Origin of the sequence: Polaromonas sp. CF318 (assembly GCF_000282655.1) — a bacterium.
GTDB lineage: Bacteria > Pseudomonadota > Gammaproteobacteria > Burkholderiales > Burkholderiaceae_C > Polaromonas.
The window spans coordinates 1-53,827 of the sequence record NZ_AKIV01000148.1 but is presented as its reverse complement, the minus strand read 5'-3'; the positions used below and the strand labels follow the sequence as shown (position 1 = coordinate 53,827).

Annotated in this window: 60 protein-coding genes, 1 tRNA gene and 1 pseudogene (1 of these 62 cut by a window edge); 16 read left to right on the top strand and 46 right to left on the bottom strand. The window is 62.5% G+C overall.

The window, feature by feature from the left end; all coding sequences use genetic code 11:
* The 4 genes from infA to PMI15_RS22965 form a co-directional block, all read right to left on the bottom strand.
* Nucleotides 1-213: the 5' portion of a translation initiation factor IF-1 gene (gene infA / locus PMI15_RS22980; RefSeq protein ID WP_007874777.1), read on the bottom strand. 45 nt of this gene lie to the left of the window's left edge; 213 of the gene's 258 nt are visible here — the first part of the coding sequence; its start codon is at nt 211-213; its stop codon lies off the left edge, out of view.
* 62 nt (nt 214-275) lie between these two features.
* Entirely contained in the window at nt 276-512 is a 237-nt protein-coding gene (locus PMI15_RS22975; protein ID WP_007874776.1) for a hypothetical protein, read from the bottom strand.
* A gap of 627 nt (nt 513-1,139) precedes the next feature.
* The gene (locus PMI15_RS22970) at nt 1,140-2,189 is read right to left on the bottom strand and encodes a response regulator transcription factor (protein ID WP_007874765.1); all 1,050 of its coding nucleotides are present in this window, start codon (nt 2,187-2,189) and stop codon (nt 1,140-1,142) included.
* Nucleotides 2,173-5,700, bottom strand: coding sequence for an ATP-binding protein (locus tag PMI15_RS22965; protein WP_007874764.1), 3,528 nt, complete (start codon nt 5,698-5,700; stop codon nt 2,173-2,175). The genes PMI15_RS22970 and PMI15_RS22965 overlap by 17 nt, the downstream gene beginning before the upstream one ends.
* Nucleotides 5,701-5,869: 169 nt before the next feature.
* On the opposite strand from PMI15_RS22965, the gene PMI15_RS22960 reads away from it, so the two are divergent.
* Genes PMI15_RS22960 through ureG form a run of 7 tightly spaced genes read left to right on the top strand, consistent with a single transcriptional unit; the run spans nt 5,870 to nt 11,050 of the window.
* Nucleotides 5,870-6,172 (top strand): urease subunit gamma, encoded by a 303-nt coding sequence (locus PMI15_RS22960; protein WP_007874763.1) that lies wholly within the window; start codon nt 5,870-5,872, stop codon nt 6,170-6,172.
* Between the two features lie 54 nt (nt 6,173-6,226).
* Nucleotides 6,227-6,844, top strand: coding sequence for a HupE/UreJ family protein (locus PMI15_RS22955; protein WP_007874762.1), 618 nt, complete (start codon nt 6,227-6,229; stop codon nt 6,842-6,844).
* A 9-nt stretch (nt 6,845-6,853) separates the two neighbouring features.
* The gene (locus PMI15_RS22950) at nt 6,854-7,159 is read left to right on the top strand and encodes an urease subunit beta (protein ID WP_007874761.1); all 306 of its coding nucleotides are present in this window, start codon (nt 6,854-6,856) and stop codon (nt 7,157-7,159) included.
* Nucleotides 7,160-8,878, top strand: a complete 1,719-nt coding sequence (gene ureC / locus PMI15_RS22945; RefSeq protein WP_007874760.1) for an urease subunit alpha — start codon at nt 7,160-7,162, stop codon at nt 8,876-8,878.
* 34 nt (nt 8,879-8,912) lie between these two features.
* Complete coding sequence (gene ureE, locus PMI15_RS22940; RefSeq protein ID WP_007874759.1) at nt 8,913-9,620, top strand: urease accessory protein UreE; 708 nt, start codon at nt 8,913-8,915, stop codon at nt 9,618-9,620.
* A 7-nt stretch (nt 9,621-9,627) separates the two neighbouring features.
* Nucleotides 9,628-10,344, top strand: a complete 717-nt coding sequence (locus PMI15_RS22935; RefSeq protein ID WP_007874758.1) for an urease accessory protein UreF — start codon at nt 9,628-9,630, stop codon at nt 10,342-10,344.
* Between the two features lie 34 nt (nt 10,345-10,378).
* A complete protein-coding gene (gene ureG / locus PMI15_RS22930) occupies nt 10,379-11,050 on the top strand; it encodes an urease accessory protein UreG (RefSeq protein ID WP_007874757.1) in 672 nt (223 codons plus the stop codon).
* A gap of 56 nt (nt 11,051-11,106) precedes the next feature.
* Here ureG and PMI15_RS22925 read toward each other — a convergent pair whose 3' ends face one another.
* Nucleotides 11,107-11,415, bottom strand: coding sequence for a hypothetical protein (locus PMI15_RS22925; protein WP_007874756.1), 309 nt, complete (start codon nt 11,413-11,415; stop codon nt 11,107-11,109).
* 439 nt (nt 11,416-11,854) lie between these two features.
* Nucleotides 11,855-11,944: transfer RNA gene (locus tag PMI15_RS22920), tRNA-Ser, on the bottom strand.
* A gap of 217 nt (nt 11,945-12,161) precedes the next feature.
* Here PMI15_RS22920 and PMI15_RS25000 point away from each other — a divergent pair.
* Nucleotides 12,162-13,220 (top strand): hypothetical protein, encoded by a 1,059-nt coding sequence (locus PMI15_RS25000; RefSeq protein WP_007874755.1) that lies wholly within the window; start codon nt 12,162-12,164, stop codon nt 13,218-13,220.
* A gap of 226 nt (nt 13,221-13,446) precedes the next feature.
* Nucleotides 13,447-13,758 (top strand): I78 family peptidase inhibitor, encoded by a 312-nt coding sequence (locus PMI15_RS22910; RefSeq protein ID WP_007874754.1) that lies wholly within the window; start codon nt 13,447-13,449, stop codon nt 13,756-13,758.
* A 27-nt stretch (nt 13,759-13,785) separates the two neighbouring features.
* Here the strand turns inward: PMI15_RS22910 and PMI15_RS22905 are convergent, their stop codons facing one another.
* The 6 genes from PMI15_RS22905 to PMI15_RS22880 all read right to left on the bottom strand — a co-directional run bounded on the left by PMI15_RS22905 (nt 13,786) and on the right by PMI15_RS22880 (nt 18,587).
* Nucleotides 13,786-13,998, bottom strand: coding sequence for a hypothetical protein (locus PMI15_RS22905; RefSeq protein ID WP_007874753.1), 213 nt, complete (start codon nt 13,996-13,998; stop codon nt 13,786-13,788).
* 19 nt (nt 13,999-14,017) lie between these two features.
* Nucleotides 14,018-15,211 (bottom strand): radical SAM family heme chaperone HemW, encoded by a 1,194-nt coding sequence (gene hemW / locus PMI15_RS22900; RefSeq protein WP_007874752.1) that lies wholly within the window; start codon nt 15,209-15,211, stop codon nt 14,018-14,020.
* 8 nt (nt 15,212-15,219) lie between these two features.
* Entirely contained in the window at nt 15,220-15,840 is a 621-nt protein-coding gene (gene rdgB / locus PMI15_RS22895; RefSeq protein ID WP_007874751.1) for an RdgB/HAM1 family non-canonical purine NTP pyrophosphatase, read from the bottom strand.
* 13 nt (nt 15,841-15,853) lie between these two features.
* Nucleotides 15,854-16,582 (bottom strand): ribonuclease PH, encoded by a 729-nt coding sequence (gene rph / locus PMI15_RS22890; protein WP_007874750.1) that lies wholly within the window; start codon nt 16,580-16,582, stop codon nt 15,854-15,856.
* A 98-nt stretch (nt 16,583-16,680) separates the two neighbouring features.
* On the bottom strand, nt 16,681-17,583 hold the full coding sequence (locus PMI15_RS22885; RefSeq protein ID WP_007874749.1) for a PP2C family serine/threonine-protein phosphatase: 903 nt from the start codon (nt 17,581-17,583) through the stop codon (nt 16,681-16,683).
* Nucleotides 17,580-18,587, bottom strand: a complete 1,008-nt coding sequence (locus tag PMI15_RS22880) for a serine/threonine-protein kinase (RefSeq protein ID WP_007874747.1) — start codon at nt 18,585-18,587, stop codon at nt 17,580-17,582. The genes PMI15_RS22885 and PMI15_RS22880 overlap by 4 nt, the downstream gene beginning before the upstream one ends.
* A 77-nt stretch (nt 18,588-18,664) precedes the next feature.
* On the opposite strand from PMI15_RS22880, the gene PMI15_RS22875 reads away from it, so the two are divergent.
* From PMI15_RS22875 to PMI15_RS22860, 4 genes are all read left to right on the top strand, one after another.
* Nucleotides 18,665-19,582, top strand: coding sequence for a YicC/YloC family endoribonuclease (locus PMI15_RS22875; protein ID WP_081499664.1), 918 nt, complete (start codon nt 18,665-18,667; stop codon nt 19,580-19,582).
* Between the two features lie 48 nt (nt 19,583-19,630).
* Nucleotides 19,631-20,251, top strand: a complete 621-nt coding sequence (gene gmk, locus PMI15_RS22870; protein WP_007874744.1) for a guanylate kinase — start codon at nt 19,631-19,633, stop codon at nt 20,249-20,251.
* Nucleotides 20,252-20,292: 41 nt separating this feature from the next.
* On the top strand, nt 20,293-20,496 hold the full coding sequence (gene rpoZ, locus PMI15_RS22865; protein ID WP_007874743.1) for a DNA-directed RNA polymerase subunit omega: 204 nt from the start codon (nt 20,293-20,295) through the stop codon (nt 20,494-20,496).
* Nucleotides 20,497-20,604: 108 nt separating this feature from the next.
* Nucleotides 20,605-22,851 (top strand): bifunctional (p)ppGpp synthetase/guanosine-3',5'-bis(diphosphate) 3'-pyrophosphohydrolase, encoded by a 2,247-nt coding sequence (locus PMI15_RS22860; RefSeq protein WP_036840818.1) that lies wholly within the window; start codon nt 20,605-20,607, stop codon nt 22,849-22,851.
* A gap of 8 nt (nt 22,852-22,859) precedes the next feature.
* Here PMI15_RS22860 and greB read toward each other — a convergent pair whose 3' ends face one another.
* From greB to PMI15_RS22825, 7 genes are all read right to left on the bottom strand, one after another.
* Entirely contained in the window at nt 22,860-23,429 is a 570-nt protein-coding gene (greB, locus tag PMI15_RS22855) for a transcription elongation factor GreB (protein WP_007874741.1), read from the bottom strand.
* A gap of 43 nt (nt 23,430-23,472) precedes the next feature.
* Entirely contained in the window at nt 23,473-23,724 is a 252-nt protein-coding gene (locus tag PMI15_RS22850) for a hypothetical protein (protein WP_007874740.1), read from the bottom strand.
* A 416-nt stretch (nt 23,725-24,140) separates the two neighbouring features.
* Nucleotides 24,141-24,407: a hypothetical protein gene (locus PMI15_RS22845; RefSeq protein ID WP_162830813.1), complete on the bottom strand. Its 267-nt coding sequence runs from the start codon at nt 24,405-24,407 to the stop codon at nt 24,141-24,143.
* Between the two features lie 67 nt (nt 24,408-24,474).
* Nucleotides 24,475-24,885: a hypothetical protein gene (locus tag PMI15_RS24995; protein ID WP_007874738.1), complete on the bottom strand. Its 411-nt coding sequence runs from the start codon at nt 24,883-24,885 to the stop codon at nt 24,475-24,477.
* Nucleotides 24,882-25,295, bottom strand: a complete 414-nt coding sequence (locus PMI15_RS22835) for a hypothetical protein (RefSeq protein WP_007874736.1) — start codon at nt 25,293-25,295, stop codon at nt 24,882-24,884. The genes PMI15_RS24995 and PMI15_RS22835 overlap by 4 nt, the downstream gene beginning before the upstream one ends.
* 13 nt (nt 25,296-25,308) lie before the next feature.
* Nucleotides 25,309-25,611 (bottom strand): hypothetical protein, encoded by a 303-nt coding sequence (locus PMI15_RS22830; protein ID WP_007874735.1) that lies wholly within the window; start codon nt 25,609-25,611, stop codon nt 25,309-25,311.
* On the bottom strand, nt 25,608-26,006 hold the full coding sequence (locus PMI15_RS22825) for a hypothetical protein (protein WP_007874733.1): 399 nt from the start codon (nt 26,004-26,006) through the stop codon (nt 25,608-25,610). The genes PMI15_RS22830 and PMI15_RS22825 overlap by 4 nt, the downstream gene beginning before the upstream one ends.
* 434 nt (nt 26,007-26,440) lie before the next feature.
* On the opposite strand from PMI15_RS22825, the gene PMI15_RS22820 reads away from it, so the two are divergent.
* The gene (locus PMI15_RS22820; protein ID WP_007874732.1) at nt 26,441-26,650 is read left to right on the top strand and encodes a hypothetical protein; all 210 of its coding nucleotides are present in this window, start codon (nt 26,441-26,443) and stop codon (nt 26,648-26,650) included.
* A 38-nt stretch (nt 26,651-26,688) separates the two neighbouring features.
* Here PMI15_RS22820 and PMI15_RS22815 read toward each other — a convergent pair whose 3' ends face one another.
* The 27 genes and pseudogenes from PMI15_RS22815 to PMI15_RS22690 form a co-directional block, all read right to left on the bottom strand.
* Nucleotides 26,689-27,801 carry a hypothetical protein gene (locus PMI15_RS22815; protein ID WP_007874731.1) on the bottom strand — a complete coding sequence of 371 codons (1,113 nt, stop codon included), beginning with the start codon at nt 27,799-27,801 and terminating at the stop codon, nt 26,689-26,691.
* A gap of 2 nt (nt 27,802-27,803) precedes the next feature.
* A complete protein-coding gene (locus PMI15_RS22810; RefSeq protein WP_007874730.1) occupies nt 27,804-28,940 on the bottom strand; it encodes a hypothetical protein in 1,137 nt (378 codons plus the stop codon).
* A 2-nt stretch (nt 28,941-28,942) separates the two neighbouring features.
* A complete protein-coding gene (locus tag PMI15_RS22805; RefSeq protein WP_007874729.1) occupies nt 28,943-32,026 on the bottom strand; it encodes a hypothetical protein in 3,084 nt (1,027 codons plus the stop codon).
* A 1-nt stretch (nt 32,027) separates the two neighbouring features.
* On the bottom strand, nt 32,028-32,441 hold the full coding sequence (locus tag PMI15_RS22800; protein WP_007874728.1) for a hypothetical protein: 414 nt from the start codon (nt 32,439-32,441) through the stop codon (nt 32,028-32,030).
* Entirely contained in the window at nt 32,438-33,007 is a 570-nt protein-coding gene (locus tag PMI15_RS24165) for a hypothetical protein (RefSeq protein ID WP_007874727.1), read from the bottom strand. Before PMI15_RS24165 ends, PMI15_RS22800 begins: the two co-directional genes overlap by 4 nt.
* On the bottom strand, nt 33,004-33,630 hold the full coding sequence (locus tag PMI15_RS22790; protein WP_007874726.1) for a hypothetical protein: 627 nt from the start codon (nt 33,628-33,630) through the stop codon (nt 33,004-33,006). The genes PMI15_RS24165 and PMI15_RS22790 overlap by 4 nt, the downstream gene beginning before the upstream one ends.
* Nucleotides 33,627-35,744 carry a hypothetical protein gene (locus PMI15_RS22785; protein WP_157214726.1) on the bottom strand — a complete coding sequence of 706 codons (2,118 nt, stop codon included), beginning with the start codon at nt 35,742-35,744 and terminating at the stop codon, nt 33,627-33,629. Before PMI15_RS22785 ends, PMI15_RS22790 begins: the two co-directional genes overlap by 4 nt.
* A gap of 179 nt (nt 35,745-35,923) precedes the next feature.
* Nucleotides 35,924-36,193, bottom strand: coding sequence for a DUF1799 domain-containing protein (locus PMI15_RS22780; RefSeq protein WP_007874724.1), 270 nt, complete (start codon nt 36,191-36,193; stop codon nt 35,924-35,926).
* 65 nt (nt 36,194-36,258) lie between these two features.
* Nucleotides 36,259-36,591 (bottom strand): hypothetical protein, encoded by a 333-nt coding sequence (locus PMI15_RS22775; RefSeq protein WP_007874723.1) that lies wholly within the window; start codon nt 36,589-36,591, stop codon nt 36,259-36,261.
* Nucleotides 36,592-36,602: 11 nt separating this feature from the next.
* Complete coding sequence (locus tag PMI15_RS24160; protein WP_007874718.1) at nt 36,603-37,562, bottom strand: phage tail tube protein; 960 nt, start codon at nt 37,560-37,562, stop codon at nt 36,603-36,605.
* Between the two features lie 3 nt (nt 37,563-37,565).
* Nucleotides 37,566-38,000 carry a hypothetical protein gene (locus PMI15_RS22765; protein ID WP_007874715.1) on the bottom strand — a complete coding sequence of 145 codons (435 nt, stop codon included), beginning with the start codon at nt 37,998-38,000 and terminating at the stop codon, nt 37,566-37,568.
* Nucleotides 37,997-38,308, bottom strand: a complete 312-nt coding sequence (locus PMI15_RS22760) for a hypothetical protein (RefSeq protein ID WP_007874713.1) — start codon at nt 38,306-38,308, stop codon at nt 37,997-37,999. The genes PMI15_RS22765 and PMI15_RS22760 overlap by 4 nt, the downstream gene beginning before the upstream one ends.
* Nucleotides 38,309-38,310: 2 nt before the next feature.
* Nucleotides 38,311-38,712, bottom strand: coding sequence for a hypothetical protein (locus PMI15_RS22755; protein ID WP_007874711.1), 402 nt, complete (start codon nt 38,710-38,712; stop codon nt 38,311-38,313).
* A gap of 16 nt (nt 38,713-38,728) precedes the next feature.
* A complete protein-coding gene (locus PMI15_RS22750; RefSeq protein ID WP_007874708.1) occupies nt 38,729-39,682 on the bottom strand; it encodes a Mu-like prophage major head subunit gpT family protein in 954 nt (317 codons plus the stop codon).
* Nucleotides 39,683-39,733: 51 nt separating this feature from the next.
* Nucleotides 39,734-40,501 carry a hypothetical protein gene (locus PMI15_RS25200; RefSeq protein WP_007874703.1) on the bottom strand — a complete coding sequence of 256 codons (768 nt, stop codon included), beginning with the start codon at nt 40,499-40,501 and terminating at the stop codon, nt 39,734-39,736.
* A gap of 41 nt (nt 40,502-40,542) precedes the next feature.
* Nucleotides 40,543-42,003 (bottom strand): S49 family peptidase, encoded by a 1,461-nt coding sequence (locus PMI15_RS22740; RefSeq protein WP_007874702.1) that lies wholly within the window; start codon nt 42,001-42,003, stop codon nt 40,543-40,545.
* A gap of 49 nt (nt 42,004-42,052) precedes the next feature.
* On the bottom strand, nt 42,053-43,711 hold the full coding sequence (locus tag PMI15_RS22735) for a phage portal protein (protein WP_051002038.1): 1,659 nt from the start codon (nt 43,709-43,711) through the stop codon (nt 42,053-42,055).
* Between the two features lie 2 nt (nt 43,712-43,713).
* Nucleotides 43,714-43,941, bottom strand: coding sequence for a DUF6148 family protein (locus tag PMI15_RS22730; RefSeq protein WP_007874700.1), 228 nt, complete (start codon nt 43,939-43,941; stop codon nt 43,714-43,716).
* A gap of 54 nt (nt 43,942-43,995) precedes the next feature.
* Entirely contained in the window at nt 43,996-44,310 is a 315-nt protein-coding gene (locus PMI15_RS22725) for a hypothetical protein (protein ID WP_007874699.1), read from the bottom strand.
* Nucleotides 44,307-46,355, bottom strand: coding sequence for a phage terminase large subunit family protein (locus PMI15_RS22720; RefSeq protein ID WP_007874698.1), 2,049 nt, complete (start codon nt 46,353-46,355; stop codon nt 44,307-44,309). Before PMI15_RS22720 ends, PMI15_RS22725 begins: the two co-directional genes overlap by 4 nt.
* Nucleotides 46,352-46,966: a hypothetical protein gene (locus PMI15_RS22715; protein ID WP_007874697.1), complete on the bottom strand. Its 615-nt coding sequence runs from the start codon at nt 46,964-46,966 to the stop codon at nt 46,352-46,354. The genes PMI15_RS22720 and PMI15_RS22715 overlap by 4 nt, the downstream gene beginning before the upstream one ends.
* 117 nt (nt 46,967-47,083) lie before the next feature.
* Complete coding sequence (locus PMI15_RS22710) at nt 47,084-47,647, bottom strand: phage tail protein (protein WP_007874695.1); 564 nt, start codon at nt 47,645-47,647, stop codon at nt 47,084-47,086.
* A gap of 255 nt (nt 47,648-47,902) precedes the next feature.
* Nucleotides 47,903-49,420, bottom strand: coding sequence for a primase-helicase family protein (locus PMI15_RS25555; RefSeq protein ID WP_369751972.1), 1,518 nt, complete (start codon nt 49,418-49,420; stop codon nt 47,903-47,905).
* Nucleotides 49,403-49,603, bottom strand: a pseudogene (locus tag PMI15_RS25215) (DNA translocase FtsK); the annotation flags it as partial. The gene PMI15_RS25555 and the pseudogene PMI15_RS25215, both read right to left, overlap by 18 nt.
* Nucleotides 49,604-49,620: 17 nt before the next feature.
* Complete coding sequence (locus PMI15_RS22700) at nt 49,621-50,601, bottom strand: toprim domain-containing protein (protein WP_007874690.1); 981 nt, start codon at nt 50,599-50,601, stop codon at nt 49,621-49,623.
* 9 nt (nt 50,602-50,610) lie between these two features.
* Nucleotides 50,611-50,841, bottom strand: a complete 231-nt coding sequence (locus PMI15_RS22695; RefSeq protein ID WP_007874688.1) for a hypothetical protein — start codon at nt 50,839-50,841, stop codon at nt 50,611-50,613.
* Nucleotides 50,838-51,320 carry a phage regulatory CII family protein gene (locus PMI15_RS22690; protein ID WP_157214724.1) on the bottom strand — a complete coding sequence of 161 codons (483 nt, stop codon included), beginning with the start codon at nt 51,318-51,320 and terminating at the stop codon, nt 50,838-50,840. The genes PMI15_RS22695 and PMI15_RS22690 overlap by 4 nt, the downstream gene beginning before the upstream one ends.
* Before the next feature lie 1,431 nt (nt 51,321-52,751).
* On the opposite strand from PMI15_RS22690, the gene PMI15_RS24990 reads away from it, so the two are divergent.
* Together PMI15_RS24990 and PMI15_RS22680 are read left to right on the top strand one after the other, a co-directional pair.
* Entirely contained in the window at nt 52,752-53,501 is a 750-nt protein-coding gene (locus PMI15_RS24990; RefSeq protein WP_157214723.1) for a hypothetical protein, read from the top strand.
* A gap of 85 nt (nt 53,502-53,586) precedes the next feature.
* A complete protein-coding gene (locus PMI15_RS22680) occupies nt 53,587-53,808 on the top strand; it encodes a hypothetical protein (protein WP_007874681.1) in 222 nt (73 codons plus the stop codon).
* Nucleotides 53,809-53,827: the final 19 nt, after the last annotated feature.

The following is a 53,827-nucleotide window of genomic DNA, read 5'->3' as shown; positions in this document are numbered from 1 at the left end:
GTGGCGGAAGGTGATCCGGCCCTTGCTCAGGTCATAGGGCGAGAGCTCCAGCGACACCTGGTCGCCGGCGAGGATGCGGATATGGTTTTTGCGCATCTTGCCCGAGGTGTAAGCCACAAGCTTGTGGCCGTTCTCGAGCGTGACGCGAAAGCGCGAATCCGGCAACACTTCGTCGACCAGCCCATGCATTTCAATCAGTTCTTCTTTGGCCATGATGTAACTCCTAGGGAATTGAAAAAGTTGTCCGTGATGTCTATTGGCAGGGCTGGCAATGCTTATGCGCAGGCCGGCGTTGAGCGCTCATGGATCCAGCGCAGGGCGTGTTCCGTCGCGTACTGCAGGGCCGAGGCCGCGCTGTCGAAGAGGCCGCTGAAGCGCAGCACGCGGTCGTGCGTGGCGCTACCGCGGCCGGAGCGGATGGAGACCGATGCAGCGTAGCCTTCGCCTTGCTGCTTGGCCAGTGGTGAGACAAGGTACTTGCCCACCGCGATTTTGGTGTGATCTACGTTCATAAAAAGTCCGTGCCGGGTTATGTATCCCGGCTTGATAAATAAGGAGAATCGGCTTGCGAGCAAGCCGGCGGGTGTTCGGTGTCCACCCGCCTGGCCCTTGTCAGGGGCTGGGCTGGTTGAGCCATGCGTGGGCACTGTCGGGAAGAGTGCTCGCCGGAAAAACGGAACAGTGCTGAGAGGGTTCAGGGCTGTATGGGCACTGAAAACACTGTGGATTCGGGCTCTGGGAAGCGCCGCTTGAGAAGGAAACCTGTTGGGAAAAGGCTTCGATGTAAAAAGCTGATGCTTTACCGAAGCTGCCATTGTAACCGCTGACGCATTAGCTTGCATAAAGCCCGGTACAGCGCAAGGCCAGCCTTCTCTTCTTGCAAGCAGGGGCCGCGGAACCGGCTTTGCCGGGCAGAACAGGCTCACCCCTGTCCAGTCTCACTTCGTGTAGCCTGCTCCCCCTCAAGGGGGCGGCGCCTCGGGCCGGCAAGCCGGACCCTCGGCCCCCCGCTGATTGAATCCCCTGAACTCTTAAATCCAGCCGGGGCCGCGGAACCGGCTTTGCCGGGCCGCAGGCGCAGCGGCCCCCTCGGGGGGGCAGGGAGCTACACGCAGTGAGCGACCGTGGGGGCCATATGCTCAGCCCTCAAACTGAGGGTGCAGCTGGCGGATGCGGTTCATGGCCATGCCCGCGGCGGCGGTGCGGGTTTCCACGCCCAGCTTGGCATAGACCCGTTCCAGGTGCTTTTTGACGGTGGCCGGGCTGGAGCCCAGGATATCGCCGATGTCGCGATTGGTCTTGCCCTTGACCACCCAGTACAGCACCTCGGCCTCGCGGGCGGTGAGTTTGAAGCTCAGGCTCATGGCCTCGACCACCGCATCGTCGGAAATCTCGCGCATCACGATCAGCCAGTCGCCCCGGCCGGCGGCGTCGCCGCTTTCGCCGCCGTCGCCGGTCTGCTGGTGCAGCCGGAAGGTCAGCCGGCGCGGCCCCATTTCCACCGCCAGGCGCGGCGGCTCGACCTGGCGCTCGGCGTCCGCCAGGTGGCTGCGCAGCCAGGCCAGCACCGGCTCGGGTGTTTGCGGCGCCGACGTGCCGTAGTAGCGCATCAAGAGCTCGCGCGCCAGCGGCGTCTGCCAGATCAGCCGGCCGTCGGCCGCGCCGCCCATGCGCACCGTGATGCTGGCATAACCGAAGGCGTCCAGCGCGTTGCGCGCCTGGCCGGCCTGGCGCGCCTCCTGGCGGGCGCGACGCGCGCCCTGCAGATGCACGCCCATGCGCGCCATGACTTCCTTGGGTTTGATGGGCTTGGTCACATAGTCGACGCCGCCGGCCTCCAGCGCGGCCACCAGGTGCTCGGTTTCGGTCAGGCCCGTCATGAAGATAATGGGGATGTGGGCGGTCTCGGCCATGGCCTTGAGGCGCTTGGCGACTTCAAAACCGTCCATGCCCGGCATCATCGCATCCAGCAGCACGATGTCGGGCCTGGCCTGCAGTGCGCGCTGCAGGGCGGCCTCGCCGCTGGTGGCCACCAGCACGGTATAGCCCGATTCATCGAGCGCGTCGTGCAGCACCGAGAGGTTGTCTGGCACGTCATCCACGATGAGCACGACGTCGCTGTTGGCCCGGTCCAGCGTGCGGTCCAGGCTGCGATTGAGCAGGGGAGATTCTTCAAGCACGCTGCTCATGGCTGGCCTCCTGGTTGGCGAGCTGGCGGCCCATGGCCTCGAACTGGAACTGCCGCGCCAGCACGCGCATGTCTTCGACAAAGGCGGCGGTGTCGGGCTGCTGCCGTTCTATCTCCGCCAGCATGTTCATGATGCCCCGGTAAAAGCCCAGGCTGACCACCTCCTGCAGCGCGGCCAGCTGTGAAGCGTCCGGCAGCACGCGCCGCGGGGGTACGGCCGCGGGCGAAGCCTCCTCGGCCGGCTCGTCATAGCGCCAGGTGAGCGACAGGCGCCGCTCCAGCCAGGCGATCAGCTCGGTGTGGCGCACGGGCTTCAAGATGAAGTCTTCGGGAAGAATGCCGGCGTCGTTCTCCATGCCCTTGTCAAAGGCGTTGGCCGAGACGATGGCCAGGTGGATGTCCCCATGCCCGGAGCCGCGCACACGGCGCAGCGTTTCCCAGCCGTCTATGCCCGGCATGGCCAGGTCCATGAAGATCACGTCGGGCTGATAGCCGGCGGCCAGCAGGTCCAGGCAGTCGTGGCCGCTGGCGGCGGTGCGCAGCTCAAAACCCATGGGCTGCAATAGCTGCACCAGCAGTTCGCGGTCGGGCTCCTCGTTGTCGACCACCAGTAGCTTGCGGCGCGGGCCCTCGTAGCCGCGCGGCCGGCGCCGCGCCGGCACGACGGCGGCCTCTTTGGCGGCGCCCGCCGGCAGGTGCACCTCGGGCAGGAACAGCCGTATGCGGAAGATGGAACCCTGGCCCGGCGTGCTGACCACCGTCATCTCGCCGCCCATCAGGTCGGTCAGCATCTTGGCAATCGTCAGGCCCAGGCCGGCGCCCGGCGTGCCTTCGGCGCTCTGGCCCGCCGCGGCACCGCGCGCGAAGGGCTCGAAGATGCGCGCGAGCTCGGCTTCGCGCATGCCGGGGCCGGTGTCCTCGATGTCGATGTAGGCCATCTCGCGCGCATGGCGCAGCCGGAAAGTCACCTGCCCCTGCACCGTGAACTTGATGGCATTGCCCAGCAGGTTGATGAGTATCTGGCGCACGCGTTTTTCGTCGGCGCGCACCAGCTCGGGCAGGTTGCCGCTGGCCTCGAAGTGAAAGGCCAGGCCCTTGGCCGCGGCCTGCAGCTCAAACATGCCGGCCATCTCGTGCACACAATCGGCGAAATGCATGGGCTTGACGTTGAGCGTGAGCTTGCCGGCCTCGATGCGGGCGATGTCCAGCGTGCCTTCGATCAGCGACAGCAGGTGCTCGCCGCCGCGCTTGATGACGCTGACGGCCTGCTTGCGGTGCGGCGGTATCGCGCTGTCTTCGCCCATGAGCTGCGCATAACCCAGGATGCTGTTGAGCGGCGTGCGCAGTTCGTGGCTGATGGCGCTGATGTAGCGGCTCTTGGCCTGGTTGGCCTGGTCGGCATGGTGGCGCGCCTCTTCGGCCACACGCTTGGCCTGTTGCAGCGCCTCGTCGGTCTGGCGGTGCGACTCGATCTCGCGCATCAGCAAATGTGTCTGGCGGTTCGATTCCTCCTGCGCCACCTGCCGGCTCTTGTGCGCCAGCACCAGCCACCAGGCAACCAGGCCGGCGATCACCAGCAGCGCCATATAGGCCTTCAGAAAGCCCGACTTCAAGGCCGGCTCCGAGGGCGTGAAGTCCGACAGCGCGCTGATCTCCTGGTGGTAAAGCAGGCCGAACACACTGGCCAGCAGCGGCACGATGATCAGCATCAGCAGCAGGAAGTGGCCCAGGCCGGTGTCCAGGTAAGGCCAGGCGCGGCGCGGCAGCAGCCAGCGCAGCGCGCCCGACCATTGCGCCGACAGGCTCGCGTGCGGCTTGCACAGGTCGCCGCAGCGCGCATCCAGCGTGCAGCACAGCGAGCAGATGGGCCCCTGGTAGGCCGGGCAGTGGGCCATGTCCGGGCCTTCGTAGGCGCGCTCGCAGATCACGCACTGCTGCAGCGCATAAGGTTTGTAGGCGCCCTCGCCGGCCGCCACGGCCGGGCCGCGGGCTATGTAGTAGCGGCCCTTGGTGGCCCAGGCGATCAAGGGCGCCGTGACAAAGGCCGTGCCCATGGCGATCACGGCCGAGAAGGCCTGCGCCATTTCACCGTACAGCCCCAGGTGCGCCGTGATCGACAGCGCCGAGGCCAGGGCCATGGCGCCCACGCCGACCGGGTTGATGTCGTAGAGGTGCGCGCGCTTGAACTCTATGCCCGGCGGGCTCAGGCCCAGCGGCTTGTTGATGACCAGGTCGGCCACCACGGCCATGACCCAGGCGATGGCGATGTTGGAGTACAGGCCCAGCACGTCGCCCAGCGCCTGGAAGACGTTCATCTCCATCAGCATGAAGGCGATCAGCGTGTTGAACACGACCCACACCACACGGCCCGGATGGCTGTGCGTGATGCGCGAGAAAAAATTCGACCAGGCCAGCGAGCCGGCATAGGCGTTGGTGACGTTGATCTTGAGCTGCGACACCACGACGAAAAGCGCGGTCGCAGCCACGGCCATGCCGTAGTGCGGGAACACGTACTCATAGGCCGCGAGGTACATCTGGTTCGGGTCCACCGCGCGGTCCAGCGGCACCATGTTGGAAATCGCCAGGTAGGCCAGGAAGGCGCCACCCAGCATCTTCACCACACCCAGGAAGACCCAGCCCGGCCCGCCGGCCAGCACGCCGCCCCACCAGCGCCAGCGCCTGGCCGGCGTCTGCACCGGCATGAAGCGCAAATAGTCGGCCTGCTCGCCCATCTGGGTAATCAGCGCAATGCCCACGGTCAAGGCGGCACCAAACAGGTGCAGATCAAACTCGCCGCCCACACCCTTCTCACCGCCATAGTGCAGAACACCTGAAAAAGCACCAGGATCGCGCAGCAGCACAAACACAAAGGGCACGACCAGCATGACCAGCCACAAGGGCTGGGTCCAGACCTGCAGGCGCGAGATCACGGACACGCCGTGGGTGACCAGGGGAATCACCACCAGCGCGCAGACCAGATAGCCCCAGCTGGGCGGGATGCCAAGGGCCAGGTCCAGCGCATAGGCCATGACGGCCGCCTCCAGCGCAAAAAAGATGAAGGTGAACGAGGCGTAGATCAGCGAGGTCAGCGTCGAGCCTATGTAGCCGAAGCCAGCGCCGCGCGTGAGCAGGTCCATGTCCACGCCGTAGCGCGCCGCGTAAATGCTGATGGGCAGGCCGGCCAGGAAAATGATGAGGCCGGTGGCGACGATGGCCCAGAAAGCATTGGTGAAGCCGTACTTGACCAGCAAGGTGGCGCCCACCGCCTCGAGGATCAAAAAAGAGGCCGCGCCAAAGGCGGTGTTGGCGACCCGCCATTCCGACCACTTGCGAAAACGCTGCGGCGTAAAGCGCAGCGCGTAGTCTTCCATGGTTTCGCTGGCGACCCAGCTGTTGTAGTCGCGCCTGACCTTGATGATGCGCTGCAGCGGCGGTGCTTCGGCCGCCACAGGCGCGGCCACTGCCGCTTCGGGCGGCAAGGGCGGCTGCAGGGGCGTGGGCGGGGCGTCCATGGGGGGGCAGATGCGCCGGGCGCGTAGTGATTGAGCGTCTTCAGGTGCATGTTCTGTGCCATGCGCCCCGGTGGCCCGCCCCAGGCTGGACCGTGGACAGCGTCTTATGGCACCATTCTTGCACCCCGGCAAGCATCCCCAAGCCGGCAGCCTGCCCTGAGAGAGCCCCATGGAATTGACGCCCCGCGAAAAAGACAAGCTGCTTATTTTTACGGCTGCCCTGCTGGCCGAAAGGCGCCGCGCCCGCGGCCTCAAGCTCAACTACCCCGAGTCCGTGGCGCTGATCAGCGCCGCCGTCATGGAAGGCGCGCGCGACGGCAAGTCCGTCGCCCAGCTGATGAGCGAGGGCCGCACCGTGCTGACCCGCGCCGACGTGATGGACGGCATTCCCGAGCTGATCCCCGACATCCAGGTCGAAGCGACCTTTCCCGACGGAACCAAGCTGGTCACCGTGCACCAGCCCATTGTCTGAGTGCCGCCCGCTTTCCGTTTAAGTACAACAACACCCGCCCAACAGGAGATCGCCGTGAGTTTTTCCACCCTGCCTTCATCCCGGAGCCTGCGCGCCCTGCTGGCCCTGGCGGCCTTGCTGCCCGCGGCGGCCTTCGCGCACACCGGCGTGGACGGGCACACGCACCTGGATTTTTTCAGCGGCTTTGTGCACCCGCTGACCGGTATGGACCACCTGGCGGCCATGGTGGCCGTGGGCCTGTGGAGCGCGCTGGCCGCGCGCCGCGCCGGCCCTGAGCTCCTATGGGGCCCGCTGGGCTTTGCCGGCATGTTGCTGGCGGGCGCGCTGCTGGGCCTGCAAGGTGTGCAGACCCCGGCGGTCGAGCCCATGATTGCGGCCTCGCTGCTGGTCACCGGCCTGCTGGTCGTGACGCGCTGGCATGTGCCCGGCATCGCGGCCGCACTCATCGTCGGCGCGTTCGCCGTCTTCCACGGCCTGGCCCACGGTGGTGAACTGGCCGGGTCCCCCAGCGCCTGGGCGACCTTGTCGGGCATGCTGGCCGCCACCGCGCTGCTGCACCTGGTGGGACTGGGTGCCGGCTGGGCGCTGCGCGGCGCAAGCGCCTGGCTGCCGCGCGCGGCCGGTGCAGCCGTCGCCGTCTTTGGCGTGACCCTGCTGGCCCGGCTGGCCTGAGGAGGCACCATGATTCCGGGAGAACTGATCACCGACGGACCCGACCATGTGCTCAACGCGGGCCGGCGCACGCTGACTGTCGTTGTGCAAAACACGGCAGACCGCCCTATTCAAGTCGGCTCGCATTACCACTTTGCCGAAACCAACGGCGCGCTCGGATTTGACCGCGACGCGGCGCGCGGCATGCGGCTGAACATCGCTTCGGGCACGGCCGTGCGTTTTGAGCCGGGCCAGCAGCGGACGGTGGAACTCGTGGAATTCGCGGGTGAACGAAACGTCTATGGCTTTCGCGGCCTGATCCAAGGAAAACTCTAAATGGCAACCATAGGACGCCGCGCCTACGCGGAAATGTTCGGCCCCACGGTTGGGGACCGCCTGCGCCTGGCCGACACCGAGCTGCTGGTCGAAGTCGAGGCCGACTACACCTTGCGCGCCGGCAGCTACGGCGAGGAAGTCAAGTTCGGCGGCGGCAAGACGATTCGCGACGGCATGGCCCAGTCGCAAAAGACGCGGGCCGAAGGCGCCATGGACTGCGTGATGACGAACGCCCTCATCATCGACCACTGGGGCATCGTCAAGGCCGACATAGGCCTCAAGGGCGGGCGCATCGCGGCCATCGGCAAGGCCGGCAACCCCGATACCCAGCCCGGCGTCGACATGATCATTGGTCCCGGCACCGAGATCATCAGCTGCGAAGGCATGATCGTCACCGCCGGCGGCATCGACTCGCACATCCATTTCATCTGCCCGCAGCAGATCGAGGAAGCGCTGACCTCGGGCATCACCACCATGCTGGGCGGAGGCACCGGCCCGGCCACCGGCACCTTCGCCACCACCTGCACGCCCGGCCCCTGGAACATCGAACGCATGCTGCAGGCGGCAGACGCCTTCCCCATGAACCTGGGCTTCCTCGGCAAGGGCAATGCCAGCCTGCCCGCCGCGCTGCACGAGCAGATCAACGCCGGCGTCATAGGCCTGAAGTTGCACGAGGACTGGGGCACCACGCCGGCGGCCATCAGCAATTGCCTGGACGTGGCCGAAGCCACCGACACCCAGGTTGCCATCCACAGCGACACGCTCAATGAATCCGGATTCGTCGAGAACACGATTGCCGCGACCAAGGGCCGCAGCCTCTGCGCCTTCCACACCGAGGGCGCGGGCGGCGGCCATGCGCCCGACATCCTGCGCGTGGTGGGCGAGGAGAACTTCCTGCCCTCCTCCACCAACCCGACCATGCCCTACACCGTCAACACGCTGGACGAGCACGTCGACATGCTGATGGTGTGCCACCACCTGGACGCCGGCATTGCCGAGGACCTGGCTTTTGCCGAAAGCCGTATCCGCAAGGAAACCATCGCGGCCGAGGACGTGCTGCACGACCTGGGCGCGATCAGCATGTTCAGCTCCGACAGCCAGGCCATGGGCCGAGTCGGCGAAGTCATCATCCGCACCTGGCAGACTGCGCACAAGATGAAACTGCAGCGCGGCAAGCTGCCCGGCGACACGGACCGCCACGACAACTTCCGCGCCAAGCGCTACATCAGCAAATACACCATCAACCCGGCGATCGCCCACGGCATCTCGCACGAGGTCGGCTCGGTCGAACCCGGCAAGTGGGCCGACCTGGTGGTCTGGAAACCGGCCTTTTTCGGCATCAAGCCTTCGGTCATCCTCAAGGGCGGTTTTATCGCCATGGCGGCCATGGGCGACCCGAACGCCTCCATCCCCACGCCGCAGCCGGTGCACTACCGCCCGCAGTTCGGCGGCTTCGGCGGTGCCATCGCCAGGGGCTCGCTGACCTTTGTCTCGCAGGCCGGCCTGAATGCCGGCATCAAGGAGCGCTTCGGCCTGGCCAAGACCCTGAGCGCGGTAAAAAACGTGCGCGGCGTGCGCAAGCAGCACATGGTCCACAATGCCTACCTGCCCAAAATGGAAGTCGATGCCCAGACCTACCTGGTGCGGGCCGACGGCCAGCTGCTGGGCTGCGAGCCGGCCACCAGCCTGCCGATGACGCAGCGTTATTTCCTTTTTTAAACCTTGTTCCAGGTTTTGCTTTTTTTAAGGCCTCATGCTTCAGGTTTCCAAAGTCATTTCCCAGGGCACGGGCCTGGCCTCTGTCCTCGTCAAACGCGCCGCCACCGTCGAGCTCGACTGGGACGTGCGCCAGAAAAGCCGCTTTGACGCGACCGACTCGCAGGGACGCCAATTGGGTGTGTTCCTGCCGCGCGGCACGCTGGTGCGCGGCGGCGACGTGCTGGTGGCCGAAGATGGTTCCATGGTCAGGGTGATCGCCGCGCCGCAGGCGGTGCTGCGCATCACCGCCTGCACCTCGCACGGCTCGCCTTTTGACCTGACGCGCGCGGCCTACCACCTGGGCAACCGCCATGTACCCATAGAGCTCAAGCCCGACCACCTCAAGATAGAACCCGACCATGTGCTGGCCGACATGCTGCGCGCCATGCACCTGATCGTGAATGAGGCCGAAGAAGCCTTTGAACCCGAGGGCGGCGCTTACAGCTCGGGCGGCCATGGGCATGCTCACGACCATGGCCATGACCACGGCGGACATGGACACAGCCATGCGCCTGCTGCCGTAGCCGCCGCGCCGGTAGCGCATGTGCACGGGCCAGGCTGCAACCATGGCCATGACGACCATGACCATGACCATGACCATGACCATGACCATGACCATGACCATGACCATGACCATGACCACGCGCACGAAGCCAAGCCCGTGGCCATCCAGGTCCACAAGCACAAGCCCCACAGCCACTAGGCACGCCGTGGACGCGCCGACAACGCCCGCAGCCCCTCTGGAACAGCTTGCGGCATCCAGCCTGCTGCAGCTGATCTGGCTGGCCTCGCCTGCCCTGCCGGTGGGCGGCTTCTCGTATTCGGAGGGCCTGGAGGCCGCCGTTGAGGGCGATGAAGTCACGACGGAAAGCCAGGCCGCCAGCTGGCTCAGCGACCAGCTCCATTTGGCCCTGGCCCGCGGCGACCTGGCGGTGATTGCCCAGGCCATTCCAGCCTGGCGCGAAGGCAAGCTGGAGCGCATCGCCGGCCTGAACACCTGGGTGCTGCAAACCCGTGAGACCAGCGAACTGCGCGCCCAAACCGAGCAGATGGGCCGCTCTCTGCTCGAATGGCTGCGTAACCATGAAGGGGCCAGCGCCATGCACATCGACGCCTGCGCCGCGCTGCAACCCACCTACCCCGTGGCCTTTGCGCTGGCGGCCTCGCAGACCGCCGCCGGTGTGCGCGACTGCCTGCTGGCCTACGCTTTTGGCTGGGCCGAAAACATGATGCAGGCCGCGATCAAGTCCGTGCCCCTGGGCCAGAGCGCCGGCCAGCGCATACTGGCCCGGCTGAGCCGGGACATACCGCCCGCGGTGGAAGCGGCGTTGCGCCTGCCGGACGGCGAGCGGCAGGCTTTTTCCCCCATGCTGGCGATTTTGTCGGCCCGGCATGAAACCCAGTATTCGCGGCTGTTCCGCTCCTGACTCTCTTTACACCATCCTCTTTCAAGGTACGCCCATGAGCTTGCACCACATCGCCAACCGCAGCAAAAAACTTCCGCCCCTGCGCGTGGGCATAGGCGGCCCGGTGGGTTCCGGCAAGACCACGCTGCTCGAGATGCTGTGCAAAAGCATGAAGGCCAGGTACGACCTGGTCGCGATCACCAACGACATCTACACCAAGGAAGACCAGCGCCTGCTGACCGTGAGCGGCGCGCTGGCGGCCGAACGCATCATGGGCGTGGAAACCGGCGGCTGCCCGCATACCGCGATCCGCGAAGACGCTTCCATCAACCTGGAGGCCATAGACCGCATGCTGGTGGATTTCCCCGATGCCGACGTCGTATTCGTTGAATCCGGCGGCGACAACCTGGCCGCCACCTTCAGCCCCGAATTGAGCGATTTGACGATTTATGTGATCGACGTGGCGGCCGGCGAGAAGATTCCGCGCAAGGGCGGCCCCGGTATCACAAAAAGCGACTTGTTTGTGATCAACAAGACCGACCTGGCACCTTATGTGGGTGCCGACCTCGAGGTCATGAAAAAAGACACCATCCGCATGCGCACTACGGCCAAGGGTTTGAAACCATTTGTAATGACAAACCTTAAAACCCAGGCCGGCCTGGCCGAAGTGATCAGCTTTATTGAAACCCGGGGAATGTTGCAGCAAAGCCAGCCCGAGACCGCTTGAAGCGGGGGCGGCCGCCGCAGTGCCGCTGGGCGGCTTGAAGGCTCACGCCAACGAATTCAGGTGTGGAATTCGCTGGGATGCACGGTTTCGTACATCTTGCCTTCGTGGAAAAACACCACCATCCAGTTGCCGAATTTTTGCGACGGATGAGAGGGAATGACCTCGTTGAGCGCCAGCGTGATCGACTCTTTGACCGGGAGCGCCACCTCCCGGACCTCCGGCGATACCGCATCGACGCTGATCAACATGAAAGTGCCCTTGTCCTGCATATCGACCCGCGGGAACGACCAGCGGGCTCCGGTAGCCTTGACAAAAGCGGTTGCCACCTTCTCGGCGACTTCGGGGTGGAAAGCAGGAACTGTCATAGGATTTAAGGCGCCCTTCTACGCTGTAACTGGATGTTTCTATGATGGCCTCGCCCACGCTTCTCGTCACTGTCCTGAAAAAGGTTTTCAGAATTGGGCGGGAATAGTTCCGGGAAATAATTCCGTTTTTTCGGGTCTGTTTGTTGCAATGCGAACGTAAGGCGTAACTTTGCCTGCCCCAAGCCCGGTCTGGTGAGGCTTTTTGGTTGCAAATCGTCCGTTGGGCGCAGTCCTGCAAAAAAACCACGCAAATGAGGATGAAAGCACCCGAAATGGCCTCACAAGCCACCAGGCTCAGGCAAAGACAGCCGCCGCGCGGGCTGCAAGCCTGCTATCAAACGAGGGAATCTCCGGACAGAGGGGTGCGGTTGCAGCCATGAGAGACCGAACCGGAGTGGCGATGAGCTTGGCGTTAAAGCCGGTGCCACTTATTTGAAAGTGGCGGAAGCGGTGAGATTCGAACTCACGGAGGACTTGCATCCTCGGCAGTTTTCAAGACTGCTGCATTCAACCGCTCTGCCACGCTTCCGAGTCGGGTAGTTTAACCGCATGGATTGCGGTGACAGCCGAGCGTATGCCAGACACAGAGCCCAGACCACAGAGTCGGCGGTACTCGGTATTCCAGACCGCAGGAAGCGGGGCAGGCATCTATCCATCGGAAGCTACATTAGACAGGGATTGAGTTCCCTCAAAGCCATCAGTACATCGTCTTGCACTATCGCCAGCACCAGCCTTTAGGAGTATCCATGCCCACGCACAATGCCGGAATAAGATTGAACAAACCAATCAGCCGCTTGCTGGCCATCCTGGCAAGCGCTTTCCTGCTGTTCGCCGGCGATGCGAGTGCGAATCCCCCTGAACCGAAACCGTCCCCCGGCTCTCAGAAAGACTGCTCGCTTCTGAGTGAAATCAATTACAACAATCATGACGAAGCCGTTTCATACCTTCGCCAGCTATACCAGACCTCAAACTTCGGGGATCTGGATGCCACTCTCACATGCCTGTTGCGTGATTCCAAGCGATTTCAGTCCGGCAAGACCGGCGCCAGCGCCGCATATTGGTTCTTCCGGCGTGAAATGCCCGCGCCCGGCGTGGAGGCGGGCCAAGGTGCACGGGTTAAAGAATGGCAAAAGCAAAAGCCCGACTCGATATTTCCGGCATTTGCGAATCTCCGGCTCCAATACGCACTCGCCTGGAACGCACGCGGATCCAGTTATGCGAAAGATGTTCCGGGTGGCGGTATGCAGTCATTCCAGCAAGGTTTGCTTCAGACCGAAAAGTCGCTTCTTGAAGCCCGCAAAGAATTTCAGCAAACGCCTATCTGGCAAAACCTGCTGCTTGCGGTCAGCCTTGACGCGGCGGAAGGAAAATCAGATCCGAACAGCATCTTCGAAGAAGGGGCCAAGCGCTGGCCAAACTACTACGATTTTTATGAAGTCGCTTTGACGCGTTTGGTTCCCAAATGGGGAGGCAGTTGGGAAGTTGTTGATGCATTCATCGTCGGCTGGGCCAAGCAACTTCAGGCCAGTGAGGGCGAGTCGCTTTACGCTCGGCTGTATGCAAGCGTTGTTTTCAGCGGTGCAGCCCCTAGTGAAACGCGTCTTGATTGGCCACGCATGAAAAGAAGTCTTGATGACCTTATCAAGCGCTACCCCGACCCCGTGCATAAAAACTGGGCCGCTGCACTGGCATGTGCCCATGGTGACTCGGCTTATTACAAAGTTTCCATGCAACGCATCGGCGCACAAGAGATAAGGCCTCAAGCGTGGATTCGTGGAACCGACCCGACCTCGTGTTCGCGTTAGCGCTCTGCGTCGTTCAAAGCGACCGCCTCCTCAGTCGACTACATGCCGCATTGACTGGAATCGCGAAACGTTCATTTCGCGCTCCTGGGGCCCGCGCCTACAAAAGTATCGACCGTCGGCCTATTTGCAGTCCGCTCGGAAAGCGCCAAGCTCTCGACAACATATTCTGAACATAAGCTGCCTATGTGGCACCAAAACCAGCCGCCACATCCTGAAAGGACTCACCATGCGTTTGCCGATCCTCACAACCTTTGCCACCACCGCCGCCCTTCTGCTGTCCGCCTGCGGCAGCGCCCCCGCTACTGGCCAGGGTACCGACCCCGCCCCCGTGTCAAGCCGCTGCAACGCCGCACCGGCCCAGTTCGCCGTGGGCCGCAATGCGGATGCCGCGCTCGAGAATGAGGCGCGCACGCGCGCTGGCGCGAAGGCGGTGCGGGTGCTCAGGCCCAACCAGGTCGTGACCATGGAGTTCAATGCCGAGCGGCTCAACCTCACGGTCGATGACGCGGGCCGTGTGACGCGGGTCAACTGCGGTTGATGGGCCCTGCGCAATCCATGCGCTGAATCAGCGCTTGCCTTTGGCGGCTTGCTGAAGCTGCCGTTTGCGTTTGGCCTTGTTGAGGGATTCGGGCTCGGGCGGGCGGTTGCGCAGCGCCTGGGCCTCGCGCTCTTCGGCCGCCTTTTTGCGTTTCTTGTCGCGGAAGTGAACAAACAGCCGGCCCAGGCCGAAACTGATGGCGCAACTGACAACCAGAAAGATAAGGGCGGGAGTTTCCATGCGTAAAGGGCCGCGCGGCTCAGCCGGCCAGGAACAGTGACTGCAAGTCGTTCAAAAAATCAAAGCCGCGCTCGGTCGGTTTGACACGCGCGAAGTCGCGCTCAATCAGGCCTTTGCGTTCGGCTTCTTCGAGGCCCTGCCGGATGGCAGTGACGGGCAGGCCGGTTTTTTCCGTGAAGTCCTGCAGTTTGAAACCCTCGCGCAAACGCAGGGCGTTGAGCATGAACTCAAACGGCAGGTCGGCGCGGCTGACTTCGGTTTCCTGCGTGACGGCTTCGCCGGCCAGGGCTTTTTCCATGTAGAGCTTGGGTTCGCGAAAGCGCACCTGGCGCACCACGCGGTGGGCGAAGCTGAGCTTGCTGTGGGCGCCCGCGCCAAGCCCCAAGTAGTCGCCGAACTGCCAGTAGTTGAGGTTGTGAAAGCACTGGTGGCCGGCTTTGGCATAAGCCGAGACTTCATAGCGCCGCAGGCCGGCGGCCTCAGTCAGCTCGGTGATTTTGTCGAGCATGGCGTAGGCCGTGTCTTCCTCGGGCACCACGGGCGGGAATTTGGCGAAGTAGGTGTTGGGCTCTATCGTGAGGTGGTAAATCGAAATGTGGGGAGGCTGCAGGGCCAGGGCCTGGCGCATGTCCCGCTCCAGGCTTTCCATGGTCTGGCCGGGCAGCGCGTACATGATGTCGAGGTTGAAGGTGTCAAAGGCCTGCGCGGCCTCTTCGACCGCGGCGATGGCCTGGGCACGGTCGTGCACGCGGCCCAGGGCCTTGAGGTGCTGGTCGTCAAAGCTTTGCACCCCGACGGACAGGCGCGTGACGCCCGCCGCGCGGAAGGCCTTGAAGCGGTCTTTCTCAAAGGTGCCGGGATTGGCTTCGAGCGTGATTTCGCAATCGGCCTCGAGCCTCAAGCGCGCGCGTATGTCGCCCAGCAGGCGGTCTATGGCCTGCGGCGAAAACAGGCTGGGCGTTCCGCCGCCTATGAAGATGCTGTGCACGGTGCGGCCCCAGACCAGGGGCAGCGCGGCCTCGAGGTCGGCGATCACGGCGTCTATGTAGCGCTGCTCGGGCATTTCGCCGACGGCCTCGTGCGAATTGAAGTCGCAATAGGGGCACTTGCGTATGCACCAGGGCAGGTGCACATAGAGCGACAGCGGCGGCAGCGCGGCCAGCTGCAGCGTGCCGCTACGCATGTAGTGCTGGATGTCTTGCTGCGCGGCCATGGCGTGTCTCAGGCTGCGGGCAGCCAGCGCTCGCGGATCAGTTCCAGCATCTGGCGCGCAGCCTTGCCGCGGTGGCTGTTGGCGTTTTTGACGTCAACGGGGAGTTGCGCAAAGGTTTTGCCGAACTCGGGGATGAACATCACGGGGTCGAAGCCGAAACCGTTGTCGCCCACGGGCGCCGTCGCGATCTGCCCTGCGACACGGCCGGAGGCGATCAAGGGCTCGGGGTCTTTGTCGGAGCGCACGGCCACCAGCGTGCTGACCAGCGCGGCGCGGCGCTGGGCGGGGTCGGCCAGGTGGGCCATCTGCTCGAGCAGGGCCTTGACGTTGTTGTCGTCGCCTTTGGTGTAACCGAAGCGTGTGGCGTAAAAAGCGGTGTCGACGCCGGGCAGGCCGCCGAAGGCGTCGACGCACAGGCCCGCGTCGTCGGCCAGCGCGGGCAGGCCGCTGAGGCGCGAGGCCTGGCGGGCTTTGGCAAGCGCGTTTTCGACAAAGGTGCGGAAAGGCTCTTCAGCCTCGGGCAGGCCCAGCTCGGTCTGGCTGACGAGCTCCAGCCCCAGGGGCGCGAACATGGCCTTGAGCTCGGCGAGCTTGCCCGGGTTGTTGGAGGCCAGTACGATTTTTTTCATGGGCGGCGGGCAATCAAGCAGCCAGCACCTGCTTTTGCAGGCCCACCAGCTCGGCGATGCCTTTTTCGGCGAGCACCAGCAGCGCGTCCATTTCCTTGCGCGAAAACGCCGCGCCTTCGGCCGTGCCCTGCACTTCGACGTAGTTGCCGGCGCCGGTCATGACGACGTTCATGTCGGTGTCGCAGGCGGAGTCCTCGGTGTATTCGAGGTCCAGCAGCGGCGTGCCCTGCACGATGCCGACGGAGATGGCGGCGACGTGGTCAATGATGGGGCTTTGCGTGAGCTTGCCGCCGGCGATGAGGGTGTTGACCGCGTCCTGCGCAGCGACAAAAGCACCGGTGATGCTGGCGGTACGGGTGCCGCCGTCGGCCTGGATGACGTCGCAGTCCAGGTGTAGGGTGCGCTCGCCGAGTTTCTTCAAGTCGAACACCGAACGCATGGAGCGGCCTATCAGGCGCTGTATCTCCTGCGTGCGGCCGCTTTGTTTGCCGCGGGCGGCTTCGCGGTCGCTGCGGGTGTGGGTGGCGCGGGGCAGCATGCCGTATTCGGCGGTGACCCAGCCTTCGCCACTGCCTTTCTTGTGGCCGGGGACTTTTTCCTCGACAGAGGCGGTGCACAGCACCTTGGTGCCGCCGAACTCGATCAGCACCGAGCCTTCGGCGTAAGCGGTGTAGTGGCGGGTGATGCGCACGCTGCGCAGGGCATCGGCGGCGCGCGCACCGCTTCGTTCAAACTGGCTCATGGGAATGGCTTTCTGGCAAAAACGCCGGGGGATCAGCGAAGTGAAAAGGTAAGGAAAAAGCGGGAGGCCGGCCGGCACCTGCAAAAAGGCCGCCGGTATCAGGCTTTTCTGGCGGCCGAGCGGCGTATGGCTTCGTTGATCTCGGCGATCGAGCGCTCAATGGTGGCCTCGTCGAGGTCATCGACCACCGAGTCGAGCACGCCGGCCTGGATGGTGGAGGCGAACACGCCGTCCATGATGCTGTCGGTGGAAACCCCGCGGGTGGATTCAAAAGCGTCAGGCGTTTCCCATTCCATGGCCAGCACGGTGACGTTGTCGCTGTGCTCGCCGCCGGTGCGCAGGGCGTTCTCGACCAGGTCGGGCACCGCGTCGGACACGCCTTTGCTGGCCAGCTGGCGCACGATCTCGGCGTCGCTGAGGCTACCCCAGAGGCCGTCGGAGCACAGCAGCAGCTTGTCGCCTTGCTGCAGGGTGACGGGGCCGGCAACGTCGAAGACGGGCTTGGTGGGCGAGCCCAGGCAGGTAAAGAGGATGTTGCGGTTGATGCGCTCGAGCTTGATGACGCCGGCGCTTTGTTGTTCAAGGTAAGAATGGTCGCGGGTGCGCGTGAGCAGTTCGCCGTCGCGCACGACGTACAGGCGCGAATCGCCGCAGTGCACCCAGGTGGCGCCCGTGCCCTGCAGGATGGCGGCCACCAGCGTGGTGCGCGGGGTGTCCAGCATGCCTTTTTCGCTGGCGTAGCGGATGATCTGGTGGTGCGCCGCCATCAGGGCGGTGGAGAGGAATTCGGTGGTGTCCTCAATGACGGGGCGCGCTTCCTTCTGGTAGAGCGCCGAGATAGTCTGCAGGGCGAGCTGGGCCGCCACTTCGCCTTCAGGGTGGCCGCCCATGCCGTCGGCCAGCACGAAGAGGCCCGATTCACGCGTGTAGCAATAGCCCATGCGGTCTTCGTTCTTCTCGCGCCCGCCTTTGCGGCTGACCTGAAAGACTGAGAATTTCATTTGAATTTGGTCGCGTAGCCGGTGGCCTTGCGCGCGGATTTTTTGGTGTCGGACACCATGTTGTCAAACTGCAGACGAACTTTTTCGCTGACGGTAAGCTTGGTGTAGCGGCGCTCGCCTTCCCGGCTCAGCTCTTTTTGCAGGGCGAAGACCGACTGGGGCCGTGACAGCGGATCGAGGGACATGCACCACTCTACAACCTCAATGAGGTTATCGGAATAGACGCCGCGCAGCCGCGACAGGGCAAGCGACAGACGGTCTTTTTCGAGGCGCTGGGGCGCGTCGTTGGGCGGATAGCCCTGCATGGTGGCGTAAATGCAGGCGCCAATCGCGTAAATATCGGTCCAGGGGCCCATGGAGGAGTCGCGGCGGTACATCTCGGGCGCGGCGAACCCGGGCGTGTACATGGGGCGGATGAAGTTGCCTTCCTTGCTCAGCACCTCACGGGCGGCGCCGAAATCGATCATGACGGCGCGGTTGTCGTCGGTGATGAAGATGTTGGCGGGCTTGATGTCCAGGTGCAGCATCTTGTGCTGGTGCACGATGCGCAGGCCGCGCAGGATTTCGTCGAACAGCGAGCGTATGGTCGATTCGCGAAAGACCTTCTGCTTTTTGAGCTCGCGGGCCGTGATGATGAAGTCCTGCAGGGTGCCGCCCTCCAGGTAGTTCATCACCATGTAGACGGTTTCGTTCTCACGGAAGAAGTTCAGCACGCTGACCACGGAGCCGTGCGAAATCTGGGCGAGGGAGCGGCCTTCCTCGAAGAAGCTCTTGAGCCCCAGCCGGTAGAGCGAGAGTTTTTCGGGCTGGACCTGGGGAAGCAGTTCACCCGGGGAGCGGCTGGCGAGAGATGAGGGCAGGTATTCCTTGATGGCGACCTGCTGGCCCTCGTTGTCGACGGCCAAGTAAACTACCCCGAAGCCCCCGGCCGAAAGCTTTCGCACAACACGATAGCCACCAATCACGGTGTCGGGCGGCAATGGTGCAGGCTTGACCTTTGACATAATTTGGGGTTGCCCAGACGTGACAATGTCAAGCTGGGTCTTGTTTCTCTCTCTAGTCTAGTAAAGCGTATCTAAAAATGTCAGTTTACAGCATGACGGGTTATGCAACCGTGCAATCAAGCATGGCGCAATCCGCCCCGGAAACTGAATCGGGCCCGGACGCCAGCTCCCGTCTGGGCGTCGAAATACGCTCCGTCAACAGCCGCTTCCTGGACCTGGCCTTCCGCCTGCCCGACGAGCTGCGGCAGGCCGAACCGGCGCTGCGCGAACTGCTGACCGGCAAACTCAAGCGCGGCAAGGTCGAAATGCGGGTCTCGCTGGAAAGCGCGTCGTCGGGCAACCTGCGCGCGCCCTCCTCGGCCACCTTGCAGCGCCTGGGCTCGCTGGAGGACAGCATCAAATCCTGGCTGCCGCAGGCCGGGGCGCTGAGCGTCGCAGATATTCTCAGAATTGCGACGAATGAAGACAAAAAACCACACGACTACAGCGAAGAGCTGCTCAAGCTGGCCAAAAAAGCCCTGAAAGAGCTGATGGCGGCCCGTGAACGCGAGGGCGCCCGCCTGGCCGAGATGCTGCTGGACCGCACGGCACAGCTGCGCGCCCTGGCCGCGCTGGCGGTGCCCATGGTTCCCAAGCTGGTGGAGCAGCAGAAAAACCGCTTCCTGGAGCGCTGGAAAGAGGCCATGGCCCTGTCCGACGGCAGCACGCTGCCGGAAATCGCCCAGGACCGGGCCCTGACCGAGGCCACGGCCTTCGCCATACGCATAGACGTCGCGGAAGAAATCACCCGGCTGTCGTCCCACCTCGACGAAATCGACCGCCTGCTGGCCAGCGGCGGGGAACTCGGCAAGCGCCTGGATTTCCTGATCCAGGAGCTGCACCGCGAAGCCAATACACTGGGCTCCAAATCCGCGTCCCTGGAACTGACCCGCATCTCAGTGGACATGAAGGTGCTGATCGAGCAGATCCGCGAGCAGGTCCAGAACATCGAATAGCCCCTCGGCCACCCTCTCATATATATAAGCACTCACCGCCCCGAACGCATGGACTATCCCGGAAACCTATTTGTCGTGGCCGCCCCCAGCGGGGCGGGCAAATCCAGCCTGGTCAAGGCCCTCATGGAGCTGGATTCCCGCATCCAGCCCTCGGTATCGCACACCACCCGGCCCCCGCGCGGCCAGGAAAAACACGGCAGGGAGTACTTTTTCCTGTCCCCCGAGGAGTTCGACGGCATGGTGGCGCGCGACGCCTTCCTGGAATGGGCCCACGTGCACGGCCACCGCTACGGCACCTCGCGCCAGACCATTGAAGAGCGGGTAGCCCACGGCGCCGACGTGATCCTGGAAATCGACTTCCAGGGCGCCATCAACATCAAGCGGATTTTTTCCAATGCGGTGCTGGTCTTCATCCTGCCGCCCAGCTGGGAGGAATTACGCTCCCGCCTGCAGCGGCGTGGCGAGGACAGCCCCGAGGTCATCGAGTTGCGGCTCAAAAATGCCGCCCTGGAGATGGCCCAGGCCCGGGAATTCGACTTCGTTATAATCAACGAGTTGTTTGAGCGGGCGGTTTTCGACCTGAAAACCATTGTGCATGCCCAGCGGCTCAAGTTTTCGGCCCAGCGGCGTGCCCGTGCCGAGACCTTCCAGGCCCTTCAAATTCCCTGATTTCAGCGCTTTTTTCCTTATCGATCACACCGGAGATCACCATGGCCCGCATTACCGTCGAAGATTGCCTCGAGAAAATCCCGAACCGCTTCCAGTTGGTGCTGGCCGCCACCTATCGCGCACGCATGCTCAGCCAGGGCCATGCCCCCAAGATCGAAAGCAAGAACAAGCCCGGCGTGACCGCCCTGCGCGAAATCGCCGAAGGCAAAATCGGCCTCGAAATGCTGAAAAAAGTCCCCACCTGAGACACCGTTCAGCTTCGCAAAAAGCACCGAATATCGGTGCTTTTTTCATTTCCACCCTCTAAAGTCCATTTTTTTCACGTTTTATTCATGCCGCGATACATTTAAGGCATGAGCGCCATGCTTTCGCCTGTTGTTGCCAGCAAATCGACCCCGGCCGCCGCCAATGCCGCTGCCGCGAGTTTTGCCGCGCTCACGGCCAGGCTGGACTACATGAGCGCCGCCGACATCGATAATGTCCGCCGCGCTTACCGCTTTGCCGACGAGGCCCACCTGGGCCAACTGCGCAACAGCGGCGAGCCCTACATCACCCACCCGATTGCCGTGGCGCAGCAGTGCGCCGAATGGAAGCTCGATGCGCAAGCCCTGATGGCGGCCCTGCTGCACGATGCGATTGAAGACTGCGGCGTCACCAAACCCGAGTTGATAGACCGCTTCGGCGCCCCGGTGGCCGAGCTGGTGGACGGGCTGACCAAGCTCGAAAAACTGGAATTCAACACCCGCGAGGAAAACCAGGCCGAGTCCTTTCGCAAGATGCTGCTGGCCATGGCGCGTGACGTGCGGGTCATCCTGATCAAGCTGGCCGACCGCACCCACAACATGCGCACACTGGGCGACGTACCGCGCGCCAAGTGGACGCGCATCTCGCGCGAAACCCTGGACATCTACGCGCCTATTGCCCACCGCCTGGGCCTGAACACGACCTATCGCGAACTGCAGGATCTCTCCTTCCAGCACCTGCACCCCTGGCGTTACGCCACCCTGACCAAGGCGCTGCAAAAGGCCCGCGGCCGCCGGCGCGATGTGATCAAGCGGGTCCAGGGCGAGGTCGAGTCGGCTTTTTCCAATGCGCAAGTGCCCGTGGTCATCTCGGGGCGCGAAAAGACGCTGTACTCCATCTACCGCAAGATGGACGAAAAGCACCTGTCCTTCGCCCAGGTCACCGACCTCTACGGCTTTCGGGTGATCGTGAAGGACCTGACCGCCTGCTACACGGCCATGGGGGTGCTGCACCAGCTCTACAAGCCGCTGCCGGGCAAGTTCAAGGACTACATCGCGATACCCAAGATCAACGGCTACCAGTCGCTGCACACCACGCTGGTCGGCCCCTTCGGCACCAACATCGAGTTCCAGATGCGCACCGAGGCCATGCATGTGGTGGCCGAGTCCGGCGTGGCGGCCCACTGGCTCTACAAGGCCACCGACCCGGACAGCGACGCCTCGCAGCGCCTGGGCACGCAGTGGCTGCAGTCGCTGCTCGACATACAGCAGGAAACGCGCGACGCGGCCGAGTTCTGGGACCACGTCAAGATCGACCTGTTCCCCGAGGCGGTGTATGTTTTCACGCCGAAAAGCCAGATCATGGCCATGCCGCGCGGCGCGACCATCGTCGACTTCGCCTACGCCATCCACAGCGACGTGGGCCACCGCGCCGTGGCCGCCAAAGTCAACGGCGAGCAGGTGCCGCTACGCTCCGAACTGCACAACGGCGACGTGATCGAGATCATCACGGCTTCCGTCTCCAGCCCGAATCCGGGCTGGCTGGGCTTTGTGCGCACGGGCAAGGCGCGTTCCAAGATTCGCCACCACCTCAAGACCATGGCGCTGTCTGAATCGCAGGATCTGGGCGAAAAAATGCTGGCCCAGGCGCTGCGCGCCGAGGGCATAGAGCGCGAGCGCCTGCCCGAGGACGACGAGGCCCACCACGCCACCTGGGAAAAAATCCTGCGCTTTACCGGCAACCGCTCGCGCGCCGACCTGCTGACCGATATCGGCCTGGGCAAACGGATCGCCAGCATGGTCGCCAAGCGCATCGTGACCCTGCTGGCCGAGACCGGCGAAAAACCCAATGCGCTCTTGATGAGCCGCGAGCGCTACACGGCCCACGAGTCGGTGTCGCAAGGCGGCCTGGTGATAGACGGCAGCGAAGGCGCCTCGGTGCAGTTCGCGCCCTGCTGCCGGCCCATCCCGGGCGACGGCATCGTCGGCTACCTGGGCCGCGGCGAGGGCTTGGTCATCCACACCGACGACTGCGCCGTCGCCAAGCGCCTGCAGCACCGCGACAGCGAGCGCTTCATCGCGGTCGACTGGTCGGACGAGCCGGTGCGCACCTTCGAGACCAACCTGCTGGTCACGGTGTCCAACGGCAAGGGCGTGCTGGCCAGGGTGGCGGCCGCGCTGGCCAGCGCCGAGGCCGACATCACCCACGTCGACATGGAGCAGGAGCCTTCACACGACGCGACCGACCTGCGCTTTGGCGTGGCGGTGCGCGACCGCGTTCACCTGGCCTCGGCCCTGCGCAGCGTCAAGCGCACGCCCTCGGTCCTGCGGGTACAGCGCGCCAAGTCAACAGGCTGAGTCGCCGACTAGCCCGCCGCCCGCTCATCGGGCGCCGGGTAGTCCACCTTGAGCACTTCCAGTGTCTGCAGGCCTTGCGGCGTCTGCAGGCTCACCTCATCCCCCACGCGCGACTTGAGCAGCGCCCTGGCCACGGGCGAGATCCAGCTGATCTGCCCCAGGGCGCTGTTGGCCTCGTCGATTCCGAGTATGGTCACGACGCGCTCGACGCCATCGTCATCGGCATAGGTCACGGTGGCGCCGAAGAAGGCCTGGTCGCTGCCGTGATGGATGGAGGGATTGCTGACTTCCGCGATTTCCAGCCTTTTTGTCAGGAAGCGGATGCGCCTGTCGATTTCGCGCAGGCGCTTTTTGCCATAGTGGTAGTCGCCGTTCTCCGAGCGGTCGCCGTTGCTGGCGGCCCAGTGGACGATCTCGACCATCTTGGGTCGCTCGTTGTCTATCAGGTCCAGCAACTCACCGCGCAGGCGCTCGTAGCCCTGCGGCGTGATGTAGTTTTTGCCGCCGCCGGGCAAGGGTGCGAGCGCGGGCTCGTCGTCCTCGGACTCATCGGTTTCTTTGGTAAAGGCTTTGTTCATGCTCGGCCACCTTAGCATTCATGGCCGCCAACCGCGAATGCCCCTAAAAATCTTCCATCCTCAGGACCAGGGGATTGTCAGGCGTGTAGTTCACGCCCGCCACGACCAGATCGGCGGCCCGGGCGTGGATCATCTCGGCATCCAGCTCATAGGCTTTTTTCAGGGGATCTCCCGGCGCAGCGCCGAAAAATTCCTGCATCACCTCGCGTGAAATCTTCACGGGAATCGCCTGGCCCGCGTGCGAAATCCCAAAACTGAGCCACTCGCCGTGGTCCTCGACCTTCAGTGCTTCCATGTCTCTCCTCCGGAATGAGCATCCAGAATAACGGAGCACCCGCCGGCCGTACAGCCCATACAGCACCGCCCGGCCCCAGGAAAACCACTAAAACCCAGGCAGAAAGAAAAATAGCCTAGAGGGGTGAGCCTCTAAGCTATTGAAATCACTTATAAAAGTGGTGCGGCTGGCAGGAATTGAACCCACGACCCCTTGGTTCGTAGCCCGAAAAATTGAGATAGCTTGTAATTAAATCAACGACTTACGGACGCCCACACGTTCACGCAGTCAGCATCGATCCCCATAGAGCAGGGACAACTCACGCAAAAGTCACGCAGCGCCTGATGCCCGCGCCACTCATAAAAAACCCCGCTGACCGTGAAGCCAGCAGGGTAATCCCGGTAGGTCAGGCCGGGAGGAGACAACTGCGAAGCTGTTTAGGCGGTTGGCGCCTCTGTGAAATCCACATAAAACTTCTGGCCCACCGTGAACTTGCCAAACAACGCCGGGTTGGCAATGTTGATCGACAGGTTGGCACCGGGGGAGAACTTGGCAAAGGTGTTGTCCTCGTCGCTGCCGTCGTCCGGATATTTGGACGCGGCGACGGCGTGCATGGTCAGCGTCTCTTGCGATTTGGCCTTGTCGGGGCCGTAGAAGTGCTCCTGAACGAAGCCGACTTGGAGTTTTGCGCGCATGGTTCGCATGGTGGTGCTTTCAAAAAAGTTGATGTGCCAGCTTCTTAATCGTGGTGAGCCGGCGAAACCGGAAACACTACTTGGCTGGCACCACCCTCAAAGAGTCGTACTTGTCGTAGCAGGCGCCGAGTTCGGCGCGGAGGGTGTCGGCTCGGGCAGCTTCCCCTTCAAGAAATCCTGAATCCGGTCCTGAAAGCTCGGCCCCAGTGGCGCCTTGACAAGCGGGGGTATCGGCGGGCCGGCGTTCGGGACGCTTGCGCAGCTCACCAAGAGCAACAACGAGGCGAGCGTTAATGGCATTGATTTTTTCATCTTTGGCTTTCGTGATTTGGGCGGACGCCTCCTGCCGGCGCTCGCCAACGCGGAAGTTTTCCTTAGCGGCAGCCAGGTCGCGCTGGGCGATCACGCCCACGTGCGCCTTCCAGCCGCCAGCGGCACCAACGACCAGCAGCAAGCCGGCCAGCACCAGTTGCAGAGCAAGGCTCATGGGTAAAAAACCCGGTTGCCGGAGCCAGGCGCGCGGGTGGTCCAGTGGCTCCACCGCGGCGTGGCGCTGGGGTGCTCGATGTACAGGCCATGGAACACCAGGCGGTCCTGGTTGGCCATGAGCCAGGCGTCGATCTCGCCGTCAGGGTCGTAGCGGTCGACGGCCTGGCCCTGCTTGTGGCTGCTATTGGCGGCACCCTGGGGGCAGTCTTGCGGCCGGAAGCCGCCGAAAGTCTGGCCACTCACGCCGCTGCCAGTGGCGGGGTTGTCGGGGAAGGCCACGCCGGCATCGGACATTTCCACCTCCAGGGCTGCGCAGGCGGCCAGCAGCTTGGTGGCGTTCTGTTCGCGGGTGGGGGTCCAATCGGGAGAGTTGCGGTGCGGACCGACGTATTGGTTCAGGGTGATCATGGTGCGTCCTTGGTCAAAACTCACTGAGGGGAGCCGGCGCGCTCGCGCTTTCGGGTGGGCCGTGGCGCCACTGGAAGGAATCGGCGCAGAGCATGAAGAGCACGGCCGCGGCAAACAGCGTGACAGCCCAGTCAGGGAACTGCCCGAGCAGCGGAGCCAAGGCCAGGCCGCTGGCCGCCATCAGCAGCATCACGTACTGGATGCCAACCCTGAGGCGCACCTGCTTGTCGATCTTGTCGAGCCGGCAGATGCATACCGACACGATGGCCACGCAGATCAGGAATGTGATGCCGGCAGGCAGGTGGGCTGCGTTCATGGTTTGGGCCCCCTGAGCTGGATGAGCAGGTCAATGAAGGTGCCGACCTTGCGGCCGATTGCGGAGAGCACAGCGGGCCATTTGTCGGCCACAAACCCGAGGCCAAAGGACAACGGGGTAAAGAGCCAATGCTGCTGGACGCTGGTGAAATAGGCGGTGACCAGCATGGAGACCGGCACCGTCAGCATCACCGCCAACGTGGCGTAGCCGAAGAAGAAGAGGAAGGCCCCGAGCCGGCCACGGGTTTCCGCCTGCATCAGCGCCACCGCGGCGCCACCCATGGCACCTATGCCGATCACCACATAAGGCCCGACAACGGCCGCGACGGATGCGCTGAAGATCAAAGACGCCAGCATCGTGATGACGGCGACCGGCGTGAGATCTGTTTGGTTCATGGGCTGGGCGTTGCGCTTGGTTACAGCCCCACTTTATTCAGCATGCCGGCCAAAAAATAGGCCAAATTGCGACTACTTCTTTCAGCCAATGCGGTGGCGGCTGACCACACTTTGCGCCGCTGCCCGTCTCAAGTTAAGGAAAACTGAGACGATTTCAGGGAGGCTAGGCGGAATGCCCGCCACGGCCGCCATGAGCGTAAAAAAGCCCGCGTGCGGCGGGCTTCAATGAGGCGGGAGCAGGTTACTTCTTACATTCGAGCCAGGGTAGCGAGGTGATACTACCCTTCGTTATGCATTCGGGTTCTGTCGGGTTGGGCCAGAACATGAAGGCGGCCACAGCGGCAACGAACAAGATGGCGGGCAGGATCAGGGGCTTCATGCCGCTATTTTAGGCTACCGCCCGGCCGTTGGCCAGCTCGACATAAAATGCGGCCATGGATAAAAACCGCAAACTCAAGGTCTTTGAATGGTTAGTCATTGCCGCCTTTTGCGTTGGCGGTCTCTTTGCCTTCTCCGTCACCATCAACCGCCGCGGTGAATGCTTCGAAAAAGTTGTCGATGGAAAAATCGAGAAAGTTTACGTGCGCAACAGGCTGTACGGCTGGCCCTCAGAGGTTTACGGACTGGATAGGCCCTGCCGGTGAAGATTCGCCAAAAGCAGAATGATCACTTTCGCTGAGGCTTAGAAATTGACAGGGGACTGGATCAGCCCTGCCGCGTTCGCCCCACCAACAGAGAACTGCGAGTAAGTCTTGTTGTTGCTGACTCGGTTTGTGCCAGAGTCGTTGTAAACAGCCGCATCCAGCACGCCGCCCGTGATGCTGATGTCTGTCGATCCGTTCTGAAACCGCACCAGCCCAGCCGATGAGCTGTCGCCATAGATGTGGCAACCAATGAAGGTGTGGCCATTCGTCACGGCGTCAGCGAGGATGTTGTGGTTTCCGTTATGGTTGATATTGACGCCCGAAAAAATGCCGTGGCCGTTATTACCGCCGCCAACCAGCTTCACGCCGTAGGTGTTTTGGATGATCGTGCCGCCAGTGAAGATAGTATTCCCGGCGCCTATTTGCACGCCCGTGATGTTCCACGATGCGTTGAAGTTGCTCACCGTGTTGTATTCGGCGGCCGAATCGTTGTCAATCAGCAGGCCCACACGGTTTTCCGTGCCCCAGCAGTCGGTGATCTGTCCTTGGTCTCCTTTTGAGCCGGCGAACAGTCCAGCGGCGATGTGAATGCCGGCAGTCTGAAACAGGGTGGCACCGACCTCGGAAACGCGGTATTTGTTGCAGCCAGAGATAACCAGCCCCTCCTCTGCGCCCGTGTCGCCAGAGCTGACAAGCAACCCCTTCAGGACGACAGGGCCACGGAATGTCCAGCCGTCCACAGTGGTGGCGGTGAACATCTTCTTGCTAGGGTCGGTGTGGGTGATCGTGGCGCCCTTGAAGTCCCAAAGCTGGTTTGCCTTGATGGCAATGGTTCCGTCCATACGGTACGTGCGGGCGGAACATTCGACAACAGGAAAGACTGATGCAGCGACGAAAGCCGCTGACACATCACCCGAGCCAGTCGCGCCGAACCAGTCCACACTTACCGCCCCGGAGTAGATCCGCTTCCAGCGGCCCGAACCTGAAGTAGGGGCAATGACCGTTCCGCCGTCGTCTGCCGCAGCACTTGCGCTATCAAAATAAAAGCGCCCTCCGCCGCCATCGCCCGGAGTGAAATAGCCGAGCAAATCCACCTCGCAGTTGGGCGTTACGGTGAGAGATTTTAGGGTGGAGATATTTGCGACGATCATTCTTATGCGTCCTTTCCGCGTGTGTCGATATACCCGATAGGAACAATTCGTAAGGTAGTGGAGCCGGCGTTGGAGACCACCCGAATCTGGCTGCTCGCGTCAACGAGAACCTCTATCTGAGTGGAAGCTAGAACTAACCCAGCCCCCTGAGCACCTGTCTCCAGCGTGGTGAGAGGAGCGGCAGTATCACTTGCAGCCATCGACGTGGCAGCAGTTGGATTGATGTACACACCTATCGCGGCACTCGTGCGCTCGATGTAGATATTGCAAATTGCAATCGTATTCGGTGGGACGTTAAGAGTTGGCGTTGCCGGCGTCGTCCCCAAAGAGGTAGTTTCATAGTCAAGCGTCGGTGTTTTGAAGTAAAACCTATCGCCGACCTGTATGAATGGGCGGATCACCCCCCCAACACGCAACACCGAACCAATTCGACGCTTCGGGGTGTATCCAGCCGGCATCGTCGGAGCTGTGGACGAAAGCGAAAATACGACGTCAACAGAACCGTCTGAATCTTTACGGACCGGGAACGCGTGGTAAATGGCGTTTGTCAGTGAGCCGGTGTCAAGTCCACCATTCCCAGAGCCGGCGGCAAAGGTCGCGTCAAGCCGCTTAGTGAATGGACCTGTCAGCGACAGCATGTATGCGTTGGTACTGTCCGCAGCCATCCCGGAGGCGATGTCGATGTCGTTGGTGGCGTCAGACACGTTGTTTGACAACGTGAGCCCTGCCAGGTAAGACCGCAACACCGGAGGCGGCAATTGGTTCAACACCACGAAGTCTGTCCCGTCGTATTCGACGTTACAGAGCATGCTGGCAGCGAATGCGCCCACGGCGGGCAACTCCTTCGCGCCACTCGGACCATAGACCTTGAGCGACACAGCCCCGAGCCCGTTAACATTCAGCGTCGGGGTGGTCGAGGAATTTGCCGCATTGAATTTGACGCGGAACCGCTGACCCGCTTCAAGCACCGTTAGAGCCGGGACCAAAGTAAGGGTGTATGCCGTCGTGGTGCCGCCGGTGGTTCCTTTGTTGATATTCTCCTTAAGAAAATCAAGCATCGAGGCGAAGTCAACCTTCTGCTCCGCGTTGGTTTGAGTGCCGGATGTGACTTCGGCCGAGGTCGGAAGTACTGCTGCCATTTTTAGTTTCCTTTCACGCCCTGGATCTGGGCATCGATTAATCCTGTGGTGCCCACGCCAGCGGCGTACACCCCGATAAGAGGGCCGGAGGAGCCGGCCACCACCTTGTCCAACACCTTGTAGCTATCGGCTCCGCCAGGGGCCGCCTGCAAGGTCACCAGAACGTTTTTTATTGAACGGAATGACTTCGTGAGGGGCAGGCGCGTGCCGATCGCAGCAATGACCGCATCGTTCACATATTCGAGTTCGTCCTCGACATCGATCTGCAAAGTCAGCTCACGAATCGCGCCACGAACGGAGCCAGCCTGCGTGGTGATTCGCAGCTCGATATCTCCCTCGGAGATGTTCTCGATTGCGCCTGGCCAGGTTGCCCGATCGGTAGCAGCGGGCCAATACAGATCAGAATCTGCACCCCACGCATAGGCGTCGTCTGGCCCCCAGTAGAGGCCTTGCGTCGTGTAGCAGTACTCGATGGTGTAAGACTCACCTTCGACTTCGACCTGTAGAGTCAAACGAGCGCCGCGTTGATCTGCGCCCACGCGGTAGGTGGTCGTGTAGACCATTTGCAGATACGTCGATCCAGGCCAGACCAGAGCGGCGTCCTCTTTCCAGTAATTCCCGGTGTCTTGCCCCCAAAACAGTCCACCGGAATCATCCGCTACCAGGTCGCCACCACTCACGGTGCCGTTAACCTTGACGCCAGGAAAGCCCGCGGCCTTGTCGTCATACTCGTCAATCAAGTTAATAACGATAGGATCGCCAAGATTAGTAACTATGGGGGCAGCATTGGCGCTCTCGTTGCCAGACGTGTCTATCGCCTTTATCAAAAGCGTGACCTGACCAGGCGGCAGAATCTCGGGGGTCCAAGGGGATTCCGTGACGAGGCCAATGTGCAACGGCGTGGCGGTGCCCCAGGCCCTGTTTTGCGAATAGTTGAAGCGCACCTGGTAGCCGGCCAGATCGACATCCGTAACAGCCGACCACGCTAGCGACGTTCCGTTGATGGTGAAAAAAAGAACGTCCGACGGTGGTGCCGTCTTGCCGACCACCCGATGCACGACCAGCGGGCACCAGTCGCCCTTGCGCCCCAGCATGGTGACGCAGCGGCCACGGAAGAGCCTCACATCGCCGTCGACCAGAGCGCCAGTGAATGCCTCGACATCTTCACCACGGGACGGCGGCAAGACTTCCCAGTCGTCTGAAGTGTCGGCGGCGCTCTTGTGCTGCCACTCGATCTTGCCGCCGTTGAGTACATATATGTTGGTCACGGCCGCCCAGCTCAGGCGCACGCGGCTGATGATGGTGCCATCTCCAAGACGCTGCAGCACGTTTGTGCCGCTCTCGGCTACCACGTCGGTCACCACGGGGATGGTTATGGCGTCAGGCAAACTGCTGTTCGGCAGGTCCACCGCCGCGCTTGCCTTGGAATAATCCCACTCCCACACCTCGGGGCCGGTCTCCTGCAGGGTGTATGTCAGAGTGTTTTTGTCATGCTCACGGCGCAGGTTGGTGAAGACCTTGTTGACGTAGCCAGGCCGGCGCAGGTTGACATTGATTGTTTGCAGCGGTGCGCTGTCGTAGCCCTTGAGCGTGGTGCCTAGCTGCAGCGTCAGCGGCTGGCGGGCGCGCGTGAGGCGCTGCCAGGCGATCATCTGACAGCGGCGCGAGTCGTTTACCAGCTCAAAGTTGGCTTCCGCCGGCAGCGATTCGTCGCCGTCCTGGGCCTTATAGAAGTCACTGGTGATCAGGCCGTAGCCCGTGCGGATGTAGCCGTTCGAGGCGTCGACAAACTGCCCCTTGATGCCGTTGAACAGGTCGCGCTTGGCGGTGCGCGGCAGGATCGAAATTGCGGCGGAGTCCAGGGTATCTTCGTCAATGTCGAGGGTGGGCTCTTTGTAGTAGCCGGCAACGATCTGCCACTGGCCGCTGATCCAGACGGCGTCGCCGTCCATGGCGTCGAGGATGTGGTTGAAGTTGTCGAGCGGGGTGGCAGCGCATGTGAGTTGCCCATTGCAGGTGTAGCGGGCGCCGACCTCAGTGGCGCTGAAAGAAACCGCCTCGTCGGACACATTGGCGCTCGCCAGCAGCTCGTCGGCGTTGATCTCGCTGGAGAGCGTCTTGGGCGCGAAGCCGCTGTCGACGTTGAACCACCTGGCCAGGACTGGGGGGTTCTGCGTCCAGGCTGTCAGACCGGTACGCGGGTCGTAGGCCTTGGCGCCGCGCGTGACCGCGCTAAGGTTGGGAATGCCGATCTGGCCCAGGACGTTGAAGTCGGCCTCGACCACGCAGGTCAGGTAGCAAATGCCGGTTCCCTTGCGGGTGGCGTCCCATGCAGTGGGGATACCTGCCTGAGCCGCCGCAGCGATGAGCTCGGGCGCTGCGGTCTGGCCTGGGGCACCAAGGTATTTCTTGATGTAGAAAAGCGGCTGCCGAACGACGACGGTATATGTGACCTGCAGATCCAGGATGTTGCCATCGGGGTCCGGGTCAACGTCTTGCGTGGTGGTGAGTACATTGCCGACGACGGTGTAGCCAATGGTGTTGAGGTAAACGCCATCGCGGTAGCTGCGGACAGAGTCTACCCGCGCGGGCGCGTCGATCAATACGCAAGTGGTTCCGGCTGGCCCACCTGGGAAGGCCGTGGTGAAGTTGTGGCTGACGACTCGCAAATATTTGTCTGGAGCAACGACCGCACCACTGCCGTCGAGGGTGACGGGCTCATGGTTGAACATGACGGTCTCGACTTCATCGCACTCATGCCCAGCCAGCACGACGGCAAAGGCGTGGAAGTTGCGCAGCGGGCCGTAGGTGAACCAGCACACCAGCGGGCCGCTGGCCTCGTCGCGGCCCAGGATCATATTGCGCGGCTGGATGCCGGTGCGCAGAACGCTGGTGCGGTCAACCAGCCCGGCGTTATAGGCGGCGCGCTGCTGTTCGGCGGCGGCGCGTTGGGCGGCCTCTGCCTTCTTTTGCGCGCGGCTGGACATGGCGCTGCTGATGGCCAGAGAGGCAATAGTGAACACCACCTGGGTGACGGTGATGCTGGCGAGCCAGGTGGCGATGGCGGTGCCTATGGCTGCTGGCATGTCAGACCTTCCAGGCGGCGCTGGCCACCGAGATGGGGAGCAGAACCATGCCCTGCGGGCCAGGGGCCGCGATCTGGGCGCCTACGCAGATGCCCAGGGCCTGGGGGCCGTAGGGCTCGACCATCTCAAACATGACCAGATCGCCACGGCCGGCGAGTGCAGGCGTTTGCATCGGCTCGCCCATCACGGTACAGGTCAAGGCATGCAGGCCTCCAGCGGCGGCGATGAAGCGCGCGGCTCCGCGCTGGCTGGTGTATTTGCCGCGCCAGGGCGCGATGGCGTCTGTGCCCGTCATGGCAATCACCGCGCCGGCGGCGAAAGTGCAGCAGTCGTGCTGCCCCCATATGAACGGCGTGCGCTTGACGGCGGCCAGGTGCTCGGTCAGGCGGCGGGGCCAGTCTGGGTAGCGGGTCATCGCATCTGGCTTTCTTTGGAGAAGATGACGATTTCGGCGTTCTCCATCGCCTCGATGCCCAGGAAGAAGTTGTCGGTGGGATCGATGGTCAGTTGGTCGGGGTGGTTGAAAAGCAGCTTGCGGGGGCGCTGCCAATCGGCCATGCGGTTTTCGGCGGTGACCTTGATGGTGGCCGTCTGGCGGCCCAGCATGATCGTGGGCACGTCAAGGTGGCCCTGCCATGCCATGGGGTCCACGCACAGCGTGGCGCCGTCCAGGAAGGCCCACAGCACGGTTACGGGCCGGCCCTGATACTCCTCCTGCTGGGCCTGGGCCAGGGCCTCGTCGGTGACGCCGGATAGGGTGAAGGTCAGGCCTTCCACCTGGTCGGGCGTTTCGATGGTTTTTTCGATGGTGCCGATACCGCGGGCGGCCAGCCAGGTGTGACCGTCGTACTCGATGTTGAAGTCAGTGCCGGCGAGGTAAACGGTTTCGGAATCAAACTCCAGCTTGAGCAGCGGGAAGCACGGCACATGCTCGCGCTGGACGGCGTCGACAACATCGGAGGCCAAGCCGCGCGCGCTCATGCGAAGACCTCCTCAAACTCGATGGTGAAGGGCTCGTACATGGCGCTGCTGCGCGGGGCGTGGAAGACGTCGGACAGGACAAACAGTGCCGTGGGCTTGATAAGCGTGACGGGAGCGTCTGCCAGCGCCTGGGCACGCAGCCGTGAGGGAATGAGCACCGTCATTTCGCCGGAGCCGTTGGCGGTGGCAAGTTCGCAGTTTTCAATCAACTGGCCGTTGATGGAAAACATGTCGCCAGCCAGCAGCGTGGCGCCGGCGCCGCAGCCCTTGAACACAACACTGATGCCGAACTGGGCCACGGTAGTTTTAACAGCCACGCCGGTGGTGGTGATGGTGCCGGCGGGCACGCCCTGGGCATCGGCCACGCCAAACTTGCGCATGTCCCATAGGCTGACGCGGTGCTCTTTACCATTGAGCTTGCGCAGGAAGCCGAGCAGCAACTGCCGGTTGACGGACTTGTCCTCAGGAAACATCATGGCCATCTGCCAATGGGCGCCAGGCTGGCCGCTGGTTTGCTGGCCGCCGCCGAGCACCGAGCGCTCGACGATGTCGGTGTTTTGCAGCCATAGGTCGGCCTGCTGCGGCACAAAGGCCCGAGTGCTGGGCCATGCGTAGGTGGTCATCCGAAGCGCCTCCGGCGGTTGCCCTCGACCACGTCGCCAACAGCCTCGGCACGGGCGCGGCGGTAGCCTTCATAGGCCTCCGCGCGGCTTACGCCGGCGCCGAAGCTGTAGTTGTTGATGACGGTGCCGCCGACCTTCTGGCCCTTGGTGTGGTCAGTGACGGTTTCGTCGGGGTGCAGGATGGCCATGAAGCCGCCCTTGCCGTCAATGCCGCCAGCGCGCAGGCCTGGGCCGGTGCTGCCGCCGCCGTCAAAGCTCATCAGGCGGTCCATACGGGCGAAGTCGCCTGTGGCCAGTGCCGTGGTGTCGCCGGCACCGAAAAAACTCCCAGCAAGGCCGAACAGGTCGGCGATGCTGGGGCCACCGCCGAGGCCCTTCATCGCGCCGGACATGGCGTCCTGGCCCATCTGGACGATTGGACTGATGACGGGCTGCAGGATGGCCTTGGAAAACTGGGCCTTGAGTTCGCTCAGGAAGACATCGCTGAAGCTCTTGCTGTTGCGGAAACCGTCCAGCACGCCGTCGCTGATGCTTTCGCTGATGGTCTGGGTACGACGCTTTGCGTCTTCGGCCTCGGTGGCGAGGATCTCCTTCTGTGCGGAATCGCCATTGATCAGGCGCTCCTGCCGCAGAAGGTTGATCTTGCGCTCCAGTTGCGCGACTTCGGCCTCGTTGCCCTCGACGCCCTGGGCGATAAGCAACAGCTCTTCCTCGCGGGCGATGTTGGCGTCCAGACGGGCCATGCGCAGCAGGTTGATCGCTTCGGCGCTGAGGCCGATTTCCTCATTTTGTTCGCGCAGGGCCTGGTTGCTCTTGACGAGTTGCTCGTTGTCGGCCGCCAGGGCCTCCAGGTGCTTCTGGGTAATTTCGGCGTTCTTGGCGCGGGCCTCGCCGATCTTCTGCTCCAGCTCAAGCTGGGCTTTGATGGCGGGCTGAAGGCTCAGCAGCTTGGCCTGCTCTGCCGTCAAGGTCTTGAGGTTGATGGTGCCCTTGGCATACATCGTGTTGAGGCGGTTCCAGTCCTCGGTGAAGGTGCCGGTGAGGCCTGCAAGCTCCAGTACCAGCTTGGCCTGCTCCTTGAGTTCCTTGTTGGCCGCCGCGGCGCCTGAGCCGTCTGACACTACAGGAGCCTGCGTCTTTGCGGTGGCCAGGCGGCGCCGGCGCGTGAGGGCGTCGCTGGTGTCGCCGTTGTCGCGCAGTGCATCCGTCGCTTGCCGAATACGCGAAACCTCTAGCAAGTCATCAATCTTGAAAATGTCTCGCTGAATGGAGTCAGATTCCCCGCGCTTGTTTGCCGCCAGGCGCCTGTCCAGTTGGCTCACGAACTTTTGGCTTTCGACCCTGGAGGCGAAGGCCTGCGCCTCGCGCTGCTTGTCTTGCAGCGCGCTTCGTTCTCCCAGCAGCTTGTTGATGTCCTGGCCAGGGTTGCCCGTGAGGCTTGCGCCGCGCATGAGCCCAAGCTTTTCCGCTGCCATTTGCAGGGCGGAAAGCCCAGGCACCAGCGAAACAACGCGCTTGATGCCCTCCTCGATAACCGTCCATACCTGTCCGGCAGACTTGAGCTTCAGGAACGTTTCCAAAAGATCGTTGAGTGTCGGCAACAGACCGCTAGCAAGCGAGACCTTGGTGGCTTCGGCATTGAGCTCCAGCTTTTTCAGGTTGTCGTTGAATTCAGCGGCTTGCTTTGCCACCTCTGAGCCGTACACCGCGCCCAGGCCGGCAGCCTCTTTGCGCAGCCTGGCGATGCCCTCGCTGCCCAGATTGAGCAGCGGAATCATCTCCTCGCCGGACTTGCCGAATATCTTCTGCGCCAGCGCCGCCTTGGCCGCACCATCCTCATAGCCGGCAAAGCGGTCTGCCAACTCTCCCAGGATCTCATCCTGACTGCGCAGGCCGCCGGCGCCATTGGTCACTTCGATGCCAACCGCCTTGAATGCCGCTGCGGCCTCCTTACCGCCGCCCGCGGCTTCCGCCATGTTTTTGGACAGCTTAGTCAACCCGCCGCCGAGGGACTCGAAGGAAGTGCCGGTCACTTCACCGGCATAGCGCAATGCGCTCAGATTCTCGACAGTGATGCCGCTCTTTTCGCTCAGGTCATCCAGCCTGTCCAGCACATCGATTGCACCCTTGAGCGTGGCCGCGCTGAATACACCGGCGATGGCCAGGCCTATGGAGCCGAATTTCGCCGGGAGCGCCTGCGCCTGAGCGCCCAGGCCCTGCAGGTTCTTCTTGGCCGAGTCAAACGCTGCCTTGGTCTGGTCAACCGCTGAGAGGGCAATTTCTGCTTTGGCCATTATTTAGCCTTCGCCTCGTCGAAGAGACGCATTGCCTCGGACTCCATGGCCTGCACCATGTCGACTACCTCTACGCGCTGCGATGGGGGCACACCCTCCAGATCCAGAAAGAACGGCAAAGACGTGTAATCCAGCCCGAGCAGGCCGCCCATGCCAGCCACGCGCCACTGGGTCTTGCGCATGCGCCCGAACACATTGAACGCGTACACGTTCTCCGGCCATATGCCGTGCACATGGGGTGCAGGTGGCGCCTCGAGCTTGAGACCCATGGCTGCCAGCGCTGCGGAGGTAGTTGAGGTATCTTCCCATCCGTTAATCAGTCTGCTGACAGCCTCTAGGAGTTTTTTCTTTTGGAGTCCGTGAGTTCGCTCAGATAGGTTCTGAAAAACTCGCCACGCGACGGCGTGAAGCGGGCGAGGATGTCAGACAGGGCCGTCACCGAATACGGCACCGCTTCGCCTTTTTCGTCCTGAAACCCGGTCCATGATTCGATGACTTCGTCCAGATACTGGACATCGTCAACAGTCCCGGACCTCGCGATCCAGGCCCTGAGTTCGTCTCGGTTTTTATAGCGGTAGGTGACCTGCACGACGATGGGCGCCGAGAGGCCGGGCCGGCTGAGCGGCACGGGCGCAACAAAGGTCGGGTCGGCTACGATCTTGAACATGCGAAGCCGCCTTACTTGCAGTAGATGATGATGTCGTCGTTGCCCGTGCTGGGCACGCTGCGCAGGTCGTAGCCGATCAGGCGGCGGCCATTGACATCCGTCTTCTTGGGGTTGATGAGCTGGGCGGCCGAGAGAAACACACCCACGATGTAGCCGGAGGTGGTGCCATGCTCCAGGCTGATGGAGGACAGCGTGTTGGCCTTCACGCTGGCCATGTAGGTGACTTCCTGCGCGGCGGTCAGGTCCATCTCCAGGCTGCCGCTGACGGAGCGGCCGGTGATATCGATGTACTCGGCGCCCAGCAGAGGGGTGTATTGCACGTTGTTGCCTACGTCGACCTCCAGGCCACGGCTGGTGAAGGCGGTGCCGCCGGTGACGATGCCGGACGCGTAGGTGCCGCCGAACTTCACGTCGGCGGTGTTGGGATCGGTGATCACCAACGGAGTCTTCCAGCCCGTGAGCGTGGTGCTGGGGTTGGCGGCGGCAGTCAGGCCGCCATCCTTGCCCGTGAAACTGAACTGCATCGTCGGGCGGCCGGAGATGGACATGCTGAGTTTCACCGTGCCCTTGGCGCCGAGCAGTTTGTGCAGCGCGCCATCGTCGTAGTAATAGATGGTGGCGCTCTTCTGGCTTGCCGGGGTATCGGGGGCGTAGCCCTTCCAGGTCACGGTGCCTGTCTCGGCAAAGCCGCAGGCGCGCAGCAGTTCGCCCCATGGCGCGGCGGTGCCGGCGGTGCCGGAACCGGCCAACTCGACGGTGAAGCTGACCTCCACGAACGCGGAACCGACGAGCTGCTCGGATGCGCCGAAGTACGGCCGCACCAGGTCGCGGTCCACGTTCTGGGCATTCAGAGGATTGATGTTCTGGTCGGAAACCAGCAACGCATTGGCGGCGCCGGTGGGCACGGCGTCGGTGCCCTCGGTGGTTTCGATCTTGGCGAGAATGGCCGAGTTGCGGGTATAGCGTCCCATGATTTACTCCAGAGTGAGGTTGTTGGTGCGGTGCATGACCTTCAGGGTCAGGGTGACGCAGCAGAGGTTTTCTGCAGCCGCGGCAAAGTCGTATTCGAGTTCGGTGGGCATGAGGTCCATCACCAAGCCGCCCAGCGTCGGGTCCTGAGCCAGGCGGGCGTATACCTTGGCCAGCAGCGCGTCGACGGCGGCGTCGCCGCTGGTGGTGCTGGTATGGCGGGCATAGCACTCAATGGCGATGCCGGTGTCCCAGTCAACCGGCGCGTTGCGGATGGCGAAGCGCTCGATGTTGTTGGCGCCCTGGATGCGGACCACCACAGCGTCGGCCATGTCTTCCGTCACCGGGCGCAGCCTGGCACGATCCACCACGGCCGATACAGCCGTGGCCGCCTGCAGCGCCGTGACGATTGCCGCGACGATGGTGCCGAAGGCGGTCATGCTTTCTCCAGGAAGAGTTGGCTGACGCCGGTGCCGTCTGGTTCATGGGCCGCCACGGTGAAACTGAGGGCGATTGGGAAGCCCGGTTGACTGCCCTGAACGACCAATGCTTTGCCCTCCACCGAGGAAGGCACAGCGCTGGTGGCTATGGTGGCGACGGGTTGCGTGGAGGCCATGCCGGCCCCGCCCACGTCGCCAAACTGATAGGCCCTGTCGAAGATCAGCCGCACCTCGACCCCGTTGAGCGTTGCATCAACTGCAAACTCATCGGTGTCGAAAAATGTGGCGAAGTCCTCTTCAAAGGCCATGGTCAGCTTTGTTTTGCCAGCGAGTTGTAGTAAGCGTCGAAGTCGTCGCCGAACTTCGCGCGCATGGCCCCGTCCTTGTCCCACGCCTCGCGGGCATGGGCTTCGGCTTTGGCAGCGGCTTCCTGCAGGGCGTCAGCTTCAGCGCGGGCCTTTGCCTCGGCTTGTGCAGCCGCTGCTTTGGCCTTTGCTTCGGCCTCGGCGCAGTCAGCCAGGCCTTTGGGCAAGTCGTCGTTGCAGAGGAAGACTTCCCCTACCTTGAACTCGACAGGCTCAAGGGCCGTGTACCAGCCCTTCTGGCGCTCAATGGCCTTGAGCGCGTGCTTGCGCGCGCCGACCTGGGTCGGGCTGAGCCCCAGGACCGAGCCAGAGGGCAGGCGGACGACGGTTTTAGCGGTGTATTTCATGGCGAAATAGACCGCGTCAGATCATCGTCACCAGGCAGGCACGCTGCCAGTAGCCATAGCCGACGTTGCGCCAGCTATCCAGGCCGAACTGCCATGCGTCGTTGTCGAACTCGAACTCCGAGCCTTCGGCCTTGACTTTCAGCTCGGTGCCCTTTTCTTCCTGGCAGATCAGGCCCTTGATCGGGCTGTCCACACGGTGCACGGTGAACTTGTCGGTCCAGCTGGACAGGCGGGGGTTCATGACCACGCTGATCTTGAGACCGGCGATCATGTTGGGGTTCAGGTTCTGCTGCAGGGCGGCCGTGGTGATGGCCGTGACGGCAGCGGAGGCCGTGAGGAAGAGGCTCACCGGCACCTTGACGATGAACTCCTTGGCGTTCTCGTTCATCGGCTCACCCTTGTCGTCCTTGAAAGACAGGATCTGCGCAATGCCGGCGAGCATGGCCTGCTGGAACTCTTCCACCGAGGGCGCGGTGACAACGCCATGCACTGCCGCTGGCAGCGTGGAGATGTCCACCGTGATGGAGTTGCTTTGCGTCCCGGACTGTCCTTCGACGTGGTCGGTGTCGAAGAAGTACTGGCCGTCGTAGCACACGGTGCTGGCGCCATTGAGCAGCAGCGTGGACAGCAGGCTGGCCCAGTGGGTGATGGAACGGTCGGCGAATTCCTGCACGCGGGCCTCAATCTGCCCCGTCTTGTCGCGCCGGGCGTCCTTCACGGCAATTTCGAGGGTGGCCTCGTAATGCTTGTTCGTGATGGCCATGCTGTTGCTGGACAGGCCCTTGGCCTGCCGGCCGCCGATCCATTCGCGGAAGCCAGGCGACTGGCCCAGGAAGGCGTAGGTCTCGCTGGACTGGTCGGAGCCGAACATGTTCGACAGGCCGGCCACCCAGGGCAAGCCGGCATTGGTTTCAAGCCGGGCGAAGTACATGCCGCGAATCGCGCGGCTGGAGAGGATGCTTTGGTCCATGATCTTTTTCCTGTGTTGTTCAGTGGATGTTTGAAACTGCGTTCAGTCGGCTCAGTTGCCGGTGGCCCAGGTGCCGCGCAGCGAGCGGACGATGGGGCCGTTGGCGTCGCCGGTGCCGAGCACCACGTAGTCGCCGCGGCGTGCGGTAGCCTTGGTGTTGCCCAGGGCGGTGTTGTCCGTGCCGGGGAGGTCAGGGCCCTGGATCTTGTCGGCTGCGGCCGGGCTGATCTTGAGGAATACCGCGCCGAAGGCGGCGATGTTCACGATGGCGCAGTTCACAGGCGTGGCAACAGCCGGCAGGGTGACTACCTTGGCGTCGGTGTCGACGAAGAAGGCCTTGCCGTTGTCTTCGATGTCCAGCGTCTTGTCGGCGCTGATGGTCTCGCGCACCGAGTAGGCATGCCATGGGTCCTGGTAATTCAGGGCATCGAACGCGACCACCACCACGCCGGCGCTGACGAAGCGGTGCACGAAGCCGACGAAGACCGTGCCGACTGGGGAGAAGGTGAAAGTGTCGTCGTCGCTCGCGTAAACGGGCTGGCCCCCGTCGGTGATGACCGCGCCGGTTACGGAGAGTTGGATCTTGCCGCTCTCGATCGTGCGCACGTTGATGGCGGCAGCAGCGCCGGCCGAGTTGTCGGCCTTCGATTCGGCGAAGCCACCGAACCGGTCGGCGGAGGTCAGCGGGCGGGCGTGGCCTGTGCCAGGCACGATGCCGACGGCAGCGCCTTCGTAGACGATGTCACTGGCGATGACGGGGAATTCGTTGCGCGTACCGATTTCGTAGGCGCGCGGAGCATTGACTGCGAGGGTGGTCATGATGGTTTCCTTGTGGAGTTGTTCGGTTTGAGTCGGCGCGGTTACGCGGCCTTCTTGCCCAGAACGCGGACCTTGCCGCTTTCTTCGGCCTTCACCAGGGCGGTGTAGTGGCTCAGGCTGGAGAATTCAGCGCGCAGGTTTGCGTCGCCTTCCCACTGGGCCTTGCAGCGCTCTTCGACCGGCAGGCCTGCCAGGCGCTTCTTCTCGGCGTCTTCCTTGGCGGAAGCCGAGGCATCAACTGCCGGCGGTGGGGTGCTGGCTACCGGTGCCGGTGCATCGGTGTTGCTGGCGGCGCCTTGCTTGACGCGCAGGTCGCGCTCGGCTTTGTTGACGGCGATCGCGGCGTCGCCACCAGTCGTCTTGCCGTCAAACTTGAGCCCGGCGATCAGGGCTTCGTGGCCGGGAATCAAGGCCGATTCAACGGCCTGGATGCGGGCACGCTCGGCGGAGGCGCCGGTGGCGAGGAATTCGGTTTGCAGTTGTGCAAACAGAGCGGGGTGGTCTTTTTCAAGGGTAGCGCGGTCCATGGTTGGAGTCCTTTGCGTTGAGGTTGCGGAGTGTTCGAGCTGCACCGGCTCGGCGGGTGGTGCAGACGCCTGCGCACCGGCGGCTTCTGCGGAAGGTGATGGGAGGCCGCCCAGTGCGAATACAGCCTTCTGGCGGCGGGCAAACTTTGCGGGGTTGGCGGCGAGTTGCTCGACCATGGCGTCGACGGTGGACATGCCGTCCACCAGGCCGTGGTCTATGGCTTGCTGACCGATGAAGACGCGACCGTCGGCCATGTTTTCGAGCACGGCCTCGGGAGTGGTGCCGCGGTAACCGGCCACCGCATCAACGAACACGGAATACAGGTGGTCCACGTGCCCCTGCATGTAGGCGCGTCCCTCGTCGGAAAGCGGGCCGTTGGCGCTGGCGATGCGCTTGTATTTGCCCGCGGTGATTTCGGTGACGGTGCCGTTTGACCTGGGGTCATAGCTGTGGCTTGCCACCACGCCAATAGAACCAACTTGCACGGTGGGGCCGCTGATGTAGACGGCATTTGCAGCAGCCCCAACCCAGTAGGCGGCGCTTGCCAGAGTCGCTTCGGTCACGGTCACGATGGGTTTGATGGCGGACAGCTCGCGCACGGTTGCCGCGAGTTCGGGCGTGCCAAAGACACTGCCGCCAGGGGAATCGATAGACAGCACGATGGCGGTAACACGCGGGTCGGCAATCGCGCTTTCGATCTGGGTGTTTGCCAACTGCGTGGAGACGCCGCCGCTGATGCGCATGAACAGGTTGGCCTTGGGGGCCATGACACCTTCAAGGCTCAGCACGGCGACACCGCCCTGCATGATCTGGTATTCCTGCTGCTCGTTGGCCAGCGGACGGCCCAGTCGCGCCTCAATGGCGTCTACGTCGATCTTTTCGCCGCGCAGGTGTGTGGCGTAAATAGCCTGGATCTCGCGCAGCTTTTCCGGCGCGATGGCCCAAGGTGCGGTGATGAGGTCGAGCAATTTCATGGATGTGACTGTAGAAATTCAGGGCTGAAAAAAATAGGCCAAATTGCGACTACTTTTTCTGACGCTGTGGCGGTTGGGTCTCAAGGTCGGTGTCGTCGCCATTGCCTGGATCGGAAGGCGCTGCCGCTGCCGGCACAGACCCAGGCATCGCGGCGGGCGCCGTGCCATCGCGTTTTTGCATGGCAACCTCCTTGGCGCGCTGGCGGTGTTTGGCTTCGAAGTCCTGCCCGTCGTAGGCGATGGACTCAGCCTGCAGGGTGCTTACCCCCATGGCTACGCGCTTCTCGGCGGCGGTGATCTCCTTCACGGGATCGACAGACCCAGGGCCGTCGCCGGTCCACATGGAAGCGCACCAGGCGGCGCGAATCGTCCGATCTGCAAAGAAGCCGGGGCAACTGATACGACCGGCAGACACTTCGTTGGCCAGCCAGAGTTCCAGCACAGGCTGGCACATGAGCTTTGCGAGCTTCTCGCGGCGCTGGCTGAAACCGCGCCAGGCCATCAGCAGCGCGCCGCGCGCGGCGGTGTAGCTGCTCTGGAAGTGCATGGTGAGTACTTCATGCGGCATACCCAAGGCCATACCGATCTGACGCACCGTCGCGTTCCAGAAAGGATCGAACTCCGGGTTCGGCCTTCCTGGCGTGACCATGTTGGCTTTTTCCCCGGGCAGCAGGTTCACGGCCTTGCCGCTCTCCATCTTGCCGGACCACTTCTCTGCTGAGTTGACCAGCTTGGACGCTGCCGTGTCGTCGTAGAGGTCGCCGAACGCCTCGGCGTCCATCTCCATGAAGATGGCAAAGATACTGGTGACGACGGCGGCGTTGAGCTCCGCGTCGCTCCACTTCTGCAGTTGCTTGAGCGGCTCGATGATGGGCGCGATCCATGGCACGCCGCGCACCTGGCCAGGCCGCAGTACGTCCATGAGATGCAGCACATTGCGGCGGTCTGTGTCTTTCCCTCGAAGTTGGACTTCCGTCCATTCATTGGTGCCGCGCCAATCACCAGGATGGTTCTTGGAGACGTGAATCGCGGTTGGCGTGCCCGTCTCGGGATCGAGCACCACGCCGTCCTGTAGTTTGTCGCTATCCTGCTGGCCGCGCGGATTGCAGACCCGGTCGGCCTCAACCAATTGCAAGACGAGCATGTCCTCGCCGTTGCGCTTGAGCATGGGCGTGAGGACGAAGCAATCACCGCTTTCCTTCCATGACCGATACGCCAGTTCTACTTGGCTGTAGAAATCGAGTTGGCGGCGGTAGTCGCAGTCCGGCGAGTCGGCCCACGCCTTGAAGCGCCACTTCGTGTCCTCCATCCATTCCTGCGCGCGCTCCTCGGAAATGCCCAGGCGCTTGGCATCAATCGCGGGGGTGTAGCTCAGACCAGTGCCGACGACATGCAGCACGTCGGTGGTGAGCGCGCCCAGAGCAACGGGCGCATTGCGCATCTGGTCGCGGCTGCGGTCGCGCAACATGGGGAGGTCTGGCGAGATGTCGACCTGCGGCGAACCACCGCCAGGATTCCATTCAGCGGTGGCGGCCCTGTCTCGCCTCGCACCGATATAGCCGCCCATGCCACGGCCCACCGCCGCGGTGGCTTCGAAGCGCACTCGCCCCTGGAACATGCGTTGCGCAGTTTTCGGAGCGATAAGGGAAAGCGCCCGTTCGATAACGGTAGGCTCGAAGCGTGGGTTCGGGCGCTTGGATGCGTCCATGATCAACCCGCAACAACCACGGTGCGCGCACGTCCGCGACCGGCGGCGCGTTCAGTGAGTTGCTTGACGCGATTGTTCCAGAGGTCGATCCCTGCCTGTATCTCGGCCAGGTTGGCGCGTGTCCATTTGCGCCCGGCGATTTCATAGGATTGCCCCGAAAGGACTTTGGCCTCCGCGCTCAAGTAGAGGGTAAGTTGGGCTTGCGCCGTTTCAAGTGTGATGCCTGCCATAGTTGACGCAGTCTAAAAACTGGCGTCACGAAAAAATAGGCCAAATTGCGACAACTATTCAGGCGCGCGCCGCTTGAGGTATCGGTACAGGGTTGCCCGATGAATGCCGCCGGCGTCGGCAAGCACATCAGTGGAGACGGTGGTGTTCGCCACTGACAACGCCTCGCGTACCACCTTCTCGCGCTGCTCCGGTGTGGGGTGCTGCTTGCGTTTTGCAATGCGTGCACGCAGGCCGCCATATCTCATGCGAACAACCTGCTCGATCTCTCGGCGTCGCTCCGGTGTGAGGTCTGGTGTCGTCTCTGCGACCAGGTTGAGGATGACAAGAACGATGTCAACGTCCCGGTCGATATCTTCCGGGCGACTCATCTGCCGCCCCGACGGCTACCAGAGCCCAACGTGATCTTGCCGTCGACAACCTTTGAGGGCTCTTTGGCCGGTGCTGCAGGGATCTCTGTGGCGCGGCGCGGTGGCGCACCGTCTTCTATTGTTCCCTGGAGTGCACGCGTTTGCACTCCAGTCTGATCCTCGGTCTGCGGAGGTGTATCAGCGGCAGCGAAGAGGTCCTGGCTTATCGGTGTGAGGCGGTCGCGCAGCAGTTGCCAGCCGTGTTCGGTCTTCTTATGCAGACCGAGAAAGTAGGCCGCACCAAGGTTGTAGACCTCTAGGTCCAGCGGCTCATTGGCCTCGCCCTTCTTTTGCTCCCACCAACTGACCTTGCGCCCGCGCTTGTAGCCATAGGTGCGGTACTCGGCGACGAGGCCCTTGAAGTAGCTCTCGGGCAATTCGTTGGAAAAGTGCACGGCGCCAGGGCCTGATGTCTTCGCCCAGCGGGCCTGCAGGTAATCCTTGGCCGTGTCGCCCCCCGTGAACCAAAGTTGCGCACCTTTTTTCTCCGTCTTGCCGCGCCACGTGTAGTCCACCAACGTCGGTTTGGCGCTCAGGATGGGACGGCCCGGGCGGCTTGCGCCTTTAACCGAGAAGATATTCCGACGGCGGCGGATGGCGGTGAAGTTGTAAACGTCCTGTGAGGTGCCAGCCTTGCCGTCAGCATTGATAAACGCAGCGGAGATATTGAGCATCTGGCCACTGGCGTGCCGGTATCTCCCCTTGAGCAACTCATCAGCGCGATCCCATGTGCTGTGCTCCGATGGCGCGCCATGGATCACCTGGTAGTCCACAACCCAGCTTTCCATGCCTTCGCCCCATGCCTTGACCTTCATCTCCAGCCGGTAGGCTTGGCAGTCGATCGCCGCGGTGAGCACAAGCCCGCCGGCCGGCACGGTCCCCAACTTGTAAGGCTCTGCGCGGTTGAGCAGCGCATCGTATCGAGTCGTCTCTTTCGTGCGGGCCCAGCATTGCGCCAGCCGTGTGTTGTAGAACACGATCATCGACTCTTCGCTGCCGTCTTCCAGCTTCGCCTTGGCCGCCTCGTATTGCTTCATGAGCGATATCCATGGCAGCCAGCCGTAAGGCAGGAACATCGCGGAAATCAGGAAGCTTTCGGTTTCGCCATCGCCAGGGACGCCTTCACTCCAAAGCCCACGCGCGAACATGCGCGACTTGTCGCCCTCCTCATGCAGGCCGCCGCATTCGCTGCAGGGGTACATGGCGCGCTTGCCGTCGTCGCTGACGATCAGCGTTGGATTGCCATCTGCGTTGAAAAATTCCATCGGCTGGGCCGCACCGCAATGGATGCATTCAAACAAGGCGACACGTTGGGTGCCGGCCAGGTAGAGCGAGTTGATGGCTGACTCGCCCTCAATGGTGGGCGAACTGGGGTAATACGATTTGCGGTCCTTCTCGTGCGAGGTCTGCCGGGTTTCCGCCAACTCCTTCGGGTCACCCTCGCCGCCCACGTTGTCCTTGCTGCGGTCGACCTCGTCGTAGACCACATAGGTCACGGACAGTTCCGACAGGTTGGCCGCTGCGCCGGCGGTGGCGATGTAGAGCGCGCCGCCGGCATAGGCCTTGATGTCGTTGTTGTTGGTCGATACGCGCGAGCCTGGGCGGGCAAAGCGTTCGCGCAGCACCGGCACGGCCGCCACGGTCTTGTCGATCCGAGCAGCCGCGCGTTTATGCAGCTTGCCCGTTGGCACCAGCCACAGGAAATTCTTGGGGCGCTGGTGGACTGTCTCCCCCAGGAAGTTAAGCGCCACCTGCGTCTTGAGCATCTGCGACGCCCCCTGCACCACCACGCGTTTGCATGGATTCGACGGTGCCAGCGCCTGCATCACCTGCCGCGCGTGAGGCGTGCGCGATGTCTTGTAAGGGCCAGGTTCCGAAGCGCCGGACTCTTTCGGTACCACCATGAAGGTGTCAGCCCATACGTCGGGCGACAGATTAGGGTCGGGCTCAAGCCCGCGAGCGATGGCATCCAGCAGGACGTGGTAGCCGTCGCTCAGGTCGCTCATATCGCAGTCACCGCGGCGGCGCCGATTTTCTCGCGGAAGCTCTTGGACAGCAGTTCCTGCAATGCCCGGTTATGTCGGCGCAGGATGTCGGCGCAGGCGTCGGCGTTGTTCACCGATGCGAGTTCGGCGGCCAGGCTGTTGACCGAGGACTCCATGGCGTCGCGTAGATCGCGGCCGACTTCGAAGCCAGCCCGGGCAACATCGGCCGTGATCAATATCTCGCCGCGCAGTTTCTTGAGCTGGATCTCCGACGTTTCAGCGTCGGCCATCTCGCGCCGGGCCCTGGCCGCGGTATAGCCGTCGGGCAAGGCCGTTGCTGGCGCGACTGGAGCGGGTGCCGCTGGTGCATCCGTCTGCACCGGCGACGCGCCGGCCAGCATATCCGGCGTGGCGCCTGCCTGGGCCTGCGGGCTCATGCGCGATCGCGTGTTGCGCTCCCATTGGCTGTCCGCCAATTCCGCCGAAATCAGTTTGTCCGGACCAAAGACGCTGATGCGTTTTTCGTCAACCGCTTTTCTAACCGACTCACGGCTCCCACCCGAGAGTCCGCGCGCCTTCCGGCTGCGCGCGTACTCCGCCTGCGTCAACAAATTGGGGTCACTTTTCGCCATGCGTCAACCTAGTTGTCAACATTTCCACAGGTGGCCGGCTAGCGCTTTTTCGCGCTCGTTTCGGCCCGTGTGAAGCTTGGGCCTGGAAGGACCCAGACCGGGGGGTGGGGTGGTGGGTCATGAGCGGTTGAACTTCTGGGTGTAGAAGCGCGCCTCGCGCTCGAAGATCTCGGGAAACTTTTCGTTGATCATGCGGAGGACCAGCTCTTTGATGCGCTTGGTGTTGAACATCTGCTGCACATCGATGGTCTGCACGGCGACGATTGGCAGCCTGGCCTTGTCGACGCGCTTGAACACGGTGCGCCCGCTGTTGCCGATGAAGGCGCCCTTGATCACCTTACGCCCGCCATTGCGCAGGATCTTCACGCTCACCCCTTGGGCTGTCTTGCGGGCCTCGAAGTTGATGACGTTGATGGAGCGACCACGCTTTGTTGGGGATTCGAGCTTCCCCTCGATGCGATAGACGCCACCGCGATAGGTCGCGCGCTCGATGCGCAGCGCCGCCTTGACCTTGTCGGCCTTGATGTTGAACTCGCTACGGATGGCGCGGCTCATCCGCGTCTGTGCCTGGGCCAGCGTTCCATTAACCGCGCGCACACCAGCCTTAAGCGCCACATCCTCACGAAGTTGGCCGAGCCGACGGTCAACCGCTGGGAAGTTCGTCTTGATCGAGATCTGCATCAGCCTTTCCTCATTCCTTTTTCTTTTCTAAAAATAAATAGTTACGCTGTTACGGGCGCGCGTAACACCCAAACCCGCGCCCCGCCTGTGTTGTTACGGTGTTACGGTGTTACGGAGGCATCGCGCACACATGCACGCATGCGCACGCCCGCACATGTATAGGGGCCGTCTGTAACGCCGTAACACCGTAACAAGCCGCACCGGCATTGGGTTTGCGTGTTACGCATCCCTGTAACGCCGTAACAATCCACAGGCTCATTCCGCACCGCCATTTCCGCTGCTTTCATCACCAGGGGACCGGGGATAACTTCCGATTCCAAGGTACTTCATCAGTGCTTTCTCAAAACTCTCCACACACTCAGCCGCCCACTTGCCTTGCTCTTCTTCAGGCGGAGGAAGGGTGAGAAACATGCGCACAGACTTGCGACCTTCCAAGGTCGGCGGCGTCATGACCTTCTCCTGTGCATAACTGTCTTCTGCCTCGGCCATCCGCAACACCATGCGCGTGAAGGTGGGGCGCTGGACCGGGAAGCGGTCCCCTACTCTCTGGGCGTACTTGAGATAGGCCCGATAAGCCTGCTGGACAGCGCAGGGGTGGTATGGAAGGTCTATCTCGCCGCTGTGCCACTCCAGCCAGAACCGCTCGGCGCTCTTGCGGTTGATGTCTATCAGGTCGCGTTTGGCGGCCGTGGCGGGCGCTGGCGCGTAGGGATCGAAGTCCGCGAGGGGGTAGTCCAGCAGATAGGCGTAGAACGCCTCAGTGCCCCCCGTATCGCGCCATTGGCCCAGGGCCTTGTAGTAGGCGAAGGGCTTGGCCCTGGGCGTATACACCACCAGGTAACGCCGGTCGCTGTTGTCCAGCGCCAGCGGCGTGATTTCGTTGGAGAGAAAGCCCACGTTCATGTGGTTGGCCTCCTCGCGCCTGGGCAGGTTCTTTGGGTTGATCTGCACCGTGGGCGACGTGATCAGCGCCTTGAGCCGGTTCTTGTTGTGCACCAGCTCCTGCCGGCTTGAGACCTCATCGCCGACCACAAAGAGCTTGCAGGAGCGCCAGTCATTGAACTTGTCTTCCAGCTCGTCCTGTCCCACCAGTGCGCCGTATTTGCCGTAGATGCTGGCCACCAGGTCGAACAGCATATTTTTGCCGGCGCCCTCGTCGCCGTGCATGACCACGCTGGTGCGCAGCTTGGCGCCCGGGTGCTGCAGGGGGTAGGCGAACCAGCACATCAGCCAATGCATGATCTGGTCGCACTCGTCGGACTCTTCACCCGCGCGGCTACACAGGAAGCGGATCAGGTCCAGGATGGGCTTCACATCACCCTTCTGCGGTTCCATGCGGAAGCCGTCAAACAGGTTGATGCAGTGCTCGGGGTCGCAGGTATTCGTGGGGTCGAACACCACATCCTCCTGCATCACGGTCCGCCGGCGCTCCGACGCCTTCCATATCTTGACCATATCCGCGCCATGCGCGTGCGCCATGTTGGCCAGCTTCATGATCATCCGTTTGCCGCCGTCCCACACCGTGTCGGTGCCGTAGATCAGAGTGAAGTTCTCCAGCAGATAGGAGTACTTACCCCAATCGATCGTCTTTTCCTTTTTCGGCGCTTTGGCGGCTTTCGGCCCAGCCGCAGGGCTATCCCCCCCGGCCCCCGGTTCTGGCGCAGCCGCGCCAGATACAGGACGCGGGGCGGCACCTTTCTTCGCCGATGACAGCGGCACCACATTACCGGCCGGCGCGGCATCATCCGGTGGCGGCGCCTCGCCGGCCGGCATCTGTAGCACCGCGCGCTGGCCACTGGATGACATCGCGCTCACGATGCCACCCACCTCCAGCGCCTCCATCAGCGCCGCGGCGCGGTTGTAGCCAATCTTCAAATGCCGTTGCACCAGCGAGATTGAGGCCTTCTGGTTTTTCACCACAAGGTCCAGCGCCTGGCTGTAAAGCGGGTCCACCTCTGGCGGTTGTTCTGCCATCACCGTCTTGTGCTCATTGCCTGCAACACCCCACCGATCTGGCGCGCCACGGCGTCAAGGCCCTGGCGCTGGTGCAGATCGTTGAAATCCGTGTCTTTTTCCTGACGCGTGGCCGGGTCAAACACCGGCCACACAAAGTCGCAACTGCTCACCTCTTTCGCCACGCGGCGCGCCATGGTGCGGCCAGGGTTGCAAAGTTCGCCCGTTTGTTGATCGCGCGTGCGCCAGTCGTCGTCCGCGCAAATCAAAATCCTGTCCTCGGGATAGATCTCACGCAGCAGCCGCACTACGTGCTGCAGGTTCCCGGAGTCCAACGCCACATACACCGGCACCTGGTGGCCCGTCGCCATGCGCACCGTGAGGCCCGTGCAATATCCCTCCACAACCAACAGCACATTGAGCGCCGCCGTGTCGTGGTCGCCCAGCCGCAGCGCGCAGCCGGGCTTGGCAAAACCCTTGGTGTAAAACTTCGCCCCATCGGGCTTGATGCGCTGGACAGCACGTAGCGCGTCCGAGCGCGGCATGTCATAGCGCAGCAGCGGTATCACTACCGTGCCGTCTGCAAAATAGCGGCAGGCCTCGGGCGTCACTCCTTTACGCTCCAGATAAGGGGAATGGCCGCTACGGTCCGCGCGCTTCCACAGATCCAGCGCCCCCATGGCCGCCAACTCGGCTTCATGGCGCCGGGCCTCATCCCTGGCCGCACGGGCCGCGGCATGCTCTGCCGCCATACGTGCGCGCTCGGCATCGCCCAACGGCTTCCAGTCGACCTCGACCTTCTGCTTGTCGCCCGATTTGTAGGAGCCAAACACCCCAACCACAAAGCTGCCGCCGGCGTCTGGGCGGAAGGTGCGCAGCCAGTACCACCACTTGCCCTTTTTGCCGCAGGTTTTGCGCCTGGGCGCGTCGACATGCAGCGGCAGGTCCTTGTCGCGGAACTCCACGCCAAAGGCTTCCATTTGTTGGACGACGGAGGCCATGTTGTCCACTCAGTTGGCCCCGCCATGTTGAGGAGACGCCGCCGCGTTGAGCCTCTCGTATTCGGCTATGAGTTCCTGGGTCGCGATGGTGAAGCTCACAACGCCGGCTGTCACCTCGCCATACGCCCGGAGCACGCGCCAGAACTCATGCTTCGGGTCAAAGACCCAGGCAACGCCATAACCTAACGGCGCCATCGCCATAGCCAGCAAGGTGAACAGCAAAATGGCCGTCTGGGTCATTTCGCCCGCCCGCGCTTCGTTGATTCGTTTTCACGCTTCACCTCGCGCAGCAGCGCCTGCATGTCGCGAATCACGCCCGTGGCATGCCGCTCTATCAGGCGGCGCTCGTTGTCGCTGATCTTCCCGTCAGCCCGCGCCGCCGTCACGTCTGCCAGCACCTGCGACGCGCCAGTGACCAAGCCGACCGTCGACGCCATCAGGCTGCCCGGCCCGGGCTCGCCATCACACGCCTCCAGCGGCACAAACCCGCCCACGGCCGCGGCCACGGCGTTCACGTAGGCATGGCAATTTGGCGACTGCTCCGCCACGCACAGCTCGGAGATCAGTTGCGCCGTCGCGTCGCCCAATTTGAATTTCGGGTCCTTTCCAGACAGCTCCTTGCGCAGCGTCTCGGCGTTCTTGCCGATGCGCATGGCGACGACCTCGCGCCCACCGGGGAATGAACTCACCATTAAATTGAGTGCATCAGAAGTATTCATATCCAGTCAGCCAACTTTTGGATGTGTTGCACCGCACCATTTCGGGCGAAAGTAGCGGCCATGAAGACAAAGAACCCCGCCGCCCTGACGCACCAAAGCCGCCGCACTTGCCTGCGCGGCGACAACCGAAAGGGAGGAGAAAAACCAGGCGCGCCAGGCGTGATGGCGGCGGGGGAAATGGCGAGCAGCCCCAAGGATGGAGGGTGGCGTGCGAGCACGGCCACCCCAAACGAGGGGTCCACTCATAAACGGGTAGAAGAATTCAGAGGGGCAGCGCATAGGCGACCCCGGGTAGACGCGCTGCGGCATAGCGCCAGAATGAAAAGGAGTCCATCACGCCCCCGCAGGTGCAACAGGCTGTGGCGCTGGCTCAGACCGCGATGGTTGCCCCTCGGTGCATGGCGTCCTGGCTTGGACCATGGACTCCAAGGTGACTACGCCTCCTGTGAAGTCGCGAACCGCCAACTTGAACTTATCCGGCACCCCACCCTCAGCGATCTGGCTCATTCGCCCTCGAGAGATACCCAGATGTCGCCTCAATGCGGTGGCGCGCCCGCGTTCTTCATCCAGCCAAGCTTTGAGTTCCATTCCAAAAGTTTAGTTTTAGCGAAACTCAAAGTCAAGCAATACCTAAACCCTTTTTGTTTATGCTTTGCTAAACATGAGTGATGCACACCGAAAGGCGAGACTCAAACACCTGATTGCCGAAGACTATGGAAAGCCGGCGGTGTTCGCTGTGGCCGCTGGAAAATCAAAAGGCCGCGTCTCCCAGATGTATGGACCTAATGCCCCTTTCGGGGAATTGGCCGCGAGGAGCCTGGCGCAAAAAATAAGGCTACCAGATGACTGGTTTAACAACAATTGGCCAACCCCAAAGGAGGCAAAACGGTTGGGCGTTTTGGTGAGTGAGCCATATCCCTCCTCTGAGGCCGCGACAACTTCCAAGGCACCGATCCAGCTAAGTGCAGTTCGACAAACACCAGGCAGCCTACTTGTGCAACTCGGTGAGGCCCTTCGCCTACTGGACGCAACCGACAGGGCCATCGCGGGACTTATCTTGCGCGACCTTGCCGCAGATCCAACTCAAGCGCAGGAGATGGGCGATAAGCTCGATCGCTTGGTGGGGGGAGTCGCGTCAGCAGGGGATCACAGAAAGGCTGGATAAAACCGGCAGCAACAGCTCGAATTTATCAATTCAGGCCGATACTCTAATAGATTCATCAGTTTTAGGTAGCCTATAAACACGTAATGGAAGCTACTTAATACTTTTTAGCTTATACAGAACCCGCCCATGAGGCGGATTTTTTTTGCCAATTGCAAATAAACACGGAAAAATAGTTTAGCTTTAGCTTGACTTATGTTTCGTTATAACTAAACTTCGGTCTCGGTCGCCGCATTTGCAAGTGGCGACGCCAACCCAATGGAGGCCGAATGAAAACCAGTTCCCCTACCTCAGCCAGTGCACACGCATGCACTCGCATCACCTTCGAAGTTGACCCTCGCAACCTTGAGGGCTACACGGACGAATACATCGTCCAGCTCTGGCATATAAGCCAAGCCAACCCGGCACCCTTTGGCGATTTAGCGGCCTGCGAGTTCGCTGAACACGTCGGCCGCGAAATCATTCGTCGGTTTGTCAGCACGCAACCACCTCAGTTGTGGTCGCACCATGGGCGCCACCCTGCACAGGCCGAATGCCTTGCCGGGAAAACCCAATCCACCGCAGGCGATGCACCGCCTGAAATAGGCCAACCATGGGCCAGCCAGGGTGGCATTTACCTTGGCATCCATGAGGGCGCACACCTCGTCGCAATGACCGCGCCGGCCTACAACTTTAATGGCCGTTGGGGCGAGTACGACCAGAACGTCATCGGCGCACAGAGCCGCACGGACGGTGTGGCCAACACCATAGCAATGGCAGAGGCAGGCAGCGAGATAGCGCTCAAGGTGCTGCATCTCGATTTCGACGGTCTTAAAGACCTCTTCATCCCCAGCCAGACCCAACTGCAACACGCTTATGCCGTCGCACCCGAGTGCTTCGAAAAAACCGGGTGGTACTGGAGCAGCACGCAGGGCTCGCGCTACAACGCCTTCGTCCAGCACTTCGAGTACGGCTGCAGCGACTGGCTCCTCAAGGCCAGCGAGTTTCGGGTTCGTGCTTTCCGCGCGATTCCCCTTTAACCCTTCATTACTTCAATACCTCCTCTCTGAGCGCGTAGCGACGAAATTTTTGGAGTTCCAATGAAAACCACCACAGGAGCCTGCCATGACAAAGACCATCATTTTCTCCGCGCCACAGGGATGGGGCAAGACGCGCAACAAGGCCAAGTTGCGTGCGGAGTTCGGTTGCAAGCAAGTGATCGACGGCTGGTCACTGGACGACCCGATTCAAAAAAACGGCTTGCATCTGACCAACGTACCGCCAGGACAGTTCCGCAACAACAAACCCGAGCTGTATACGCTGGTTTCGCGCGGCTGGCCGTCCTAGACTGGCTGGGCGCGCTCGC

Excerpts from the sequence above, each read along its gene's own strand:
- PMI15_RS22925 (WP_007874756.1), bottom strand. The coding sequence starts at position 11,415 with ATGACAGTTCCTGCTTTCCACCCCGAAGTCGCCGAGAAGGTGGCAACC.
- PMI15_RS22700 (WP_007874690.1), bottom strand. The coding sequence starts at position 50,601 with ATGGCCTCCGTCGTCCAACAAATGGAAGCCTTTGGCGTGGAGTTCCGC.
- PMI15_RS22960 (WP_007874763.1), top strand. The coding sequence starts at position 5,870 with ATGGAATTGACGCCCCGCGAAAAAGACAAGCTGCTTATTTTTACGGCT.
- greB (WP_007874741.1), bottom strand. The coding sequence starts at position 23,429 with ATGAACAAAGCCTTTACCAAAGAAACCGATGAGTCCGAGGACGACGAG.
- PMI15_RS22760 (WP_007874713.1), bottom strand. The coding sequence starts at position 38,308 with ATGGCCTTTGAAGAGGACTTCGCCACATTTTTCGACACCGATGAGTTT.
- PMI15_RS24995 (WP_007874738.1), bottom strand. The coding sequence starts at position 24,885 with ATGAGCCTTGCTCTGCAACTGGTGCTGGCCGGCTTGCTGCTGGTCGTT.
- PMI15_RS22725 (WP_007874699.1), bottom strand. The coding sequence starts at position 44,310 with ATGAGTCGCCCGGAAGATATCGACCGGGACGTTGACATCGTTCTTGTC.
- PMI15_RS24990 (WP_157214723.1), top strand. The coding sequence starts at position 52,752 with ATGAAAACCAGTTCCCCTACCTCAGCCAGTGCACACGCATGCACTCGC.
- PMI15_RS22910 (WP_007874754.1), top strand. The coding sequence starts at position 13,447 with ATGCGTTTGCCGATCCTCACAACCTTTGCCACCACCGCCGCCCTTCTG.
- ureG (WP_007874757.1), top strand. The coding sequence starts at position 10,379 with ATGAGCTTGCACCACATCGCCAACCGCAGCAAAAAACTTCCGCCCCTG.
- rpoZ (WP_007874743.1), top strand. The coding sequence starts at position 20,293 with ATGGCCCGCATTACCGTCGAAGATTGCCTCGAGAAAATCCCGAACCGC.
- PMI15_RS22790 (WP_007874726.1), bottom strand. The coding sequence starts at position 33,630 with ATGACCACCTACGCATGGCCCAGCACTCGGGCCTTTGTGCCGCAGCAG.
- gmk (WP_007874744.1), top strand. The coding sequence starts at position 19,631 with ATGGACTATCCCGGAAACCTATTTGTCGTGGCCGCCCCCAGCGGGGCG.
- PMI15_RS22780 (WP_007874724.1), bottom strand. The coding sequence starts at position 36,193 with ATGGGTCTCAAGCTCGAGGCGCCACCTGCACCCCATGTGCACGGCATA.
- PMI15_RS22740 (WP_007874702.1), bottom strand. The coding sequence starts at position 42,003 with ATGAAATTGCTCGACCTCATCACCGCACCTTGGGCCATCGCGCCGGAA.
- PMI15_RS22825 (WP_007874733.1), bottom strand. The coding sequence starts at position 26,006 with ATGAACCAAACAGATCTCACGCCGGTCGCCGTCATCACGATGCTGGCG.
- PMI15_RS22720 (WP_007874698.1), bottom strand. The coding sequence starts at position 46,355 with ATGAGCGACCTGAGCGACGGCTACCACGTCCTGCTGGATGCCATCGCT.
- PMI15_RS22820 (WP_007874732.1), top strand. The coding sequence starts at position 26,441 with ATGGATAAAAACCGCAAACTCAAGGTCTTTGAATGGTTAGTCATTGCC.
- PMI15_RS22875 (WP_081499664.1), top strand. The coding sequence starts at position 18,665 with ATGTCAGTTTACAGCATGACGGGTTATGCAACCGTGCAATCAAGCATG.
- ureC (WP_007874760.1), top strand. The coding sequence starts at position 7,160 with ATGGCAACCATAGGACGCCGCGCCTACGCGGAAATGTTCGGCCCCACG.
- PMI15_RS22750 (WP_007874708.1), bottom strand. The coding sequence starts at position 39,682 with ATGGACCAAAGCATCCTCTCCAGCCGCGCGATTCGCGGCATGTACTTC.
- PMI15_RS22680 (WP_007874681.1), top strand. The coding sequence starts at position 53,587 with ATGACAAAGACCATCATTTTCTCCGCGCCACAGGGATGGGGCAAGACG.
- PMI15_RS25000 (WP_007874755.1), top strand. The coding sequence starts at position 12,162 with ATGCCCACGCACAATGCCGGAATAAGATTGAACAAACCAATCAGCCGC.
- PMI15_RS22885 (WP_007874749.1), bottom strand. The coding sequence starts at position 17,583 with ATGAAATTCTCAGTCTTTCAGGTCAGCCGCAAAGGCGGGCGCGAGAAG.
- ureE (WP_007874759.1), top strand. The coding sequence starts at position 8,913 with ATGCTTCAGGTTTCCAAAGTCATTTCCCAGGGCACGGGCCTGGCCTCT.
- PMI15_RS22735 (WP_051002038.1), bottom strand. The coding sequence starts at position 43,711 with ATGGACGCATCCAAGCGCCCGAACCCACGCTTCGAGCCTACCGTTATC.
- PMI15_RS22860 (WP_036840818.1), top strand. The coding sequence starts at position 20,605 with ATGAGCGCCATGCTTTCGCCTGTTGTTGCCAGCAAATCGACCCCGGCC.
- rph (WP_007874750.1), bottom strand. The coding sequence starts at position 16,582 with ATGAGCCAGTTTGAACGAAGCGGTGCGCGCGCCGCCGATGCCCTGCGC.
- PMI15_RS25555 (WP_369751972.1), bottom strand. The coding sequence starts at position 49,420 with ATGCCGGCCGGCGAGGCGCCGCCACCGGATGATGCCGCGCCGGCCGGT.
- PMI15_RS22975 (WP_007874776.1), bottom strand. The coding sequence starts at position 512 with ATGAACGTAGATCACACCAAAATCGCGGTGGGCAAGTACCTTGTCTCA.
- PMI15_RS22695 (WP_007874688.1), bottom strand. The coding sequence starts at position 50,841 with ATGACCCAGACGGCCATTTTGCTGTTCACCTTGCTGGCTATGGCGATG.
- rdgB (WP_007874751.1), bottom strand. The coding sequence starts at position 15,840 with ATGAAAAAAATCGTACTGGCCTCCAACAACCCGGGCAAGCTCGCCGAG.
- PMI15_RS22755 (WP_007874711.1), bottom strand. The coding sequence starts at position 38,712 with ATGAAATACACCGCTAAAACCGTCGTCCGCCTGCCCTCTGGCTCGGTC.
- PMI15_RS22710 (WP_007874695.1), bottom strand. The coding sequence starts at position 47,647 with ATGCAGATCTCGATCAAGACGAACTTCCCAGCGGTTGACCGTCGGCTC.
- PMI15_RS24160 (WP_007874718.1), bottom strand. The coding sequence starts at position 37,562 with ATGGGACGCTATACCCGCAACTCGGCCATTCTCGCCAAGATCGAAACC.
- PMI15_RS22810 (WP_007874730.1), bottom strand. The coding sequence starts at position 28,940 with ATGGCAGCAGTACTTCCGACCTCGGCCGAAGTCACATCCGGCACTCAA.
- PMI15_RS22880 (WP_007874747.1), bottom strand. The coding sequence starts at position 18,587 with ATGTCAAAGGTCAAGCCTGCACCATTGCCGCCCGACACCGTGATTGGT.
- PMI15_RS22765 (WP_007874715.1), bottom strand. The coding sequence starts at position 38,000 with ATGACCGCCTTCGGCACCATCGTCGCGGCAATCGTCACGGCGCTGCAG.
- PMI15_RS22965 (WP_007874764.1), bottom strand. The coding sequence starts at position 5,700 with ATGGACGCCCCGCCCACGCCCCTGCAGCCGCCCTTGCCGCCCGAAGCG.
- PMI15_RS22800 (WP_007874728.1), bottom strand. The coding sequence starts at position 32,441 with ATGACCCGCTACCCAGACTGGCCCCGCCGCCTGACCGAGCACCTGGCC.
- hemW (WP_007874752.1), bottom strand. The coding sequence starts at position 15,211 with ATGGCCGCGCAGCAAGACATCCAGCACTACATGCGTAGCGGCACGCTG.
- PMI15_RS22805 (WP_007874729.1), bottom strand. The coding sequence starts at position 32,026 with ATGCCAGCAGCCATAGGCACCGCCATCGCCACCTGGCTCGCCAGCATC.
- PMI15_RS22950 (WP_007874761.1), top strand. The coding sequence starts at position 6,854 with ATGATTCCGGGAGAACTGATCACCGACGGACCCGACCATGTGCTCAAC.
- PMI15_RS22715 (WP_007874697.1), bottom strand. The coding sequence starts at position 46,966 with ATGGCGAAAAGTGACCCCAATTTGTTGACGCAGGCGGAGTACGCGCGC.
- PMI15_RS22905 (WP_007874753.1), bottom strand. The coding sequence starts at position 13,998 with ATGGAAACTCCCGCCCTTATCTTTCTGGTTGTCAGTTGCGCCATCAGT.
- PMI15_RS24165 (WP_007874727.1), bottom strand. The coding sequence starts at position 33,007 with ATGAGCGCGCGCGGCTTGGCCTCCGATGTTGTCGACGCCGTCCAGCGC.
- PMI15_RS22775 (WP_007874723.1), bottom strand. The coding sequence starts at position 36,591 with ATGTTCAAGATCGTAGCCGACCCGACCTTTGTTGCGCCCGTGCCGCTC.
- PMI15_RS22835 (WP_007874736.1), bottom strand. The coding sequence starts at position 25,295 with ATGATCACCCTGAACCAATACGTCGGTCCGCACCGCAACTCTCCCGAT.
- PMI15_RS22830 (WP_007874735.1), bottom strand. The coding sequence starts at position 25,611 with ATGAACGCAGCCCACCTGCCTGCCGGCATCACATTCCTGATCTGCGTG.
- PMI15_RS22815 (WP_007874731.1), bottom strand. The coding sequence starts at position 27,801 with ATGATCGTCGCAAATATCTCCACCCTAAAATCTCTCACCGTAACGCCC.
- PMI15_RS22845 (WP_162830813.1), bottom strand. The coding sequence starts at position 24,407 with ATGCGAACCATGCGCGCAAAACTCCAAGTCGGCTTCGTTCAGGAGCAC.
- PMI15_RS25200 (WP_007874703.1), bottom strand. The coding sequence starts at position 40,501 with ATGACCACCCTCGCAGTCAATGCTCCGCGCGCCTACGAAATCGGTACG.
- PMI15_RS22690 (WP_157214724.1), bottom strand. The coding sequence starts at position 51,320 with ATGAATACTTCTGATGCACTCAATTTAATGGTGAGTTCATTCCCCGGT.
- PMI15_RS22850 (WP_007874740.1), bottom strand. The coding sequence starts at position 23,724 with ATGGAAGCACTGAAGGTCGAGGACCACGGCGAGTGGCTCAGTTTTGGG.
- PMI15_RS22970 (WP_007874765.1), bottom strand. The coding sequence starts at position 2,189 with ATGAGCAGCGTGCTTGAAGAATCTCCCCTGCTCAATCGCAGCCTGGAC.
- PMI15_RS22730 (WP_007874700.1), bottom strand. The coding sequence starts at position 43,941 with ATGGCAGGCATCACACTTGAAACGGCGCAAGCCCAACTTACCCTCTAC.